This is a genomic window from Streptomyces sp. NPDC043908 (assembly GCF_056435525.1).
This window is the reverse complement of sequence record NZ_JBWKEI010000006.1, coordinates 283,317-338,409: the sequence shown is the minus strand read 5'-3', so window position 1 is coordinate 338,409 and position 55,093 is coordinate 283,317. Positions and strand designations below refer to the sequence as shown.

Here is a 55,093-nt window from a genome sequence, read left to right as displayed (position 1 = left end):
TGTCAAGAGGAGCCGTCTAGATGGTCAGTTCGACAGGCAAGGGCCAGAACGAGGACCGCAAGGCCACGAACAGGCAGGCATACGGAGAGCAACTGAAGCGACTCCGAGAGGCCAAGGGGTTAACCCAGGCTGAGCTAGGGCGCATGATCATGATGTCTGCCTCGATGGTGGCTCACATTGAGGCTGGCCGAAGGATTCCGCAGCTCAAAGACGCGGAACTTCTTGATCAAGTGCTCGACTCGGACGGCTTTTTCGTCCGCTTCCTCGACACCTTGGGCGTGGTGCCGGTTGCTGATCACTTCGCCGCAGCGCTTGAAGCGGAGCAACACGCAATCGCCATCAGTGAGTACGCGGTCTCTCTGGTGCCTGGACTGCTCCAGACCCCCGATTACGCCCGTGCCGTCTTCCAGGCACAGCAGCCGAACTATGTGCCGGCGGATGTTGACAGGCGCGTTGTCAACAGGATGAAGCGGGCCGAGATCATGAAGGACCCGCTCTCTCCCGCCCTGTGGTTTGTCCTCAACGAGAACGTCATAAGGGCCCAGGTCGGGGGTGCAGCCGCGATGGCTGAGCAGCTTCGGCACATCGCCCGCCTGGGGCGGTCTGGGCGGGTGCGGGTGCAGGTCGTTCCGCACAGCTCTGGCGCTCACGCAACCATGGGATCGATGCTCAGTTTGATGCGTTTCGCGGATGCGCCTGAGCTGGCGTACGTAGAGGCGCTGTACACCGGCAACCTGATCGATGATCCGTTGATGGTGCAGAGGTGCAAGGATGCATACGATCTGGCTCGGGCTGCTGCCATGCCACCGGACGCATCCCTAAACCTGCTCGAAGAGGTGGCGGAGGACTACACATGAACGTGAAGCACATCCCCAACGCATCCGCGGTGAGTGGCTGGCGCAAGTCCAGCTACAGCGGTGGGGACAACGGCAGTTGCCTGGAGGTCGCTGACGGCTACGAGGGCGGCGTACCTGTCCGTGACAGCAAGAACCCTGAGGGACCTGCCCTCGTCGTACCTGGCGAGGCTTGGACGGCATTTCTGGGGCTGGCCAAGCAATCGGCCATCTGATCCGGTCTTCCCGTACACTGAGACGTGAGAGCCCCCACCTGTGTCCTTGGTGGGGGCTCTCGTTGTTGTTGCTGAGCTACACCCCCGCAAGTCCCTGCTGGATGTACCGGGCAGCGGTACTCTCACCAACGCCCAGGATCTTGGCCAAGTTGGGGCCGGTGATCCTCTTACCCTTCGCCTTCAGCTCTCGGGCAGCGGCCTCGATCTGATCCTCAGGAACGGCCTTCCTGGGACCACCCCGCTTGGTCAGGGCAGCAGCGATCCTCTCAGCATCGCTCTCAGCTCCCTCAGTGAGAGCCCTCACGTCTGCCGTGAGCTTGTCGTAGGTCTCGGTGAGCGTACGGCTGTAGGTGAGAGCTTCGTCCGTGTGGGCTGAGAGAACCTGGGTCAGCTCCACTGAGAGGTAGTCGATCATCCCAGTGAGTTCGGCCATCTGCTGAGAGGTCGTCTTCACCTGGGCAGGAGTCTCGGCCATGTGCACGAGGTGCGCGATGGTGAGAGGCGGAACGCAAGAGACAGCCACCACCAGGAGAGCGGAGCTGTTCATGTAGTTCTGTTCGATCAGGTGGGAGATCGACTGAGCCGACATGGCCAGCAGCAGGGCCATGAGGGAGCCCACGAGAGCAGTCACCTGCCCAGGCAGCTCCATCTTGCGGCGGTACGTGGCGATGGCCCCAGCCGAGAGGGCGTAGACCGAGAGGCACACTGGCATGGCGGGGGCGTAGTGCTCGGACCATCCGGCAGTCCTCGCCAAGGCCACCTCTCCGGGAATCGAAAGGTACAGGGCGGCGATGCACGCCGCCGGCAAGGCCACGTAGAGGATGCCCTTGATGTACCAGGGGGTTGCGGAAGTAGACATGGGTGTCCCTTCGAATGTGCTGCGGTTGTGAGAGATCAGCGGCAGTCGCGGCAGGTGCCGCCGGGGTGGCCCACGGGGAAGGGCCTGTGGCACTCAGGGCACTGCTCGCGGCGCACGGGAGCGGGAGAAGGCACCAGCAAGAGAGGCGTGGCTTTCTCGGGCTGGTGGTTCTTGAGGCGGTAGGACACCAGGGCTGCCGCCGAGTCCACAGAGCTGGGCAGCGCCCGAGTCAGAGCCTTGATCACGTCCACCTCAGCAAGGCCCTCAGAGAGCCACTGAGCGGCCAGCGGAGCCAGGCGCATGCTTTCCCGCATCGAGAGCTTCAGGGAGGGCTCTACACGCCCCAGACGGCCCAGGCAGGCCACAGCTCGACCGGTCACCGCGTCAGCGGTGCCGAAAGTCTTGGGGTCATTCTTCTGGGGAGACTCCTCCCCCTCCTGCTGGCCCTCGCCCTCACTGGCCTTGGCCTGCTGAACGGACGTGGGAAGGAGGTCATTTCCCTTCGGGTTCTTTTCTCCCTTGGGAGAGCTGCCGACAGCCCGAGGGGTCGACTCACCGACCGTCGGCATGCGGTCAGTCGGGGTGTCAGAGACAGAGGTGAGGGTGACCCACTGCTTCGTCTCAGGGTCCTGGACCCGAGCACGGTGGTAGTACCGGAGGTCAGTCAGCTCGTTGGCTGCGTTGGAGATCGTGCGGCGGCCATTGGGCACGCGGGCAGCGATCTTCTCAAGGGTCATGCTGTTGCGGTCGGGGTACGACAGCATCTTGACCAGGAGGCCAAGGGCCTCAAGGGACATGTCGGATCGCTGTGCGATCTCGTTCGGGATCTGCACGTAGGCACGGGTGTGCCGAGTACGCTGGACGAGCACTTAGAGCCCTATCTCTAGGTGTGTCCCGACCGGTTAGCCACCGGACGGGGGACCCCCAGAGGCACCGGGTAGCCGCCCGGTGGGTCCCTCTGGGGGTTTGTTGCTTCCTGGGGAAGGTACTGGAGCGACACCCAGGAGGCAACTAACTTGGTCGACACGAGATCGACACGGCACCCCGTAGGGTCCGGTTTTAACCGGTATGAACTGGGATTGAGGGAGAGGCATGAAACACGCTCTGACCTGCGGAAACGCTGATCCGGAGGGCGAGCCTCCTCCCCGACCGGTGAACTTCCAGTTCACCGGGCAGCGGTTCTTCCGCATCGAGAACGGCAGGCTGGCGGGCCAGCTGCGGGATGTCGCCTACCAGGCGACGACCACGGACTTCTGGGGCTCGATGGAGAAGGTGGGCGGCCCGCAGACGTACGTCCTGGGCGGCGCCTTCAACTGCGGCAAGGCCCAGCCGGGCCAGGTGGCGGCGGTCTCCCACGGCTGCCCGTCGGCCCTGTTCCGCGGCGTCAACATCTTGAACACCACGCAGGAGGCCGGGCGATGAACTCCCGTACGACCGTCAAGCCGCACGAGATCGTCGAGCGGGCACTCGCGCTCTCGAACGCCGACGGGTGCGTCGTCATCGCCGACGAGCACTCCTCCGCCAATCTGCGCTGGGCCGGCAACGCGCTCACCACCAACGGCGTCACCCGCGGGCGCACCCTCACCGTCATCGCGACCGTCGACGGGGCCGAGGGCACGGCCTCGGGCGTGGTGTCGCGGTCCGCGGTGACCGCCGACGACCTGGAGCCGCTGGTGCGGGCGGCGGAGGCGGCGGCGCGCGGCGCCGGGCCCGCCGAGGACGCCCAGCCGCTGGTCGAGGGCGTGCCGGTGGCCGCCGACTTCACCGACGCGCCCGCCGAGACCTCCTCGGCCGTCTTCACGGACTTCGCCCCCGCCCTCGGCGAGGCCTTCGCGCGGGCCCGCTCGGGCGGGCGCGAGCTGTACGGCTTCGCCCACCACGAGATGACCTCCTCGTACCTGGGCACCTCCGCGGGCCTGCGGCTGCGCCACGACCAGCCCACCGGCACCCTGGAGCTCAACGCCAAGTCGCCGGACCGGGCGCGCTCCGCCTGGGCCGGGCGCTCCACGCGGGACTTCAAGGACGTCGACCCGGGCGCCCTCGACGAGGAGCTCGCGGTCCGGCTCGGCTGGGCCGAGCGCCGGATCGACCTGCCGGCGGGCCGGTACGAGACGCTGCTGCCCCCCACCGCCGTGGCCGACCTGCTGATCTACCAGCTGTGGTCGTCCAACGCGCGGGACGCCACCGAGGGCCGGACCGTGTTCTCCAAGCCCGGCGGTGGCACCCGGCTCGGCGAGAAGCTGGCCCGGCTGCCGCTGACGCTGCGCAGCGACCCGAACGAGCCGGGCCTGGAGTCCGCCCCGTTCCAGCTGGCGCACTCCTCGGGCGACGACGCCTCCGTCTTCGACAACGGCCTGCCCCTCTCCCCCACGGACTGGATGCGGGACGGGAAGCTGGAGCGGCTGATCACCACCCGGCACAGCGCGGCCCTCACCGGGCTGCCGGTCACGCCCACGGTCGGGAACCTGGTCCTGGACGGCGGCGGCGAGCGCTCGCTGGAGGAGATGGTCGCGGCCACGGAGCGGGGGCTGCTGCTGACCTGCCTCTGGTACATCCGCGAGGTGGACCCGGCGACGCTGCTGCTCACCGGGCTGACCCGGGACGGGGTGTACCTCGTCGAGAACGGCGAGGTGGTCGGGGAGGTCAACAACTTCCGGTTCAACGAGTCGCCGGTGGACCTGCTGTCGCGGGCGACCGAGGCCGGGCGCACCGAGAAGACCCTGCCCAGGGAGTGGAGCGACTGGTTCACCCGGGCCGCGATGCCCGCCCTGCGGGTGCCGGACTTCAACATGAGCTCGGTCAGCCGGGGCGTCTGACCCCCATACACTGGCTGCTGCACATCCGTACACAGACCTAGGAGACGGACGACCGTGACGGACATCGTCGATGAGCTGCAGTGGCGTGGGCTGATCGCCCTCTCCACTGACGAGGACGCACTGCGCAAGGCGTTCGCGGACGGTCCCGTCACGTTCTATTGCGGCTTCGACCCGACCGCCCCCAGCCTGCACCTGGGCAACCTGGTGCAGATCCTGACCATGCGCCGGATCCAGCAGGCGGGCAACCGCCCGCTGGGTCTGGTCGGCGGGGCGACCGGTCTGATCGGTGACCCCAAGCCGAACTCGGAGCGCACGCTGAACGCGCCCGAGGTCGTCGCGGGCTGGGTGGAGCGGCTGCGCGGGCAGATCGAGCGGTTCCTCGACTTCGAGGGCCCGCACGCCGCGACCATGGTCAACAACCTGGACTGGACGTCGGGTCTGTCGGCCATCGACTTCCTGCGGGACGTCGGCAAGTACTTCCGGGTCAACAAGATGATCGCCAAGGAGGCGGTCTCCCGCCGGCTGAACTCCGACGCGGGCATCAGCTACACCGAGTTCAGCTACCAGATCCTCCAGGGCATGGACTTCCTGGAGCTGTACCGGCGCCACGGCTGTGTCCTCCAGACCGGCGGCAGCGACCAGTGGGGCAACCTCACCGCGGGCACCGACCTGATCCACCGGGTCGCCCCGGAGGCCGAGGTGCACGCGCTGGCCACCCCGCTGATCACCAAGGCGGACGGCACCAAGTTCGGCAAGACGGAGTCCGGCACGGTGTGGCTGGACCCGGAGCGCACCACGCCGTACGCGTTCTACCAGTTCTGGCTGAACGCGGACGACCGCGACGTCTCCAAGTTCCTGCGCATCTTCAGCTTCCGGTCCCGCGAGGAGATCGAGGAGCTGGAGCGGCTCACCGAGGAGCGCCCGCAGGCGCGGGCCGCGCAGCGCGCGCTCGCCGAGGAGCTGACGACGCTGGTGCACGGCGCCGACCAGTGCGCGGCGGTCGTCGCCGCGTCGAAGGCGCTGTTCGGCCAGGGCGATCTGGCGGAGCTGGACGCCTCGACGCTGGCCGCCGCCCTGTCCGAGCTGCCGCACGCCGAGGTGGCCGAGCTCGGTCCGGTGGTGGACCTGTTCGCCGAGGTGGAGCTGGTGGCGAGCAAGTCGGCGGCCCGGCGCACCGTGAAGGAGGGCGGCGCCTACGTGAACAACGCGAAGGTGACGTCCGAGGACGCGGTGGTCACCGCCGACGATCTGCTGCACGGCCGCTGGCTGGTGCTGCGCCGGGGCAAGAAGAACCTGGCCGCGATCGAGGTCAAGAGAGTCTGACCTGCGCGTTTGCCCTGCGCAAAGGATCGTGTGCAAAGGGATCGTGCGCAAAGGCTCCGGGGAAGTGCGCGGGGGGCGGTTCCGTCATGGGACCGCCCCCCGCGCCGTATCTGCCGTGGGGGCCGCCGCGCCCGTCAGGCCCGCTGCCTGTTGCCCCGCATCGCCATGTAGAGCATGTCGCCCAGGGCGACGATGACGACCGCCGCGGCGATCTGGAGGCCGTGCCGGCCCCAGTCGATGCCCTTGGTCTCCGCGATGCCGATCGCCCGCGCGATCGAGTTGCCGACCACACCGCCGATGATGCCGAAGATGGTGGTCAGCCAGAGGGGACTGTGCTGCTTGCCGGGGAGGATCGCCTTCGCGATCAGACCCAATACGAATCCGACGATGATCGCCCACAACCAGCCCATCGCTGCCTCCTCTTTCCGCTCGGCGCGAGCACTCAGCCGAGCACTCCGCCCTACATGAGCAGTCGCAGCCAGTGTTGACCCATCCGCCATACGGCGCATGTCGGACTCGTCCGTACGCAGTACGGATCGGCCGCATCGCTCAAGCCGGACCGCCCCCGGTCTCGAACCCGGCGGATCCCGGGCGTACCGTGTGAACTGTCCGGGCCGGGGAGAGCCCGGCGTGGAGTCGGGTGGTGGAGCAGATGCGGAAGCGGAACGGAGCCGAGGTCTTCCGGATCACCGGGGCCCGGCAGGGTCTGGCGGAGGACGTGCGCGGGCGGCAGCGCCGCTATGTGATCTCGATGTCCGTCCGTACGGTGTCGGTGGTGCTGACGGCGGTGCTGTGGAACATCGAACGCCCTGTCGCGATCGTGACCCTGGTACTGGGAGCCCTGCTCCCTTATGTGGCTGTGGTGATCGCCAACGCGGGGCGGGAGAACGCGCCTTCACTGCCCTCGACGTTCGTGCCCGCGCCCGCGCGGCCGATGCTCGGAGCGGCCCCGGTGGGCGGTCCGGCGGAACCCGCGGCGGGTCCCGGCAGCCCTGACCACGAACCGTGGTCACGCGAGCAGACCTGATCCGTCACCGTCCGCAAAGCTCAAGAAAAGCTCAGATCAATCATGAAGTTACGGTGCACCACAGCGGGTCCCCCGTGACATACTGCGTAGGCGCTCCGCATCCCCCGTCGGAGCGACGGACCGACGCCGGGCAGCTCCCCCCGTGGCTGCTCGGCGTCGCCATGTCACCCCCGGTTCATGGCGCAGAATGTATCCGTGAGTGACGAGATCGCCGACGAGGCGCCCGTGTGTTCCGCCAAGGGCTGCCGCACCGCGGCACTGTGGGTCCTGGCGTGGAACAACCCGAAGATCCACACGCCGGAGCGGCGCAAGACCTGGCTCGCGTGCGACGAACACCGCGAGCACCTCTCCCAGTTCCTGGGCGTACGGGGGTTCCTCAAAGACGTGGTGGCCCTGAGCGAGTGGGAGTCAGCCGCCGATCGCTGACATCGGGCGGTCGGGCTGGAGGAACGCCGGGTCGTCCAGACCGGATCCGGCCTTCTTCCCCCACATCGCCAGCCGCCACAGCCGGGCGATCTCCTCGTCGGGCGCCCCCGAGCGCAGCGCGCCCCGCAGATCCGACTCCTCGCGCGCGAAGAGGCAGGTGCGGACCTGGCCGTCGGCGGTGAGCCGGGTCCGGTCGCAGGCCGCGCAGAACGGGCGGGTGACGGAGGCGATGACGCCGACCCGGTGCGGTCCGCCGTCCACCACCCAGCGCTCGGCGGGCGCGGAGCCGCGCGCGTCGTCGCCCTCGGGGGTGAGCGTGAACCTCGTACGCAGCGAGGCGAGGATGTCACCCGCGGTGATCATCCCGTCGCGCTTCCAGCCGTGCTGGGCGTCGAGCGGCATCTGCTCGATGAACCGCAGCTCGTAGTCGTGCGCCACGGCCCAGGCCAGCAGGTCGGGGGCCTCGTCGTCGTTGAGCCCGGGCATCAGGACCGCGTTGACCTTGACGGGGGTGAGCCCGGCGGCGCGGGCGGCCTCCATGCCGTCGATGACGTCCTTGTGCCGGTCGCGGCGGGTGAGGGTCTTGAAGACCTCGGGGCGCAGGGTGTCGAGGGAGACGTTGACCCGGTCCAGGCCCGCCGCCTTCAGGGCGGCGGCGGTGCGCTTCAGGCCGATGCCGTTGGTGGTGATCGACATCTTGGGGCGGGGCTCCAGGGCCGCGCAGCGCTCCACGATGCCGACCAGGCCCGGCCGCAGCAGCGGCTCGCCGCCGGTGAAGCGGACCTCGGTGACACCGAGGCCGGTCACGGCGATGCGGATGAGGCGGACGATCTCGTCGTCGGTGAGCAGGTCCGGCTTGGCCAGCCACTGCAGGCCCTCTTCGGGCATGCAGTACGTACACCGCAGGTTGCAGCGGTCGGTGAGCGAGACACGCAGGTCAGTGGCCACACGGCCGTATGTGTCGATGAGCACTGTGGGCCCCCTCCCCCGGTTACCGGTTGATGTATACAGCCGAGCCTACGTGAGAGGGCCGACAACGGCGGGGGCCGTTTGACACGAGGTGCGGCGCGGCCGCGTCGTAGGACCCTACGACGCGGCCGCGGCCCGTACCCGTCCGTCCGCCCTAGTGGGCGCCGACTCCGCTGAGGGACTTGACCTCCAGCTCGGCGTACTTGCCGGCGTCCGGCTCCTCCTTGGACAGGAGCGATCCGATCAGGCCGAGCAGGAAGCCGACGGGGATCGAGATCAGGCCCGGGTTCTCCAGCGGGAACCAGTGGAAGTCCACGCCCTTGAACATGGACGTCTTCGGGTTGCCGGAGACGACGGGCGAGAACAGGACGAGCACGACCGCCGTGGTGAGGCCGCCGTAGATCGACCACAGCGCGCCCTGGGTGGTGAAGCGCTTCCAGAAGAGGCTGTAGAGGATGGTCGGCAGGTTGGCGGAGGCGGCGACCGCGAAGGCGAGCGCGACCAGGCCGGCGACGTTCAGGTCGCGGGCGAAGGCGCCCAGCACGATGGCGACGGCCCCGATGAAGACGGTGGCCCAGCGCGCGGCCCTGACCTCCTCCTTCTCGGTCGCCTTCCCCTTGCGGATGACGTTGGCGTAGATGTCGTGCGCGAAGGAGGACGAGGAGGCGAGGGTGAGGCCCGCGACGACCGCGAGGATCGTGGCGAAGGCGACCGCCGAGATCACCGCGAGCAGGATCGCGCCCCCGTTGGAGCCGCTGCCGCCGCCGATCTCCAGGGCCGCGAGCGGCGCGGCGGTGTTGCCCGCCGGATTGGAGGCGATGATGTCGCCCGGCTTGAGCAGGGCCGCCGCGCCGAAGCCGAGCACGATCGTCATCAGGTAGAAGGCGCCGATGATGCCGATCGCCCAGTTCACCGACTTACGGGCGGCCTTGGCGGTGGGGACGGTGTAGAAGCGGATCAGGATGTGCGGCAGTCCGGCCGTGCCGAGGACCAGGGCGAGGCCGAGCGAGATGAAGTCGAGCTTGGAGGTGCCGGTCTTGCCGTACTTCAGGCCGGGCTCCAGGAAGGCGCTGCCCTTGCCGCTGTTCTCGGCGGCCCTGCCGAGCAGGTCGGAGAGGTTGAAGTCGAACTTCAGCAGGATCAGGAAGGTGATGAGGATGGTGCCCGCGATGAGCAGGACCGCCTTGACCATCTGGACCCAGGTGGTGCCCTTCATCCCGCCGATCGTCACGTACACGATCATGAGGACGCCGACCAGGGCGACGATGAGGATCTTGCCCGCGTCGCTGGTGATGCCCAGCAGCAGCGAGACCAGCACACCCGCGCCGGCCATCTGCGCGAGCAGGTAGAAGATCGAGACGACGATGGTGGAGGTGCCGGCCGCCGTCCGTACGGGCCGCTGGCGCATCCGGTACGCGAGCACGTCGCCCATCGTGTAGCGCCCGGAGTTGCGCAGCGGCTCGGCGACCAGGAGCAGCGCCACCAGCCAGGCGACCAGGAAGCCGATGGAGTACAGGAAGCCGTCGTAGCCGAAGAGCGCGATGGCGCCGGCGATGCCGAGGAAGGACGCGGCGGACATGTAGTCGCCGGAGACCGCGAGGCCGTTCTGGAAGGCGGTGAACTGCCGGCCGCCCGCGTAGAAGTCGGCCGCGCTCTTGGTCTGGCGGCCCGCCCAGACGGTGATCACCAGGGTCGCGACGACGAACACCGCGAACAGGGTGATGATCAGTGGCCGGTGTTCGCTGGTGGCGGTCGCCGCGAGCGGGAGGTGGTCGTGCGGGGCGCTCATGCGTCGGCCTCCATGCGGGACTTGATCGCCTCGGCGCGGGGGTCGAGCTTGGCGGCGGCGTAGCGCGCGTAGAACCAGGCGATGAGGAAGGTGGTGAGGAACTGGGCGAGGCCGAAGACCAGGGCCACGTTGATGTTGCCGAACAGCCGGTGGCCCATGAAGCCGCCCGCGTAGTTGGAGAGCAGGACGTACAGCAGGTACCAGGCGATGAAGGCGACGGTGAGCGGGAACGCGAACCGGCGGTGGGTGCGGCGCAGTTCGGCGAACTCCTCGCTCGCCTGCACCTCGACGAACTTGTGGGTGGGGGGCTGGGCGGGACGCGTGTCGATTCCGCCGTCGGGCGGTGGCACGTCGGTGGCCACGGACTCTCCTCGTGATGCGGGTGCGGTGGGGATGGACGACAAGGGGGACCTCACGGTCGGGGACGGATGAGGGCGGTCCCCCTGACAACGGCACGGAGGGCGTCGCGTCTCGGTTCAGACCGGCCGTTTTTCCGCGCGGCCGCCGCACGGACGGGTGCTCTGGCCGTGCGCGGCGGCCCCGGGTGCGATGTTCTCGGAGCAACCCGCCCGAATTCATTGATGGGCCCGTGTGATCAGCGATAGCTTCGCTGGTCATGTACCCGTCCACTCGTGACCCGCGGGTGGACGGCTCTCACGGATGATGTGGAGAACCCATGGCTCATCTGGGATCCGGACGGCGGCGGGCCCTCGCGCTCCCCGCCGGTCTGGCGCTCACGGCCTCGCTCGGCTTCCTTCCGGCGGCCACGGCCTCGGCCGCGCCGGCCCCGGCCGCCGACGGCCCGAACCTGTCGTACGTCGTCAACACCACGGGTGGGCACGGCACTTCGGCCCGGGTGCGCGACGCGATAGCCAAGGCGGGCGGCACCGTCGTCGTCAGTTACGACCGGATAGGCGTGGTCGTCGCGCACTCCACGAACCCCGCGTTCGCGCGGGAGATACGCCGGGCCAGGGGCGTCTCCTCGGCCGGCGCCACCCGCACCACGCCGCTGACGGCGCAGGCCACCACGGAGGAGGGCACCACCCAGGCCCTCACCCCGGCCGAGGCCGCGAAGGCGAGGGCGGCCGCCGCGCCCGGCCAGGAGCCGCTGGAGGCCAACCAGTGGGACCTGCGGGCCATCGGCGCCGACAAGGCCGCCAAGATCTACCCCGGCAGCCGCCGGGTCACCGTCGGCGTGATCGACACGGGCGTGGACGACACCCACCCCGATCTCGCCCCGAACTTCTCCGCCGCCCAGTCGGCCAACTGCGTGGGCGGCGTCGCCGACACCTCGCCGGGCGCCTGGCGGCCGTACGCGGGCGGCAGCGACCACGGCACGCATGTCGCGGGCGAGATAGCCGCGGCCCGCAACGGCATCGGGGTCGCGGGCGTGGCGCCCGGGGTGAAGGTCGCCGGGATCAAGGTCGCCGAGCAGGGCAGCGGGCTGTTCTTCACCGAGGCGGTGGTCTGCGGGTTCGTCTTCGCCGCCGAACACCACATCGACATCACCAACAACAGCTATTACGTGGACCCCTGGTACTTCAACTGCAAGAGCGACCCGGACCAGAAGGCCCTGCTCGACGCGGTGACCCGGGCCAGCAGGTACGCCGAGCACAAGGGCGTCCTGAACGTGGCGGCGGCCGGCAACGAGAACTACGACCTCTCCAAGCACGCCCTCACCGACACCAGCAGCCCGGACGACCAGCCCGCGCCGCACCCGACGGTGACCGTGGACCCGGCCAAGTGCCCGGACATCCCGGCCCAGCTGCCGGGCGTGGTCACGGTCTCGGCGACCGGCGTGCAGAACGTCAAGTCGTACTACTCCAGCTACGGCCTCGGCCAGGTCGACGTGGCCGCGCCCGGCGGGGACAAGTACCAGATCCCGGACACCCCGGACAAGAACGGGCGCATCCTGGCGACGCTGCCGGGCGGCGCGTACGGCTACAAGCAGGGCACGTCGATGGCCACCCCGCACGTCGTGGGCGTCGCCGCGCTGCTGAAGTCCAAGCACCGCTGGGCGTCCCCGGCGGACCTGCGGGACATGCTCAGGGAGCAGGCCGACAACCCCGGCTGCCCGACCGGTCTGTACGACCCGGACGGCAACGGCGTCCAGGACTCCACCTGTGAGGGCGGCAAGCGCGTCAACGGCTTCTACGGCCACGGCGTCGTCAACGCGCTGAGCGCGGTCACCGAGTAGCACGACGACCGGCGGGCGCGGCCCCCAGCGGTCGCGCCCGCCGCGGAGCTCCTTCCCGTACGTACCGAGACATCCGTCAGTCACATGGAGAACCCATGACGTCGCACTTCTCCCGTACGCACCGCGCCCTCGCCGTCTCCGCCGTGATGGCGACCGCCGCCGCGCTGGCGGTCCTGCCGGGCACGGCGTCGGCCGTGTCCGGCGGCGGCGCCGCGCAGGCGGCCCCCGCCACCGACGCCTCCTCGCTCAGCTACGTCGTCAACCTCCGCAAGGGATACGGGCACGCCGACAAGGTCAGACGGGCCATCACGGCCGCCGGCGGCACGGTCGTCCAGTCCTACGACCGGATCGGCGTGATCGTCGCCCACTCGGCCGCCCCCGGCTTCGCGCAGGCGATGCGGGCGGTACGGGGCGTGGAGTCAGCCGGGGCGACCCGGACGGCGCCGCTGCCGGCGCAGACGACCACCGACGTCGGCACGCCCAGGACGCTCACCGCCGAGGAGGTCCGGGCCGCGGGCGCCGGGGCCGCGGCGGGCGAGGACCCGCTGGAGCCGCTCCAGTGGGACCTGAAGGCCATCAAGGCCGACAAGGCCCACGAGAAGACCCTGGGCAGCTCGCGGGTGACCGTGGGCGTCATCGACACGGGCGTGGACGACACCCACCCGGACATCGCGCCCAACTTCGACCGCTCCAAGTCGGTGAGCTGCATCGGCGGCAAGCCGGACACCACCGACGGCGCCTGGCGGCCGTTCGCCACCGGCGGTTCCCCGCACGGCACCCATGTGGCGGGTGAGATAGCCGCGGCCAAGAACGGCGTCGGCGTCACCGGGGTGGCGCCCGGGGTGAAGGTCGCCGCGATCAAGGTGTCCACCCAGGGCGGCAGCTTCTTCTACACGGAGGCCGTCGTCTGCGGCTTCATGTGGGCCGCCGACCACGGCGTCGACGTCACCAACAACAGCTATTACACCGACCCCTGGTACTTCAACTGCAAGAGCGACCCGGACCAGAAGGCGCTGGTCGAGGCGATCACCCGGGCGAGCCGGTACGCCGAGTCCCGGGGCACGGTGAACGTGGCGGCGGCCGGCAACGAGAGCTACGACCTCGCCGCCGACTCGATCACCGACCCGGCCAGCCCCAACGACTCCACCCCGGGCGACCGGACGGTCGACCCGAGCGCCTGCCTCGACATCCCCACCCAGCTGCCGGGGGTCGTCACGGTCGCCGCGACCGGGGCCAAGGGCCTGAAGTCGTCGTTCTCCAACTACGGCCGTGGCGTGATCGACGTGGCGGCGCCGGGCGGCGACTCGACGGCCTACCAGCCGCCGCAGGCCCCGGCCACCAGCGGGCTGATCCTCGGCCCGGTGCCCGGCGGCAAGTGGGCGTACATGGCGGGCACCTCGATGGCCGCCCCGCACGTGGTGGGCGTGGCCGCGCTGCTGAAGTCCGCGCACCCGCACGCGCCCGCCTGGAAGATCAAGGAGCTCCTGAAGGAGGGCGCGGACCCGACGGCGTGCCCCGTCCCGTACGACATCGACGGGGACGGCAAGGCGGACGCGGTCTGCGAGGGCGGCAGGCACCGCAGCGGGTTCTACGGGGCGGGGATCGTCAACGCCCTGCATGCGGTGCGGTAAAGCGTGTCGCTCCGGGGCCGGGCCGGGCGGTTCTCCCGCCCGGCCCCGGCGCCGCGCGCTACGGCTTGATCAGCACCTTCAGGGCGGTGCGCTCGTCCATCGCCTTGTAGCCGCCGGGAACGCCGTCGATGCCGACCGTCAGGTCGAAGACCGGGGAGGGGTCGACGGCGCCGGACAGGACGTCCGGGAGCAGCTCGGGGATGTAGGCGCGGACCGGGGCGACGCCGCCGCGCAGCGCGATGTTGCGGTCGAACATGACGCTCAGGTCGAGGCCGGTGCCGCTGCCGTGCGGGACGCCCACGTAGCCGATGGCGCCGCCGTCGCGGGTGATCTCCACGGCCGTGCGCATCGACTGCTCGGTGCCGACCGCCTCGATCACCGCGTGCGCGCCCTGGCCCCGGGTCAGCTCGCGCACGGCGTCGACGGCGGCCTCGCCGCGCTCGGCGACGACGTCCGTGGCGCCGAAGGCCCGCGCGATGTCGGTACGTACCCGGTGGCGCCCGAGAGCGATGATCCGCTCGGCGCCGAGCCGCCTGGCGGCGAGGACTCCGCAGAGGCCGACGGCCCCGTCCCCGACGACGGCGACCGTGGAGCCGCGCCCCACCCCGGCGCCGACGGCCGCGTGGTGGCCGGTGCCGAGTACGTCGGAGAGCGCCAGCAGGGCGGTGAGCAGGCGCTCGTCGGAGGCCGCGGCGGCGGGCAGCTTCACCAGCGTGCCGTCGGCGAACGGCACCCTGACCGCCTCGCCCTGGCCGCCGTCGGAGCCCACCGAGCCCCAGAAGCCGCCCTGCGGGCAGGACGTCTGGAGCCCCTCGGCGCAGTAGTCGCACGAGCCGTCGGACCACACGAAGGGCGCGACCACCAGGTCCCCGGCCCGGAAGCCGGTCACCTCGGAGCCCGCCTCCTCGACCACACCGAGGAACTCGTGCCCGATCCGCTGCCCCGGCTGCCGCGCGGACTCGCCCCGGTAGGCCCACAGGTCGCTGCCGCAGATACAGGCCCGCAGCACCCGGACGACCGCGTCGGTGGGCAACTGGACCACGGAGTCGGGCACGTCCTCCACCCGGATGTCGTGGGGGGCGTGGATGACGGTGGCGCGCATGGGGCAGATCCTTGCTGGTCAGTCGAGTGGCGTACGGAAAAAACCGTACGGGGAGTCCGTCTCTCACCGTACGCCTGTGCCGCCGTCGGCCGCCCGCCGAGACGGCCGCGCACCGCCCCGGCGGCCGGACCCGCCACCGGCGTAGGATTCCCTCCTCCGGGCCCTGGGGAGGTCAACTGCCGTGTCAGGCATGGAAGTCGCGTTCTTACGGCTGGCCGGGACGGTGGCCTCCACCGTCGCCAAGTCGCTCCTGAGCCCGAGACCCGGCGCGGGCCTGGTGGCCGGGCCCGTCCGTCCGGCCGTGCGTCCACTGCCGAAGCCCGCGTCGCCGGAGCGGCTGGCGAAGGTCCTCGGGCGGCGCCTCGCCGACGCGTACGGCTCACTGCCGGAGCACGAGCGGACGGCGGCGGCCGAGGCCGTGGCGGACGCCTTCGCGGCGGCGGGCGAGATCACTCCCGCGTACCTGTTCTCCCTGGACCTGGACCCCGAGCGGCTGCGGGCAGGGCTCCGCCGCCCGCACCCGGGTCCCGGCGAGGCGCTGTACGAAGAGCTGCTGGGGCTCTGCTGCGCCCATGTGGTCGAGCAGCTGACCGCGCACCCCGCGTTCGCCGCCCGGGCGGCGGTGGAGCAGGCGCGCGCGGCGGGGCGGACACACGCGCTGATGACGGACGTACGCGACCGGCTCGGCCCGCGACCACAGGCGGCGGCCCTGAGCTTCGAGGAGCGGTACGCGGCCTATGTGACCGAGACGCACGGGCGGCTGGAGCTGTTCGGGCTGACCCTGGGGCGCTCGCGCGGCGAGTGGGCGCTGGACACGGCCTACATCAGCCTCGCGGTGAGCGGGGAGCGCGCGGACTTCGGCCCGGCCCGGGGCGAGCAGGTCGCGGTCAAGGCCGAGCAGGCGCTCGCCGGCGCCGACCGGCTGGTGCTGCGCGGCCCCGCGGGCTCCGGGAAGAGCACGCTGGTGCAGTGGCTGGCCCTCAACGCGGCCCGGCGCAGCTTCACCGGCGAGCTGGCGGACTGGAACCGGTGCGTCCCCTTCGTGCTGCGGCTGCGCGCCTTCACCCAGGCGGACGCGCTGCCGCTCCCCGACGAGTTCCTGCGGGCGGCCGGGGTGCCGCTGCACGGGGCGGCGCCCGCCGGATGGGTGGAGCAGGTGCTGGCGGGGGGCCGCGGGCTGGTGCTGGTGGACGGGGTGGACGAGGTCCCCGTCCGGCTGCGCCACCGCACCGAGGCCTGGCTGAAGTCGCTGATCGCGGCCTTCCCCAACGCCCGGTACGTCGTCACCACGCGTCCCTCCGCGGTGCCCGTGGACTGGCTCTCCCGGCAGGGCTTCGCGGCCCACTCACTGCTGCCGATGGACCGCGACGACATCCGCGCCTTCATCGGCCACTGGCACGACGCCGCGCGCGGCGAGTGCCTGGGCGAGGTGGAGCGCGCGCGGCTGGCGACGTACGAGACCTCCCTGCGGCAGGCCGTGGGCAGCCGCCGCGACCTGGGCCGGCTCGCCACCAACCCGCTGATGTGCGCCCTGCTGTGCGCGCTCAACCGGGACCGCCGGATGCAGCTGCCGCGCGCCAGGAAGGAGCTGTACGACGCGGCCCTGGACATGCTGCTCGTACGGCGGGACACCGAACGCGAGATCGCGGGCGTGGAGGGCGTCGAACTCACCCGGGAGGAGCAGACCGCGCTCCTCCAGCGCCTGGCGTACTGGCTGATCCGCAACGCCCAGGTCGAGGCCGAGCAGGGCGAGGTCAGGGAGATGATCGCCGACTGGCTCACCGCGATGCCGCAAGTACGGGGCACCGCGGAGCAGGTCTTCGCGCATCTGCTGATCCGCAGCGGCCTGCTGCGCGAACCGGCGCCGGGGACGGTCGGCTTCGTGCACCGCACCTTCCAGGACTACCTGGGCGCGAAGGCGGCGGTGGAGTCCCGCGACTTCGGCGTGCTCGCGGCCAACGCGCACGACGACACCTGGGACGACGTGGTGCAGATGGCGGTGGGCCACGCGCGCGCGGACGAGCGGGCGCGGCTGCTGAAGCAGTTGCTCCGCCGGGCCGACCGCGCCCCGAAGCTGCGCCACCGGCTGGTCCTGCTGGCGGCGGCGTGCCTGGAGCACGCACCCGAACTGGACCCGGCGATCCGGGAGTCGGTCGAGGCGCGGACGCGGGAGCTGCTGCCGCCTCGGAGCCTGGACGACGCGGAGAAGCTGGCGAAGGTGGGAGAGCTGGTGCTGGGGCTGCTCCCCGGTCCGGAGGGGCTTGATGAGTACGAGGCGGGGGCGGTGGTGCGGACGGCCGCGGCGATCAGGGGGGATGCGGCGTTCGAGGTGATTTCGCGGTTCCGGGGGGATGGGAGGTGGCGGGTCGCCGAGCAGGTATCCAGTGCCTGGGGGGCGTTCGACACCGAGGAGTACGCGCGGGAGGTGCTGGCGGCGGGGGCCTGGGACCGAGCCGTGCTGACCGCCACGACTCCGGAGCAGCTGCTCGCCCTCCGGCTGGTCCCCGACGCCCAGCGCATCCATGTGACGGGCAGCCATGCCGATCTCAGCCCCCTGACGGAGGTGCGAGGGGTGGAAGAGGTTTTCGTCTACGGCAGCATGGACCTCACGGATCTCGCTCCGCTGGCCTCGCTCCCCCGGCTCAGGGAGCTGGGCCTGAGCCGATGTTCGGCACTGCGGGACCTGTCCCCGATCGCCCGGCCCGGCCTTGAGCACATCTCCCTCTACCTGCTCGATCCGGAACTCCCGCTGGAACCTCTGCGGGAGGCGACGGGCCTCAAGAGCGCCTTCATCGGGCATCCCGCACTCATCGAGAGCGTCGCCGAACTGCCCCTGGGACCCCAGCTGACCACGCTGGTACTTGAGCGCCAGATCCGGTACGCGAGTCTCGCCGGGATCGAACGCTGGCCTCTCCTCACCGGTCTGACGCTCGCCGGACAGGCGCAACTAAGGGAACTGTGCGCGATGCCCACCCTGCTCGGACGGCTTACCCAACTGGGGATGCATGAGGTCGGATCCGTGGATCTGCGCCTGCTCAGGGGCGCCACCGGACTCAGCAGTCTGTCCTTGATCGACTGCGGACTCCCGGCCGGACTGGGCGCTCTGCGTGAGCTTCCCCGATTGACCACGCTGTGGCTCTCCCGGTCGACGACAGCCGAACACCCCATCGATCTCGCTCCGTTGGCGGACCTGCCCGACCTCACCATCAGGGCCCCCAGCGGCACACCCCTCCTCGGGGCCGACCAGATCCCCCCGGAACGGCTGGACCTCTACCGAACCCGCCCCTGACCCCTCACACCCCCGCCGCCCCCAACGCCACCCCCGCCGCATACGTCACCCCCATCGCCACCGCACCCCCACCCACGTTCCGCAGCACCGCCGCCCCCACCGGGGCCGCGCCGAGGCGGGCGCTCCACCAGCCCGTCAGGGTCAGGGCGGCCAGGACCGAGACGACCGTCACGTACAGGCGGACCGGGGACGGGGGCAGGACGATGGCGAGGAGGGGGAGCAGCGCGCCCGCCGTGAAGGCGAGGAAGCTGGCGCCCGCCGCGTGCCAGGGGTTGGCCAGTTCGTCGGGGTCGATGCCGAGCTCCACGCGCGCGTGGGCGCGCAGGGCGTCGCGTTCGGTGAGCTGCTCCGCCGCCTCCCGTGCCAGTTCGGCGCTGAGGCCGCGGTCCTCCAGCAGGCCGGTCAGCTCGTCGAGTTCGGCCTCCGGCTCCTCCCGCAGTTCGCGCCGCTCCATCGCCAGCGCGGCCTTCTCGGAGTCGCGTTGGGTGGAGACGGAGACGTACTCGCCCGCCGCCATGGACATCGAGCCCGCCAGCAGGCCCGCGAGACCCGCCGTCAGCAGGGCGGAGCGGTCGTCCGTCGCGCCGGCCACGCCGACGACGAGGCCCGCCGTGGACACGATGCCGTCGTTGGCGCCCAGGACCGCCGCCCGCAGCCAGTTCAGGCGCGTTCCGAGGCCGCTCCGGTGGGCCTCGTCGTGGCCCTCGGCCGTCTCCGCTTCCGTCATGCGGCGAAGGGTCTCACCCCCCGCCTCACCACACCCGTACCGACCCGCCCCGCGCGAACACCGGGCTCGTGGCGTCCGGCGGGACCTCCTTCAGGGGCTCGGCGATCTCCGCGACGGTCGGGCCCGCCTTCGCCGCGATCGGGTCGAGGAGCGTCAGGTCGAAGCCGTAGACGCGGGCCGCGTTGCCGCCCACCATCGCGGCCACCTCCTCCGGTGGCAGGCCCGCGTACGCGATCCGCAGGCCCTCGCGGGAGTACGGGGTGGTGCCCTCGTCGTGCGGATAGTCGCTGCCCCACATGATCTTGTCGAGGCCGATCCGGTCGCGCAGGGGCACCTCGTGGGGGCGCATGAAGCTGGCGCCGACGTAGCAGTTCTCGCGCCAGACCCGGCTGGGGCCCCTGCCCATGGACTCGGCCAGGCCCGCGCCGAACTTGGACTCCGCGGTGGCCGCCCGGGTCGCCGCCGCCACCAGGCGCTGGTGGTAGTAGTCGAGCATGTCCATCACCCCGGGGATCCAGCCGGAGCCCTGTTCGGTGAGGATCAGTTTCAGTGCCGGGTGGCGGTGGAAGGCGCCGCCGAAGATCAGGTGCCAGAGCGCGCGGTGCGAGAACCAGGTCGTCTCGACCATGAAGACGGCCCGGGCGGCGGGCTCCTCCCCCAGCGGCGGCGAAGCGGAGCCGCCGTGGTGGTTGACCGGTACGCCGAGGTCGGCGCAGGCCGCCCAGATCGGGTCGTACACGTCCGAGTACAGCTCGGGCACGCCCGAGCCGGGCGGGGCGCCCGGGAGCAGGATGCCGCCGGTCAGGCCCGCCTCCTTCGTCCGGTGGATCTCGGCCACCGCCGCGTCGACGTCGCCCAGCAGGATCTGTGCGACGCCCGCCCTGCGGCCCGGCTCCCGGGCGCAGAAGTCGGCCAGCCAGCGGTTGTGCGCCCGCAGCCCGGCCCAGCGCCGCTCCAGCTCCTCGCCGGTCGGCGTGGGCGCCATGAGCGCGGCCGAGGGGAAGAACGGCGGGATGGTGTTGGGGAAGACCACCTCGGCGACGATCCCGTCCGCCTCCAGCTCGGCCACCCGCCGCGCGGAGTTCCAGTTGCGGTCGGCGGTGTCGGCCAGCAGGTCCTCGTGGGGGTTGACGTAGGTGGCGGCCCAGGCGTCGAAGTCGTCGTGGTACCGCTTCTCCAGGTACGGCTTGTAGTCGAGGAGGTCGGCGCCCGCGTGGCAGTCGGCCGAGATCACCGTGTAGCGGTCGGCGTTCACGACACCCCCAGGACGGGGAAGTCGTGGTCGGTGAGCCAGTGGCGTCCCACCTCCCGCGAGCGCGCCCAGGACGCCTCGACGGCCGACTGGTCCTCGCTCTGCCCGAGTTCGGCCGGGGTCGGGCCGATGCGGCGGGCCAGCGGGGCCAGCTTCGCGGTGTCGAAGCCGAAGACCTCCGCCGCCGCCAGGCCCAGCATCCGGCGCGTCTCGGCGACGGGGATGTCGTGGAAGGTCCTGCGCAGCCACTCCCGGGTGTGCGGCCAGGTGCCCTCGGGGTGCGGGAAGTCGGAGCCCCAGAGGATGTTGTCGACGCCGATCTCGTAGCGCTGGGCGAGTTCGCGCCGCTTGGTGTTGGTGGCGCAGACGAAGACCTGGCGGTCCAGGTACTCGCTGGGCGGCCGCTTGAGCTCGGCGAACGGCGAGAGCTTCTTGCCTCCGTGCGCGCCCAGATAGAGCCGGTCCATGAACCACAGCAGGTTCGGCAGCCACCAGCAGCCCGACTCCGCGACGCCGAAGCGCAGCCCGGGGTGGCGTTCGAAGACGCCGGACCAGAGCAGGAACCACAGCGGCCGGGCGGGCCACCAGGTGACCTCGCTGACGTAGATGCCGAGGTGGTCGCCGTACTCGTGGCGGGGTGCGGCGCCCGAATGGGTGAGGACCGGCATCGCGGTCTCGGCGGCCGCCGCCCAGACGGGGTCGTAACGGCGGTCGTGGTAGGGGGCCTTGTCGACCCACATCGAGGGGATCATCAGCGCGCCGAGCCCGGACTCCCTGGCCCGGTGGATCTCCGCGACCACCCGGCCGACGTCGCCGGTGACCGGCAGCAGGGCGACCCCGCAGTGCCGTGCCGCGTCCTCGGGAGTGCCGCCGACGAACTCGGCGAGCCAGCGGTTGTGCGCCTGCGCGCCCGCCATGCCGAGGTCGGGGTCCTGGTCGCCGGAGAGGCCGAGGCCGACGCCGAAGGGGGCGGCGGTGCGGCTGTCGACGGCGTCCGCGTCGGGGAAGACGACCTCGGCGGCCACCCCGTCCCCGTCGAGCTCCTTGAGCCTGCGGGTGGGGTCCCAGCCGCCCTTGAGGCCTTCCTCGTTGTCGGCGAACCACCGGTCCGCGAAGGCCTCGTTGCGGACCCCGAGCCGGGTCATCTCCTCGCGGCGGCGCTCGCGCCCGTCGAGGAAGTCGTCGAAGTCCCGGTGGAAGCGGGCGTCGAGGTAGGGCCGGTACCGCTCGGTGGGGAGCCCGGCGTGGCAGTCGGAGGAGATGATCAGGTACGGGTCGTGGTGCCCGCCCTCGGGTGTGCTGTGCTGCTGCGGCATGACGGACTCCTCGCGGGTCAGTCGAGAATGAAGCTCTCCAGGTACGACGGGTTGGCCCGGTCCAGCATCGAGCGCGACCTCGCCCTGATCTGGCGGTCGCTGTGCTCGCTCTCCGGGAGCATCCAGAAGCGGTCGGCGCGGATGCCGTCGACGACCGTTGCGGCGACCTCCTCGACGGGGGTGAACGCGATCTCGTGCCCGGCCTCCCGCATCGCCGCCTCCCACTGGCCGAGGCTGCGGTAGGGCGCCTTGCGCGGGCGCTCCTTGGCGTACCGGGCGGGCCGGTTGCGGTGCGACTCCCACAGGCCGGTGCGCAGCATGTGGGGTCCGGGGAAGAGCACGGACGCGCCCACGCGCGCGTGCTCGGCCCGCAGATGCGCGTACAGCGACTCGGTCATGGTGACGACGGCGGCCTTGGTGACCGCGTACACGGACGCGGTGGGCAGCGGCGCGATCCCCCCGTCGGCGGAGGAGGTGTTGACGACGTGGCCGGGCTCGCCGGACGCGATCATGCGGGGGACGAACGCCTGGATGCCGTGGAAGACGCCCCACACATTGACCGCGAAGGCCCACTTCCAGTCGTTGACCTCGTGCTCCCACATCCGGCCCTCGGCGCCCGAGCCCACGCCCGCGTTGTTGCACAGGACGTGGACGGCGCCGAACGTGTCGTACGCCGCGTCCGCGAGCTCCCGCACGGACGCGCGCTCGGAGACGTCGACCACGCGCGCGTGGACCCGCGCCCCCTCCTCGCGCAGCTCCGCGGCCGCCTTCTCCAGGGCCGCCTCCTCGACGTCCGCGAGGACCACGCGCAGCCCCTCGGCCGCGAACCGGCGGGCCAGGGCGAGCCCGATCCCGCTCGCCGCGCCGGTGACGACGGCGACCTGCCCCTCGGCGAGCCGCATCACGCGCTCCCCGCGGGCGGCCCGTCGAGGATCTGCGCCGGGTCGTCGTAGCGCTGGTGGATGTACGGCAACAGGTCCCGCGCGCTGACCCGTGTCACCACCCGGCCCCGCTGGTCGGTGGTCTTCTCCCCGATCGTGATCTCCACGACGCGGTGCACGGGCAGGTCCGCCACGGGGTCGTACATGGACTCGCGCAGCACCACGTCGCCGGTGATCCGCTCCAGCCTGCGGACCTTCTCGTGGCGTACGCAGTGCACCAGCACCGGGTCCGCGTCGAAGCCCTCGCCGTCCACGGCCGGCAGGAACTTGAAGTAGAAGTCGACCTTCTCGGCGGGCTCCGGCAGCGGCAGGGCCCGGTCGACGGCGCCGCGCACCTCCACGAAGGCGATGCCGTGCCGGGCGAGCGCGGCCCGCACGACGAGTCCGTCCCGTTCGACGGTGACCTCGCCGAGCTTCTTGGGTTCGCCGAAGACCTCGCGTCCGCCGATCAGCGCCCGCTCGTGGGTCATCGGCATCACCAGCGGATACCAGCCGGGCTGCCCGTCGTGCACGGCGGAGACCGCCACCGAGCCCGCGCCCAGCGGGTAGCCGGGCAGGTCGACCCGGCTGATGTTGGCCCGTACGAGTGAATCCCCGGCGGGCTTGAGCGGCGGTGGCAGCACGGCCGCCACCGCGTCGGGATCGCTCTCCCAGACGGCCACCACCCCGGTGGACCAGATGTCGGGGAGACGTGAGCTCGCGGTGCGCGCGGCCCGGATCTCGTCCTCGGTCCGCGCGCCGTACCGTACACGTGCCATGGCGTACCACCCTTCCTGGGTCGTGCCTCGCCGTGCGGTCCCCCGGGTCTGTAACACAGTTACACCGAGCCCGATGAAGGGTAAAGGGCCGTGCGGGCACCGGAGTTGGGAGGCGCGGGCCATGACGCGTACGTCTCTGAGCCGTGAGGAGATCCTGGCGGCCGCCGGGTCCCTGGTCAGACAGCACGGCCCGGCCGCCCTGACCATGCGCAAGCTGGCGGCGGAGCTGGGCACGGCGGTCACCTCGATCTACTGGCACGTCGGCAACCGCGAGTCGCTGCTCGACGCGCTCGTGGAGCGGACCGTGCGGGAGCTGGGCGAGATCCGGCCGCGCGGGCGCACCCCGGCCGCCCGGATCGTCTCGGTCGCCACGGCGCTGCGCCGGGAGCTGCGCGCGCGCCCGCACCTGATCGCGATGGTCCACGAACGCGGCCTGACCGACCGGATGTTCCTGCCCGCCCAGCAGGCCCTGGTCCACGAGGTGCACACGGCGGGGCTGCGCGGGAGCGCGGCCGCGCGGCTGGTGCGGGCCGTGCAGTTCCAGGTCGTCGGCCACGTCCTGGTCGAGCGCTACCGCGAACGCGCCCCCGCCCAGCACCCCGGCGAGGACGAGCTGTGGCACACCGCGCCCGCCGGGCACGACCCCGAGCTCGCCCGCGCGCTGGCCCGGCCGCCGGACGCGGAGCGGCTGTTCGCGGTGTCGGTGCGGGCCCTCGTGGACGGCCTGCTCGCACAGCCGCGTTGACGGGCGCCGGTCGGACTGTCAGTGCGGCCCCGTATTCTCTGTGACCATGCTCGACGACCGTACGACAGCAGCAGCGACGTGGCCGGCCGCCTACCCGCAGGGGTACGCGGTCGTCGACGTGGAGACCACCGGCCTCGCCCGCGACGACCGGATAGTCTCTGCTGCCGTCTACCGCCTGGACGCCCAGGGCAACGTCGAGGACCACTGGTACACGCTGGTGAACCCCGAGCGCGATCCCGGCCCGGTCTGGATCCACGGTCTGACCACCGACGTCCTGGCGGGCGCGCCGCTCTTCCCGGACATCGCCGGGGAGTTCGCCGAGCGCCTGGACGGGCGGGTCCTGGTCGCGCACAACGCGATCTTCGACTGGCAGATGATCGCGCGGGAGTACGCACGGGCGAAGAGCGCGGCGCCGGTGCGCCAGCGGCTGTGCACCATCGCGCTCTCCAAGGAGCTCGCCCTGCCGCTGCCCAACCACAAACTGGAGTCGCTGGCCGCGCACTACGGAGTGGTGCAGCAGCGCGCGCACCACGCCCTGGACGACGCGCGCGTGCTGGCCGAGGCGTTCCGCCCGAGCCTGCACCAGGCGGCGCGGGTCGGGGCGCGGCTGCCGCTGCTCGAATGCCGCCCGCTCACCGAGTGGTCGGACGGGCCCGCCACCCCCCGCATCGGCTACCAGGCGACGGGGCCGTACGGACGGAGTTCGAGCTGGCGCCCCGCGCGCAAGCGCCCGGCGTGCCCGTACCCCAACCCCGGGCGTTACGAAGCGGACAAACCACTCAAGCAGGGCATGCGGGTGGCGTTCTCCGGTGACACCTCCATCGACCGCGACCTCCTGGAGGACCGCGCGGTCGAGGCCGGGCTGCACGTGGCGAGCAGCGTCTCGCGGCTCACCAGCCTGCTGGTCACCAACGACCCGGACTCGGCGACCTCCAAGACCGTGAAGGCGAAGGCGTTCGGCACCCCGGTCATCGACGAGGCGGCCTTCACCCAGCTGCTGCGGGACGTGGCTCCGGCAGACGGGTGACCGCGTGGCGTGCCGTCCGGTGTTCCGGCGCGGCACGCTCCACCCTGTGGCGCATGGCACGTTGCGAGGTCTGCGGGAACGACTACGGGATGTCCTTCGAGGTGCACGCGCAGGGCGCGGTGCACGTCTTCGACTGCTTCTCGTGCGCCATCCACCGCATGGCGCCCATCTGCGAACACTGCCGGGTCCAGATCATCGGCCAGGGCGTCGAGGTCGAGGGGCACTGGTACTGCGGCGGGCACTGCGCCCGAGCGGAGGGCCAGGTGGGCATCGTCGACAAGGTCTGACCCGCGTACCCCGACCCCCGTGAGAACACCCCGCGCCGGAGTTGTACCGTCGTGGGGTGTACCGCTTCCTGTTGTCCCGGCAGTGGGTGCTCGTCACCCTCCTCGCCCTCGTTCTCATCCCCACGATGATCGAGCTGGGCTTCTGGCAGCTGCACCGCCACCAGCACCGCGTGGCCCAGAACGGCGTCATCGCGGCCAACCTGAAGGCCGAGCCGGTCCCGGTGACCGCGCTCACCTCCCCCGGTCACACCGTCCCGCACGCCCAGTACTGGCGCCGGGTCACCGCCACCGGCACCTACGACACCGCCCACGAGGTCGTGGTGCGCCGCCGCACCGCCGCCGACGGACGGGTCGGCTACCACGTCCTCACCCCGTTCGTCCTCGACGCCGGACCCACCGTGCTGATCAACCGCGGCTGGGTGGCGGACAACGGCAGCCAGACGGAGTTCCCCCGCATCCCGGCCCCGCCCCGGGGCGAGGTCACCGTCACCGGACGGCTGATGGCCGACCAGACGACCGCGGCCAGCGGCATCAAGGACGTCAAGGGCCTGCCGCCCCGCCAGGTGATGCTGATCAGCAGCGCCCAGCAGCAGAAGGCGCTCGGCCGCCCGGTCCTGGGCGGCTACATCGAGCAGACCGCGCCCGAGCCCCCCGGCAACTCCCCCGAACTGATCCCGGCCCCGGACCACTCCTCCATCGGGCCCCACATGGCGTACGCCGTCCAGTGGTGGCTGTTCACCGCCGGGGTCCCGGTCGGCTGGGTGATCCTGGTGCGCCGCGAGAAGCGCGACCGGGCCGAGGCCGCGGCGAAGGGCGACACGGCCGCGCCGGCGCCCGCGGCCGCCTGACCGGCGCGCCCTCGCGCCCCCGTCCGCGCCGGTCGGGAGCGTCCGGCCGTACGGAGTGACGCACCTGGCTGATTGACAATTCCACCGGGCGGGAACACGCCAGAGCGTGACGCGACGCATCCAACGCATCGAGGACTACGCCCTCATCGGCGACCTCCAGACCGCCGCCCTCGTCGGCCGGGACGGCTCCATCGACTGGCTGTGCCTGCCGCGCTTCGACTCCGCGGCCTGTTTCGCGGCGCTGCTGGGCGACGACGACAACGGCCACTGGCGGATCGCCCCGGCGGGTGCCGGGGACTGCACGCGCCGCGCCTACCTCGACGACTCGCTCGTCCTGGAGTCCGTCTGGGAGACCCGCGGCGGGACCGTACGCGTCCTCGACTTCATGCCGCAGCGCGACACCGCGCCCGACGTCGTCCGGATCGTCGAGGGCATCAGCGGCAGCGTGGAGATGAACTCCGTGCTGCGGCTGCGCTTCGACTACGGCCGGGTGGTGCCCTGGGTGCGCCGCGCCGACGGCCACCGGGTCGCGGTCGCCGGCCCCGACTCGGTCTGGCTGCGCACCGACCCCGAGGTCAAGACGTGGGGGCAGCAGCTCAGCACCCGCTCGTCGTTCACCGTCGACGCCGGCGAGAAGGTCGCGATGGTGCTCACCTGGCACCCCTCGCACGAACCGCGCCCGTCGATAATCGATCCGTACGAGGCGCTGGAGCAGAGCCTGGAGGACTGGCGCGCGTGGGCCGGCAAGTGCCGCGACTGCGGCCCCTACCGGGACGCCGTCGTCCGCTCCCTGATCACCCTGAAGGCCCTCACCTACGCACCGACCGGCGGCATCGTCGCCGCCCCGACCACCTCGCTCCCCGAGGAGATCGGGGGCGTGCGCAACTGGGACTACCGCTACTGCTGGCTGCGCGACTCGACGCTGACGCTGGACGCGCTGGTCTCGGCGGGCTACCTCGACGAGGCGGCGGCCTGGCGCGACTGGCTGCTGCGGGCGGTCGCGGGCGACCCGGCCGACCTCCAGATCATGTACGGCCTCGGCGGCGAGCGGCGGCTGCCGGAGCTCGAACTGCCCTGGCTCAAGGGCCATCTGGACTCCGCCCCGGTCCGGATCGGCAACGCCGCCGTCAAACAGCTCCAGCTCGACGTGTACGGCGAGGTCATCGACTCCCTCCATCTGGCCCGCACCTCCGGCATGGCTGCCAAGCGGCACACCTGGAACGTGGAGCTCAGCCTGCTCGGGTTCCTGGAGGCGCGCTGGCGCGAGCCGGACGAGGGGCTGTGGGAGGTGCGCGGGGAGCGCCGCCACTTCGTCCATTCCAAGGTGATGGCGTGGGTCGCGGCGGACCGCGCGGTCAAGGCCCTGGAGTCCGACCCGTCCCGGCGGGGGGACGCGGAGCGCTGGCGGCGCATGCGGGACGAGGTGCACCGGGAGGTGTGCGAGAAGGGCTTCGACGCCGAGCGGAACACCTTCACCCAGTCGTACGGGTCCACCGAGCTGGACGCGGCGACCCTGCTCATCCCCCGGGTCGGCTTCCTGCCGGGCGACGACCCGCGGGTGATCGGCACGGTCGACGCGGTCCGCGCCGAGCTGGGCCACGACGGCTTCGTACGCCGCTACTCCACCGAGGGCGCCACGGTCGACGGGCTGCCCGGTGACGAGGGCACCTTCCTGGTCTGCTCGTTCTGGCTCGCCGACGCGCTGCGGCTGACCGGCCGCGAGAAGGAGGCGCGGGAGCTGTTCGACCGGCTCCTCGGGCTCCGCAACGACGTCGGGCTCCTCGCCGAGGAGTACGACCCGGTGGCCGGCCGGCAGCTGGGCAACTTCCCGCAGGCCTTCAGCCACATCGGACTGGTGGCGACCGCGATGGGGCTGGAGGCAGGATAGGCGCATGGATCTTGGACTGAAGGACCGCGTCTACGTCGTCACCGGCGCCTCCCGGGGCCTCGGCCTCGCCGCCGCGCGGGCGCTCACGGCCGACGGCGCGAAGACGGTGGTCAGCGGACGCGACGAGAAGGCGGTCACCGCGGCGGCCGGGGAGCTGGGCCCGAACGCGCTGGGCGTGGCCGTCGACAACGCCGACCCCGCCGCAGCCTCCCGGCTGATCGCCACCGCCCGCGAACGGTTCGGCCGCTTCGACGGCGTACTGATCAGCGTCGGCGGGCCGCCGCCCGGCTTCGTCGCCGACAACACCGACGAGCAGTGGCGGTCGGCCTTCGAGTCGGTGTTCCTGGGCGCGGTACGGATGGCGCGCACCGCGGCGGAGGAGCTGGACGAGGGCGGGGTGATCGGCTTCGTCCTGTCGGCCTCGGTCCACGAGCCCATCCCCGGCCTGACCGTCTCCAACGGCCTGCGCCCGGGCCTCGCGGGCTTCGCCAAGTCCCTCGCGGACGAACTGGGCCCGCGCGGCATCCGCGTGGTCGGCCTGCTCCCGTCCCGCATCGACACCGACCGGGTGCGCCAGCTGGACGCCCTCTCCGGCGACGCGGAGGCCGCCCGCACGGCCAACGAGTCCCGCATCCCCCTGCGCCGCTACGGCACCCCCGAGGAGTTCGGCCGCACGGCCGCGTTCCTGCTCTCACCGGCCGCCTCGTACCTGACGGGAGTGATGCTGCCGGTGGACGGCGGCGCCCGACACGGTTTCTGAGCCCGCCGGAACGGCAGGCGCCCGGCCCGGCGAGGGGGTAGGAACGCCCCATGGAGGAACCGGAGTTCACGTCCCGGTACGACGAGGCGCTGGCCGACTCGGCGGACATCCTCGCCATGGCCGAGGCGCTGGCCGCCGTACGGCCCGGCACCTACCTGCCGGACCTCGCCGAGGCGCTCGCCGGACACGCCGCACTGCTGGCCCACGCCGGCCGGTACGCGGAGGCGCTCGGGCCCGTCGAGCGGTCGGTGGCCGTCCGGCGCGAGCTGGCGGCCACGGGCCCCGGCGCCCACCGCGAACCGCTGGCCGGGGCGCTCGGCGCGCTCGCCGCGGTGCTGGGCGCGCTGGAGCGGTACGCGCCCGCCCGGGAGGCCGCCGAGGAGAGCGTCGAGCTGTACACCCGGCTGGCCCGGGAGGACCCCGTTGCCCATCGGCCCGCTCTGGCGGCCGGGTTGGGCGCTCTCGCCGCGCTCCTCGACGCGCTGGGCGAGCGGCGCGCCGCCCGGCGGGTGTCGAGGCGGGCCGGGCGGGTCCGCGGCAGGCTGGACCGGGACCGAGGCGGTCCGGGCCGGGCCGGGGTCAGGTCACGCGGTGGGCGCGGTGTTTGACGGCGCGCATACGGACCTCGGCCGGGAGGGCCGCGAGGCCGGCCGAGTCGCGGGCGTGGGCCAGGGACTCCGTGGTGAGGCGGGAGAGGGCGTCGGCGGGGGCCGCGTGGGGTTCCAGGAGCAGGGCCACACGGGCGGCGGGCGTGGTGCGGCGGCCGTGCAGGGTCGCCCGGGCGCGGGCCACGCCCGGCAGCGCCTCCGCCTCGTCCGCCAGCACCGTCTCCAGGGCGCGGCCGCGCAGCAGCGCGCCCTCACCGTCGCCCGAGTCCACCAGGACCTCGGCCAGCCGCGCCCGGCGCAGCTGGGCGAGCAGCCACCACAGGGTGAGCAGGACGAGCACGGCGAGCGCGGCGATCACCGTCGGCCACCACCAGCCGTGGTCGTGCCAGCGTTCGCGGCGGGCCCGGCTGAGCAGGACGTCGCCGGTGTCCGTCCACGGCCACCACGACGGCACCGACAGGCCGGCCCCGGCCGCGAGGACCGCGCCTCCCACCGCCGTCAGGGCCAGCCCGGCGAGGCCGGTCAGTACCCGGTTCACGGTCCTGAGCATGGGTCACCTCTTCCTGGCGGCACGGCCCACCCGTACGGAGAGCCCGGGCTGTCCGGCGAGCCCGAGCTCCTTGATGGCCGCGCCGAGCGCGGCGTCCAGATCGGCCCGTACGTCGTCGAGCTCGCGGAAGTGCGAGACGGCCCGTACGGCGACCTTGGCGCGGCCCGTCCTGACCCGCACCGACTGCACCCCCGGGACCTCCATGGCCCGGTCCCGCAGCACCAGCGCGGCGGCGGAGCGGTCGAGCCCGGCGCGTACCGAGGCCGAGGGGCGGCGCATCGGCAGCACGTCCCGCAGCCCGGGCGTCACCGCCAGCACGACCAGCCAGAGCCCGAGGGCGACGCCGACGCCGGCGCCGACGAGCACCACCACGTCGTCCACGGTGTGGCGGGCCAGCCAGTGCGCGAGTCCGCGGCGCCAGCGCATCGCGGGGCGGTCCGCGCGTACGGCCGCGACGTCGTACAGCAGCAGCCCGGACGCGGCCAGGACGACCAGGGCCACCAGGGCCGCGGGGATCCGCCGCGCGGACCAGAAGCGCCCGGCCCGGCGGCCCCCGCCCCCGTCCTCACCCTCGGCGAGGACGGGCACGGGGTCGTAGGCGGCGGACGAGTGCGACTGGTCGAACCCGTTGTCGCCGACGCCTGCCCCGGGGGTCTTCTCCATGACGACGGGCAGCGGCCGGGTGGCGCCGTCCTCGCCGCCGTACGCGTCGTCGCGCTCCGGCCGGCCGGTCCCGCTCATGTGATCCTCCCCCGGTCCGCCGCACCGGTGTGCGCCGCGTGCAGCCGCTCGATCTGCACCGCCACCTCGGGCACCTCCATGCCCGCCAACGCCCTTACCCGCTCGGCCACGCGCCGACGCACCGCGCCGCACTGGGCGCCGAGGTCGGAGGGGTAGCCGAGTTCCAGGCTGACCCGGACCCGGGCCACCTCCTGGTGGACCGTCACCGCCGCGTGGGGCGCGTTGCCGCCCTCAGGGGGCGCGCCCAGTGCCTCGCGCGCCGCCTGTGCGGCGATCTTCGCGACCACCCGGTCGGCGATCCGCGTCGCCCCGCGCCCGGCGGGCGCGACACGACCCGGAGTGGTGGCACGCGCGGGCGCGCCGGAGCCGGAGGAGCCCGGCGACGCCGTCGACGACACCGTCATCGGAGCGCGTCACCTCAGCCGGTCGCCGCGGTCCCGGGGACGGAAGAAGTCCCCGGGTTCGAGATCGCCCTCCAAGAACCTGCCCACCACGAACCCGATCGCGCCCAACGCCGCGACCAGCAGGAACGCCCCGAATCCGCCGAAGTATCCGGCGAAGCCGAGCGCCATGCCGGCCACCAGTCCGATCACCGCCATGCTCATTCTGAGCTCCTCAGTCGCTCCTCGTCGGGGGCCGGGCCGCACCGGGGCCTCACTGGAGCCGCGGCTCCGGCTCGTCCTCTTCCTCGTCCGGCAGTTTCACGTCGCTCACCGCGATGTTGACCTCGACGACCTCAAGCCCGGTCATCCGCTCGACGGCCGTGATCACGTTCTCCCGTACGGCACGGGCCACATCCGAGATCGACACGCCGTAATCGACGACGATCTCGATGTCGAGCGCCGTCTGGACCTCGCCGACCTCGGCCTTCACCCCGCGCGCCACCGCGGCCTTGCCACCGCCCGGCACCCGGTCGCGCACCGCGCCGAACGTACGGGACAGTCCGCTGCCCATCGCGTGCACACCCACGACCTCGCGGGCCGCCATCCCGGCGATCTTCTCGACCACACCGTCGGCGATGGTGGTGCGTCCGCGCGTGCCGGGGTCGCCACCGCCGCGCCGGGCCGGGGAGTTCTTTCTGGTCCCGCCGATCCCGCCCTCGGAGTCCCTGTCGCCCGGGCCGGACGGTTCGGGGCGGCTGCTTCCCATGGTGTCGCTCATGGCGTTCATCCCTTTCGGCTTTCCCCCTCCCCTCAGGTGCCCACACTAAGCGCGGTTGCCCCGTCTCGCGCCCGGGATGCGGCAGGGTGGAGCAATGACGCCAGACGCATGGAGCACGGAGGTACGCCGCCGACTCGCCCTGGGCAGGCTGCTGCCTCTCGGGGACGCGGCCGACGGCGCGTGGATCACGGAACGGGCGGCCGGGGCGGTGCTGCGGGCGGCCTGCGCGCCGGTGCCGGGCCTGGCCGTGACGTCCCTGCGCCTGTCCCTGGCCGACCCGGCGGCGGCCGGGACCCCGGTGGTCGCGCCACCCCCCAGCGGGCTGCCGCCCGGTGAGCTGCGGGCGGTGCTGGAGGTGGCGGTCTGGGGCGCGGACCGTCCCCGGACGGAGGAGGTACGGGAGGCGGTCCTGGACGCGTCGCACGCCCGCCTGGGCCTGCGCGTCTCCCGGGTCGACATCCGGGTGACGGCCCTGCTGGACACCCCCGCGGATCCCGCGCCCCCGATTCCCCCACCCGAGGTACACCCGTCCCCCGACCCGGCGCTGCGGGCGGTGCCCGGGGTGGCGGGGGTGACGTCGGAGCTGCCGGGCTCGCTGGGGGGCGGGGACGGTCCGGGGTGGGTCGAGGTGGTGGTCGCGGCGGGGTATCGGGCGGTGGATGTGGTGCGGGGGGTTCGCGGGGTGGTGGGGGGTGGGGTGCTGGTGACGTGGGTGGGGTGAGGTGCGGCGTTACCAGTCCCCCACCCCCCGCCCCTTCCCGAAAGCCCACGGCCGGGCGGCTGCTTCGTCGCCGTCCGCACCCGAGTGGGGGCTGACCGCGCAGTTCCCCGCGCCCCTGGGGGTGCGGTGTGGTGCGCATCGTCGGAGTGCCGGGGGGGGGCCGGAGGTCCCTTCAGGGGCGCGGGGAACTGCGCGACCAGCCCCCACCGGCCCGCAGGCCGAAGGGATTCGGGGCGCAGCCCCCAGCGGGGTCCGGGGGCGGAGCCCACGGCAGCGCGCCGCCAATCCCGGCCCACCCCGGAGGGTCCCCCCCAAAGAATTACTCCCCCACCCCCGCCAGATCCCGCAGGCGCCTCCCCTGAGCCCCCCGCTCAGCCACCCGCTGCTCCTCGTACGACCGCCCGGCCACCCCCCGCAGCAACGTCTTCGTCTCGATCACCGCATCCCGCGGCGCCGCGACGAGCGCGGCCGTCAAGTCCCGTACCGCCGCGTCCAGTTCGGCGACCGGCACCGCGAGGTTCGCCAGCCCGATCCGCTCCGACTCCTCCGCTCCGACGAAGCGGCCGGTCACACAGATCTCCAGGGCGCGGGCGTAGCCGACCAGGCTCACCAGGGGGTGGGTGCCGGTCAGGTCCGGCACCAGGCCCAGGCTGGTCTCGCGCATGGCGAACTGCACGTCGTCCGCGACGACGCGCAGGTCGCAGGCGAGCGCGAGCTGGAAGCCCGCGCCGATCGCATGCCCCTGGACCGCCGCGACCGACACGATGTCGTTGCGGCGCCACCAGGTGAACGCCTCCTGGTATTCGGCGATGACCCCGTCCAGCTCCTCGTCGGAGCCGCGCGCGAGGTCGAGGAAGGAGGGCTCGCCGTCGAAGCCCTCGGGAGTGAAGGCCTGACGGTCGAGTCCGGCGGAGAAGGACTTGCCCTCTCCCCGCAGGACGACGACCCGGACGGTGCCGGGCAGTTCCTGACCGGCCGCCGCCAACGCCCGCCACAGAGCGGGAGACTGGGCGTTGCGCTTGTCCGGATTGGTCAGGGTCACCGTGGCGACAGCGTCGTCGACGGTGAGCCGGACGCCGTCCTTGTCGAGTACGGGGTCGGGCGAAGCCATGGGGCGCCTCCGGGTCGGGTGCGGTCAAAATAAGTGACTGCACAGTAACCACCCGGTCGACCGCGCGGCCGACCGGGTGGCAACCCGACCCGACGGGCCCCGGAGCCGTGTCCCGAGGGACCGCTCCCGGACCCGCCCGGGCCCCGGTCAGGCCGAGGCGGTCTTCTTGCCGCGTGTCGCTCCGCCGCGTCCGCGCAGTACCACCCCGGACTCGCTGAGCATCCGGTGGACGAATCCGTAGGAGCGGCCGGTCTCTTCGGCCAACGCCCGGATGCTCGCACCGGAGTCGTACTTCTTCTTCAGGTCTGCCGCGAGCTTGTCGCGCGCGGCGCCGGTCACCCGGCTGCCCTTCTTCAGAGTCTCGGCCACCCGTGCCTCCTCATGGGAAGTGCGCTCTGGACTTCTCATGATCACCCCTCCCGGGCTTCCTGGCCACCCATTCGGCAAGGTCGGTGCAAGCGGGTTTCGGCGCAGGGCGGCGCTGGACAGGGCCGGAATAGGAAATTCCGCTCGGCCGCGGAACCACCCCGCGTCCCAGCGGGCCGAGAACCCGCTGGTCAGAGGTGTGCTCGGGGTCACTCTCCGGAATCAGTCCGTCCCGTACGCACCGGATCTTGATCCCGTGCATGACACGCCGGGGTACGAGACGCACTCACTCAGATTGAGGATCACGCGTGAGCCGAATGATCCATACGGAGTGGATCAGTCGCCCAGCGTCACGCCAGGGCGACCAGATCCGCGTAGTCCGGACCCCACAGGTCCTCGACCCCGTCGGGCAGCAGAATGATGCGCTCGGGCTGTAGAGCCTCGACCGCGCCCTCGTCGTGCGTCACTAGAACGACCGCGCCCTTGTACGTACGCAGCGCGCCCAGGATCTCCTCGCGGCTGGCCGGGTCCAGGTTGTTGGTCGGCTCGTCGAGGAGCAGGACGTTGGCGGACGAGACCACCAGCGTGGCGAGGGCCAGCCGGGTCTTCTCGCCGCCGGAGAGCACGCCCGCGGGCTTGTCCACGTCGTCGCCGGAGAACAGGAACGAGCCCAGCGTCTTGCGGACCTCGACCAGGTCGAGGTCGGGGGCGGAGGAGCGCATGTTCTCCAGGACCGTACGGTCCGGGTCGAGCGTCTCGTGCTCCTGGGCGTAGTAGCCCAGCTTGAGGCCGTGACCCGGCGTGACCTGGCCGGTGTCGGCCTTCTCGGCGCCCGCGAGCAGCCGCAGCAGGGTCGTCTTGCCGGCGCCGTTGAGGCCGAGGATGACGACCCTGGACCCCTTGTCGATGGCCAGGTCGACGTCGGTGAAGATCTCCAGCGAGCCGTACGACTTGGACAGGCCCTCGGCGGTCAGCGGGGTCTTGCCGCAGGGCGCCGGGTCGGGGAAGCGCAGCTTGGCGACCTTGTCGGAGACGCGGACCGCGTCCAGGCCCGAGAGCAGCCGCTCGGCGCGCTTGGCCATGTTCTGCGCGGCCACCGTCTTGGTCGCCTTGGCGCGCATCTTGTCGGCCTGGGAGTTGAGGGCGGCGGCCTTCTTCTCGGCGTTCTGGCGCTCGCGCTTGCGGCGCTTCTCGTCGGCCTCGCGCTGCTGCTGGTAGAGCTTCCAGCCCATGTTGTAGACGTCGATCTGGGAGCGGTTGGCGTCCAGGTAGAACACCTTGTTGACAACCGTCTCGACCAGGTCCACATCGTGGGAGATCACGATGAAGCCGCCCCGGTAGGACTTGAGGTAGTCCCGCAGCCAGACGATGGAGTCGGCGTCGAGGTGGTTGGTCGGCTCGTCGAGGAGCAGGGTGTCGGCGTCCGAGAACAGGATGCGGGCGAGCTCGACGCGGCGGCGCTGACCGCCGGAGAGGGTGTGCAGCGGCTGGCCGAGCACCCTGTCGGGCAGGCCGAGCGCGGCGGCGATGGTGGCGGCCTCGGCCTCGGCGGCGTACCCGCCCCGGGTGAGGAACTCCGTCTCCAGGCGCTCGTACTTCTTCATCGCCTTCTCGCGCGTGGCGCCCTTGCCGTTCGCCATGCGCTCCTCGTTCTCGCGCATCTTGCGCAGCACCTCGTCGAGGCCGCGCGCGGAGAGCACGCGGTCGCGCGCGAGGACGTCGAGGTCGCCGGTACGGGGGTCCTGCGGCAGATAGCCGACCTCACCGGAGCGGGTGATGGTGCCGGCGGCCGGGATGCCCTCACCGGCGAGGCACTTGGTGAGGGTGGTCTTGCCGGCTCCGTTGCGGCCGACGAGGCCGATGCGGTCGCCCTTGGCGACGCGGAAGGAAGCGTTCTCGATGAGGATGCGGGCGCCGGCGCGCAGCTCGATGCCGGTGGCGGTGATCACGGAAATACTCCAGGGCGGTATGGACGGCGGGGTGGACGGGGGTCGAAGGAGTGTCGACGCCGTCTAATGCACAAGGAGAATTGCCATGGGCCAATTCTAGCGGGGGCGTGCAACTGCTTTTACGTGCGGTGATCCCTTGGGCAAGGTCGTCCGCGGGGCCCGGTGGCGGCCCTCCCCGAACGCCGTCACACGCCCCGTGCGGCGCCCACGCGCGCGGGGAGCTCGTTGCCCAGCGGGGTGCGGCCGGGCGCGACGGGTCCGAGGGGGTCGACCGCCACCAGCTCCTGGGTCCACACGTCCCGGTCGGCGCAGGGCTGGGCGAGGATCAGCACGCCCGCCACGCGCGCGACGCGGCCCGGGTCGAAGGCGCACCCCGGCCGGGCGGGCAGCGTCCAGCGCAGGTCCCCGTCGGCGGTGCGGTACGCGGCGACGCGCTCGGGGGTGACGACGGCCAGCATCCCGTCGCCCCGGGGGGCCGGGGCGAACTGCTGGAGGACGCCCGCGGCCCGGCCGGGGCGCCCGGCGAGCCAGCCCGCGAGGCCGGGGACGGCCCGGTGCCAGCGGACGGCGCCGGCGGAGAGCACGCGCGCGGTGTCGGTGACCATGCCGTCGCTCCACAGGGCGAAGGCGTGCCCGGGCGCGCCGCGCACCGCGAGCGGACGGCGTCCCTCGCGGCGGTAGGTCCAGCTGCGCGCCCCGCTCCTGGGGTCGTATGCCTCGACGGCCGCGCCCCGCACCCGTACCGCGGGGCGGGCCGGCGCGGCGGCGGGCAGCACGGTGAGGCGGTCGCCGTAGGGGGCGGGCCGGGCCTGCTGGGCGGCGGTGACGAGGGGGAGGGCCAGTACGGCGGCGACGGCGGCCAGCGCGAGACGGTTCCGGTCCATGAGGCGCCGAGCGTACCGGCCGCCGTGCCGAAACGGGCGCAACACCATGACGTGTTCCATACTCGTGCGTGGTACCGCGTGACGGAGGGTGGTGGCCCGTGCAGTTCGACGACGACGCCGATCTGGACACGTCCGAGGTCAAGGACGTCCGGGGCAGCCGGGTCCCCGGCGGCAGAGCCACCATCGGCGGCGGCCTCGTCGGGATCGTCGCGCTCGTCCTCGGCCTGCTCTTCGGGGTCGGACCCGACCAGCTGGGGCTCTCCTCCGGCGACTCCGACCCGGCCACCTCGGCGTCGGCCCAGGGGCAGGTGCAGGCGAGCTGCCGCAAGGGGCGCGACGCCAACACCAAGGAGGACTGCCGCGTCCTGGCGGTCGTCAACAGCGTGCAGGACTTCTGGTCGCAGGAGCTCCCGCGCCGGGGCGGGCGCTACACGTCCGCGCAGACGGTCTTCTTCACCGGCCGCGTCCCCACCGCGTGCGGGACGGCGACCTCGGCGGTGGGGCCGTTCTACTGCCCGGGCGACCGGCAGGTCTATCTGGACCTGGGGTTCTTCGACGACCTGCGGACCAAGTTCGGCTCCACGGGCGGCCCGTTCGCCCAGGCGTACGTGGTGGCGCACGAGTACGGGCACCACATCCAGAACCTGATGGGCACCCTCGCCCGGTCCCAGGACGGGCGGCAGGGCGCGGGCAGCGCCTCCGTCAGGGTCGAGCTCCAGGCCGACTGCTACGCCGGGGTGTGGGCGCACCACGCGACGACCACACCGGATCCCAGAACCGGCAGGCCGCTGCTGACCCGGCTGAGCGACCAGGACGTCAGGGACGGCCTGGACGCGGCGGCGGCCGTGGGCGACGACCGGATCCAGGAGAGGTTCCAGGGCCGGGTCACCCCCGAGACCTGGACGCACGGCTCGGCCCAGCAGCGTCAGCAGTGGTTCCGTACCGGGTTCCAGTCGGGCGACACGGCCCGCTGCGACACGTTCGCCCGCTGAGCCGCCGGGTCTTCCGGGCCGCCCGCGCACGGCCCCCGGGGCGTTGTCAGTGCCGGGTGCGAGACTGAGATCCAGGTCACAGCGGGCCGCTACGACGACGGCGGCGACAGGGACGGGAGTACGTCATGAGTGTGTATCCGACGATTCTGTACAGGGACGCGAAAGCCGCGATCGGGCTGCTGAGGGACGCCTTCGGGTTCACGGAGACGGCGGTGTTCGAGGACGCGGAGGGCCAGGTGCTCCACGCCGAACTGGCCAGCGGCACCGGCGTGGTGATGCTCGGCTCCAAGGGCCGGGGCGGCGTCTTCGCCAACGCCCTGCGCGACGCGGGCCCGGTGGGCGTCTATGTGGTGGTGGACGACGTGGACGCGCACCACAAGCGGGCGGTGGAGCACGGCGTGGAGATCCTGATGGAGCCCACCGACCAGGACTACGGCTCGCGCGACTACATGGCGCGCGACGCCGAGGGCAACGTGTGGAGCTTCGGTACGTACGCCCCCGGCGCGGCCGGCTGACCCCGGCTACACCCCGCTCGTGTGGACCTGGAAGGCCGCGCGGCGCACGGCCTTGGCGAGGGCCGGGTCCGGATGGGCGGCCGCCAGGGCCACCAGGACCTGCACGGTCCGGGGGTGGCCGACGGCCCTGACCTCGTCGAGCAGGGCCGGGACGGTGCCCTGCACGGCGGAGTCGAGGTGGCGCACCATCAGGTCGACCTCGCCGTGGTCGGCGACGGCCGCGGCGGTGTCGACCCACAGCCAGGTGGACTCCTCGCGGGTGAGGACGGCGGTGGCGTCCTCGGGGTCGGTGCCCTCGTGCTCGGCGAGCCACAGCAGGGCGTAGGGGCGCAGGAAGATCTCGTCGGTGGCGGCGCGCACCTCGGGTTCGGCGGGCGCGCCGACGACCCGGAGCGCCTCGAAGGCGAGCCCGCGCACCAGGGCGTCCTCGCCCCGGGCCGCGTCGAGCAGCTCCGTCACCGCGCTGCCGACGGGCCGGGCGGCGAGCCAGGCGCGGTACTCGGCGCGGGCGGGGCCGGGGGTGAGCCGGGCGCAGCCGCGCAGCATGTCCTCGGCGGACTGCTCGATGTTGCCGGCCGGGCTCTGCGCGGCGACGCAGATCTGCTCCAGCTTGACCCACACCGCCCAGTTGCCGAGCGGGGTGAGGGTGGCCGAGCCCTCGCCGAGGGTGAGCGCGCCGACGGCGGCGAGCCCGGCGAGGGCCCAGTCGAGGAGGAGGGAGAGGAAGGCGAGGGAGGCGGGGCGATCCCCGCCGGCGGCGTCCGCGCCGGTGCCGTCGGGCACCTCGCAGCGCTCGTCGCGCAGTTCGGCGACGCGCTGGCCGAGCAGGTCGAGCAGGGCCGGTACGAGGACGGGACCGGCCGAGAGCTGGAGGAGGGAGAGCACCTGGGGGACGGCTTCGACGACCTCGGCCACGGCGGCGGGCGCGATGGCGGCCGGAGCGGGGTGGACGATCGACCAGGCGTCGAAGAGGGCGACCCAGCCGCGCAGCACGGCGGCGTCGTCGCGGTCCCACGCGCGCAGCCGCCAGCCGGGGCGGGCGGTGCCGCCGTGCAGCTCGACGAGTCCGGCGAGCCGGGCGCGGTCCCAGCCGGCCCGCACCTGGGCGGGTGTCAGGCCCAGGGTGACGGAGGCCTGTTCGGCGGCGGCGCCGGAGAGGGTGCCGGCCGGGGCGGGGCGCGGCGCGGTGCCCCGGGCGCGCTCGGCGTCGGCCCAGCGGGCGACGCGTACGGCGTCCGCGAGCACCGCTCTGGCCTGGCGGGCCAGTTCGGCGGGGGCCGGGGTGCCCTCGGGCGGCCGGGACGCCCGGGAGCGGCGGTCGCTCACGGCGCGGCGGGCGCTGGCGAGGGGCCGGGCGTCCTTCGCGTGCGGTGTGCGGACAAGCCGCAGTCTGGAGTCTCGCGGCAACTTCTCATCAGGCTTCCGGGACGTCACGGATGCAGTCTTCCCGTTGACGGCCGGAAAGCCCAAACGGAATGGCGGGCACCTGCCTTTCGCACCGGCCCGGCGCGACGGGGCACGCGGCGGCGGGCCCCGGGGAGGGCGCCTCGCGGGGGCGGCCCGAAAGCCGAAGCGGAACGGGCGCCCCGATCGCCGGGGCGCCGCCGGCGGGCACGCGCGCGCCACGGGTGGGCGCCGGCACCGCGGGTCACATGAGCGGGGTCAGGAAGCGCCGCAGGGCCTCCTCGTACCGGTCAGGGTCGGCGTTCCACATCGCGGCGTGCGGGGCGTCCGGGACCGTGTGAAGGGTCACCAGATCGGGTCGGCGGGCGGCGAGTTCGCGGGTGAGGGGCCAGGAGGCCAGGGTGTCGCCGGGGCCGTGGAAGACCAGGGCCGGCACGCTCAGGGCGGCCGGGTCGGACACCCCGCGCAGCCGGCCGCCGTGCGGGCCGGTGCGGCCCTGCGCGGCCCGGACGGCGAGCGGCAGCAGCGCGCCCGGGGCGCCGTGCGCGACGGCGAGGGCGCGTACGGTGCCCTCCCAGTCGAGCACCGGCGAATCCAGGACGAGGCCCCGGATCCGCTCGCGCATCCCGGAGTTCGCGGCGGCGAGCAGGGCCATGGTGGCGCCGGTGGACCAGCCGTGCAGGATCACGTGCCGGGCGCCGGAGCGTACGGCGTAGCGGATCGCGGCGTCGAGGTCGCGCCACTCCGCGTCGCCGAGGTGTCCGAGACCGTCCGGGGAGCGGGGGGCGCCCGCGTCGCCCCGGTAGGCGAGGTCGAGCACCGGCAGCCGGTGGCGGTGCAGGAATCCCATGACGTTGAGCGGGTGCTCCCGGGTGGTGCCCAGGCCGTGCACGGTGATCACCCAGGTGTCGCGGGCGCCCGGCACCACCCAGGCGGGCAGCACACCGAGCTCCGCGGGGATCTCGACGTCCTCGTGGCGCAGCCCCAGCGCCCCGGCCGGGGTGCCGTGGTGGACCTGCGGGGTGAGCCGGACCCGGTCCCCGGGCTGGGGGCTCCCCCGGGTGACCCGCTCCAGGCGGCGCACCACGGTGTCCGCGGCGTGCGGCACGTCGACGACCTCGCCGACCACCGCGTGGACGCCGGAGCCCTCGATGCCGTACACACCGGGGCGCAGCGAGGCCAGGCAGCGGGTCAGGGCGATCCGCCCGGGCGCCGTGGCGTGCACGGTGAGCTCGGGGTCGGCGGGCAGCGGGCGGCCCGGCGGCACCTTGAGGGCCGCGTCGCTCGCGTACCGTCCGGCGGCCACCGCTGCCGCGCCGACGCCGATGAGTGTGGTGACGGCCGCTGCCGTCGCTGTAGCCGGGCGCACCGTTCCAGTGTCGGCAGTAAGCGGCGCCACGGCCAGTGGGCGGGGCCCACCGGGACACGTGTGGCGTACGGGACGTCAGCGCTGTCCGTACCCCCGGAACTGCTCGGCGGCCCGGTCGAGGTCGTCGGCGGAGAGCAGGGAGGGGGTGCGGCCGGGCACGGAGGAGGCGGCGAGCCAGAGCCGGCACATCCATTCCAGCTGGGCGGTGCGGTCGTACGCCTGGGAAAGGGTGGCTCCGCAGGTGACCGTTCCATGGTTCTGGAGGAGGCAGCCGGTGCGGCCGTCGAGGGCGCCGAGCATGTTCGCGGCGAGTTCCTCGGACCCGTAGAGCGCGTAGGGCGCGACCCGGACCGGTCCGCCGAGCTCGGCGGTCATGTAGTGGACCGGCGGGAGCTCGGTGACCAGGGTGGAGACGGCCGTGGCGTGGACGGCGTGGGTGTGGACGACGGCCCGGGCGTCGGTGTGCCGGTAGGCGGCCAGGTGCAGGGGGAGCTCGCTGGTGGGCCGCAGGGTCCCGGCGACCTGCCGGCCGGTGAGGTCGACGGCGACGGTGTCGCCGGGCCCGAGCCGCTCGTACGACACCCCGCTGGGGGTGACGAGCACCAGGTCCCCGACGCGTACGGAGACGTTGCCGGAGGTCCCCACGACCAGGCCCGCCTCGGCGGTGCGGCGCGCGGTCGCGGTCAGCTCGGCCCAGGCCTCGGCGGTCTCGGCGGCGTCGTTCGGCTCTCCCATGGGGTGATCCTCGCAGGGTCCGCGCCGGGGGCGGGAGAGTGAACGGAATCCTGCCTCCCTGGGACCTACGGCCGATATGCCCGTTCTGCGGGGAAGCGCGTATCCCAAATCCCGGCCAAGAAGCGCCGGGATACACCGTGCGGTCCGGCCCAGTTCACCTTCCGTTCATTCAGGTTGCTTACGTTCGTCCAGCCACTGACGTCGAACGATTGCCTGGGTAAATGGAACACATCACGCTGCTGCTCGCCATTGTGGTCGTGACAGCTCTAGTGTTCGATTTCACGAACGGTTTCCATGACACCGCCAACGCGATGGCCACGACCATCTCGACCGGCGCCCTGAAGCCCAAAGCCGCGGTCGCCATGTCGGCCGCGCTCAACCTGGTCGGCGCGTTCCTGTCGGTGGAGGTCGCCAAGACGATCTCCGGCGGGATCATCAACGAGAAGGGCCTCCGAACAGAGGTCATCTTCGCGGCGCTCGTCGGCGCCATCCTGTGGAATCTGGTGACCTGGCTGCTCGGACTGCCGTCCAGCTCCTCCCACGCGCTGTTCGGCGGTCTGATCGGCGCGGCCGTGATGTCGGCCGGCTGGTCCTCGGTGAACGGCTCGACCGTCGTCACCAAGGTGCTCCTGCCCGCCGTCGCCGCCCCGATCGTCGCGGGCGTCGCCTCGATGCTGGCCACCCGGCTGACGTACCGGATCAACCGGAACGCCGACCCGGCGGCCGAGAAGGCCACCGCCAAGGGCTACCGGGCCGGGCAGATCGCCTCCGCCGGCCTCGTCTCGCTCGCCCACGGCACCAACGACGCGCAGAAGACCATGGGCATCATCACCCTCGCCCTGGTCACCGGCGGCGTGCTGCACCCGGGCGCCAACCCCCCGCTGTGGGTCATCGTCTCGGCCGGCATGGCCATCGCCATGGGCACCTACCTCGGCGGCTGGCGCATCATCCGCACCATGGGCAAGGGCCTGACCGAGCTGGCTCCGCCGCAGGGCTTCGCCGCCCAGTCCGGTGCCGCGACCGTCATCCTGGCCTCCTCGCACCTCGGCTTCTCGCTCTCCACCACCCAGGTCTGCTCCGGCTCCGTCATGGGCGCCGGCCTCGGCCGCAAGGGCGGAGTGGTCCGCTGGTCCACCGCGACCCGGATGTTCATCGCCTGGGGCCTGACCCTGCCCGCCGCGGGCCTGGTCGGCGCCGGCGCCGAGTTCCTCGCCGGACGGGGCACCTGGGGCATCGTCCTCGTGGCGGTCCTGCTGGTCGGGGGCTCCGGCTTCATCTGGAAGCTGTCGCGCCGCCAGCCGGTCGACCACAACGACGTCACCCACGTCCCGGCCGCCGTTCCGGCCGAGCCCGCCGGTGTCGTCACGACCGCGATGGCCGCGGTCACCCCGCCGCCCACCGCCGCCGCCGCGGCCGTCGACCTGACGGCCACCATCCCGGCGCCCGCCCCCGCCGACCCGGCCCGCCCGGCCGTCGTCTGACCCGGCCGCGCTCCCCGAAGGAATCGTCATGCACATCGACTGGGCAGCTCTCGGCACCGTCTTCGGTGTCAGCCTCATCGTCACCGTCGGCCTGGTGGGCCTGTTCACCGTCGGCATCGTCGGCCTCAGCAAGCAGCAGTCGGCGGCGGCCGGCAAGGGCAACGTCGCCGTGGCCCGCACCACCGCCTACCTCTGCTTCGCGCTCTGCGCGGCGGCCGTCGCGTACGGCATCAACCTGATCGTCGCCAAGTAGGCCGACGACCGGCGCCGCACCCTCCACAACCGCCCTCCGGCCCTGCCGGGGGGCGGTTTCCTGTGTGCCTGCGCACACTCTCCCGTCGCAGGTCAGCAGCGAGTTGACGGGCGTTCCCGGGCATGGTGGACTGCCCGAGCCATTTACGGCGGCAGAAGAGGAAGCCGGTGCGAATCCGGCGCGGTCCCGCCACTGTCATCGGGGAATCATCCCCGTGAGCCAGGAACTCTCACCGCCGGTCGACGTCGTACCAGGGCGCGGACACCCTGAGTGAGGACATACCGCCATGCGCGCCTGCCTGTTGCCGGCACCCCCCGGACGTACCGGAGTTCCCCGCGGCGTTGCGGCGGGCTGATCCCATGCGTGCCGATCGCACTTTCGCGTACGGCGCCACCGCCGGTCTCCTCGGCGACCTCCTCCTCGGCGACCCCCGCCGCGGACACCCGGTCGCCGCGTTCGGCCGTGCCGCGGCCGCCGTGGAGCGCGCGCTGTGGCGCGACCACCGTGGCTGGGGCGCGCTGCACACCGCCGTGTGCGCCGGAGGCGCCGCGGGCGCCGCGCTGCTCGCCACCCGTGCCGTACGCCGCAGTCCCGCCGCCTCCGTCGCCCTGACCGCCGCCGCCACCTGGACGGTCGTGGGCGGCACTTCGCTGGGCCGGGAGGCCCGCGCGATCGGCGCCGCACTCCAGGCGGGAGACGTCGAGGCGGCCCGCGCGCGGCTGCCGCATCTGTGCGGGCGCGACCCGCAGTCGCTGGACGGGCCCGGCATCGCGCGCGCGGTCGTCGAGTCCGTCGCCGAGAACACCTCCGACGCCGTGGTCGGCGCGCTGGTGTGGGGGGCGCTCGCGGGCGTGCCCGGTCTGGTGGCGTTCCGCGCGGTCAACACCCTGGACGCGATGGTCGGCCACCGCTCGCCGCGCCATCTGCGGTACGGGTGGGCCTCGGCGCGCCTGGACGACGTGGCGGGCTGGCCGGGCGCCCGGCTCACGGCCGCGCTCGCGGTCGTGGCGGGAGGCGCGCCGCGCGCCGCCACGCGCGCGTGGCGGTCGGACGCGGCCAAGCACCCGAGCCCCAACGCGGGGCCGGTGGAGGCGTCGTTCGCGGGGGCGCTCGGCGTACGGCTCGGCGGCACCCTCGCGTACGGCGGCCGTGTCGAGAACCGGCCGGTGCTGAACGGGGACGGCCGGGCGGTGGAAGTGGCGGACATCGAGCGGGCGGTGCGGCTGTCGCGCCGGGTGGGCTGGCTGGCGCTGGGTGTGGCGATCGCGGTGAGGAAGGTACGGACATGAGCGGCGGACTGCTGGTCGCGGGCACCACGTCGGACGCGGGGAAGAGCGTCGTCACCGCCGGGATCTGCCGGTGGCTGGTGCGCCGGGGTGTGAAGGTCGCGCCCTTCAAGGGACAGAACATGTCCCTCAACTCCTTCGTCACGCGCGAGGGCGCGGAGATCGGGCGCGCGCAGGCGATGCAGGCGCAGGCGGCGCGCGTGGAGCCGTCCGCGCTGATGAACCCGGTGCTGCTCAAGCCGGGGAGCGACCGTTCGAGCCAGGTCGTGCTGATGGGCAAGCCGGTGGGCGAGTTGAGCGCCCGCGGCTACCACGGCGGGCGCCAGGAGGCGCTTCTGGGCACGGTCGTGGACTGCCTGGAGCGGATGCGGGGCACATATGACGCCGTGATCTGCGAGGGGGCGGGCAGCCCGGCCGAGATCAACCTGCGGCGCACCGACATCGTCAACATGGGCATCGCGCGCGCCGCGAGGCTGCCGGTGGTGGTGGTCGGCGACATCGACCGGGGCGGGGTGTTCGCCTCGTTCTTCGGGACGACGGCGCTGCTGAGCCGCGAGGACCAGGCGCTGGTCGCCGGGTACATCGTCAACAAGTTCCGGGGCGACGTCTCGCTGCTCGAACCCGGTATCGAGATGCTGCGCGGCCTCACCGGGCGCCACACGTACGGGATCCTGCCGTTCGCGCACGGGCTCGGCATCGACGAGGAGGACGGCCTGCGGGTGTCCTTGCGCGGCGCCGTGCGCGAGTCCGTGGTGGCGCCGCCGGTCGGCGAGGACGTGCTGCGGGTCGCGGTGTGCGCGGTGCCGCTGATGTCCAACTTCACGGACGTGGACGCGCTCGCCGCCGAACCGGGCGTGATCGTACGGTTCGTGGACCGGCCCGAGGAGCTGGCCGACGCGGACCTGGTCGTGGTGCCGGGAACCCGGGGCACGGTCCGGGCGTTGGAGTGGCTGAGGGAGCGGGGGCTGGCGCGGGAGCTGGCGCGCAGGGCGGCCGAGGGGCGCCCGGTGCTGGGGATCTGCGGCGGCTACCAGCTGCTCGGCGAACACATCGAGGACGACGTCGAGTCACGGGCGGGTTCCGTGACGGGTCTCGGACTGCTGCCCGTGCGGGTGCGGTTCGCGGCCGAGAAGACCCTCGCCCGGCCGGCCGGCGAGGCGCTGGGCGAGCGCGTGGAGGGATACGAGATCCACCACGGTGTCGCCGAAGTGCTGGGCGGGGACCGGTTCATCTGCGATGACGACGGAAACGGCCTGGACGGATGCCGGGTCGGTGCGGTCTGGGGGACGCACTGGCACGGGGCACTGGAGAGCGACGGATTCAGACGACGGTTCCTGGAGCGGGTCGCGAGCACCGCCGGCCGGCGTTTCGTGCCCGCCCCCGACACGTCGTTCGGGGTGCTGCGCGAGGAGCAGTTGGACCGCCTCGGCGACCTCATCGAAGAACACGCGGACACGGACGCGCTCCTGCGGCTGATCGAGCAGGGCGCGCCCGCAGGACTTCCCTTCATCGCACCTGGAGCACCCGCATGAGCACTGTGCTGTTGTTGTCGACCGCCGACACGGATCTGCTGGCGGCCCGGGCCTCCGGGGCGCCCTTCCGGATCGGCAACCCCACCCGTATCGACGTGGCGGAGGAGCTGCCCGCGCTGATCGAGGGCGCGTCGGTGGCCGTCGTGCGCCTGCTGGGCGGCAAGCGCGCCTGGGAGGACGGTCTTGCCGTCCTGAAGGCGTCCGGCATCCCCACGGTGCTGCTGGGGGGCGAGTCCGTGCCGGACGCGGAGCTGATGGCCGAGTCCTCGGCCCCGGCCGGAGTGGTCGCCGAGGCCCTGCGCTATCTCGTCGAGGGCGGCCCCGGCAACCTCGTGGAGCTGTCGCGGTTCCTCTCCGACACCGTGCTGCTCACGGGCGTCGGCTTCGCGGAGCCGCAGAAGATGCCGGAGTGGGGCGTGCACGGCACGCGCGCGTACGTGGAGGGCCGCCCCACGGTCGGCGTGCTCTTCTACCGCGCCCACCAGCTCTCGGGCAACACCGCCTTCGTCGACGTCCTGTGCGACCGCATCGAGGCCCAGGGCGCCAACGCCCTCGCGGTGTACGTGGGGTCGCTGCGCGGCGCGGACCCGGCGCTCTACGAGACGCTGGGCCGGGCGGACGCGCTGATCGCCACCGTCCTGGCGGCTGGCGGCACCACCGCCTCGCAGGCGAGCGCGGGCGGCGACGAGGAGGCGTGGGACATCGGCGCCCTGGCCGACCTGAACGTGCCGGTGCTGCAAGGGCTCTGCCTGACGTCGTCCAAGGCCGTCTGGGAGGCGTCGGACGCGGCGCTCTCCCCCATGGACGCGGCGATGCAGGTCGCCATCCCCGAGTTCGACGGCCGGCTGATCACCGTCCCGTTCTCCTTCAAGGAGCAGGGCCCCGACGAGGTGCCGGTGTACGTCGCCGACCCCGAGCGGGCCTCCCGGGTCGCCGGGATCGCGGTGCGCCACGCCCGTCTGAAGCACAAGCCGAACGCGGAGAAGAAGCTGGCCCTGGTCTTCACCGCCTACCCCACCAAGCACTCGCGCGTGGGCAACGCGGTGGGTCTGGACACGCCCGCCTCGGCGGTCCGGGTCCTGGACGCGCTGCGGGACGCCGGTTACGGGGTGGAGGGCCACCCGGACAACGGCGACGAGCTGATCCACCGGCTGATCAACGCGGGCGGCCACGACGTGGAGTGGCTCACCGAGGAGCAGCTCGCGGCGGCCCCCGCGCGCGTGCCGCTCGCGGACTACCGCGCCTGGTTCGAGAAGCTGGAGCCGGAGCTGCGCGACAGCATGCTGGAGCACTGGGGCGAGCCCCCGGGCCAGTTGTACGTGGACGGCGACGAGATCGTGCTCGCCTCCCTGCAGTTCGGCAACGTCGTGGTCATGATCCAGCCGCCGCGCGGCTTCGGCGAGAACCCGATCGCGATCTACCACGACCCGGACATGCCGCCCTCGCACCACTACATGGCCGCCTACCGCTGGCTGGAGAACAGCTTCGGCGCCGACGCGATCGTCCACATGGGCAAGCACGGCACCATGGAGTGGCTGCCCGGCAAGGGCCTCGGGCTGTCCTCGGGCTGCGGTCCCGACGCGGTCCTGGGCGACCTGCCGCTGGTCTACCCGTTCATCGTCAACGACCCGGGCGAGGGCACCCAGGCCAAGCGGCGCGGCCACGCCACGGTCGTGGACCACCTCGTCCCGCCGATGGCCCGCGCCGACACCTACGGCGACCTGGCCAAACTGGAGCAGCTCCTCGACGAGTACGCGCTGGTGAGCGATCTCGACCCGACGAAGGCCCCGGCGGTGCGGGCCCAGATCTGGACGCTGGTCAAGGCCGCCGAGCTCCACCACGACCTGCACGTCGACGAGCAGCCGGACGACGGCGACTTCGACGAGTTCGTCATGCACATCGACGGCTACCTCTGCGAGATCAAGGACGTCCAGATCCGCGACGGCCTGCACATCCTGGGCGGCGGCCCCGAGGCCGAGCCCCGGGTCAACCTGGTGCTCGCGGTGCTGCGCGCCTCCCAGGTGTGGGGCGGGCAGGCCAACGCGCTGCCCGGTCTGCGCGCCTCGCTGGCCGAGCACTTCGGCCTGGTGGAGAAGGAGCTGCTGGCGGAGCCGGGCGCGCCGGTGAAGGTCCCGGTGGAGCTCACCGACCTGGTCGAGGGCCCGGCCCGTACGGCGGCCGACACGATCGACCTCCTGGAGCACCTGTGCCGCCGCCTGGCGGAGGGCATGGAGGAGCGCGGCTGGTCGGTCCCGGCCTGCGCCCCGCTGGTCGCCGAGGTCCTGGGCGCCGAACTGCCGGACGCGGTGGCGGTGCTGGAGTTCGCCTGCCGCGAGGTGGTGCCGCGCCTGGCGCGCACGACCGACGAGATCACCCACATCCTGCGGGCGCTCGACGGCGGCTACGTCCCGGCGGGCCCGTCCGGCTCCCCCACCCGTGGCCTGGTCAACGTCCTGCCGACCGGCCGCAACTTCTACTCGGTGGACCCCAAGGCCATCCCCTCGCGGCTGTCCTGGGAGGTCGGCCAGGCGCTCGCCGACTCGCTGGTGGCGCGCTATCTGGCGGACACCGGGGCGTACCCGAAGTCGGTCGGCCTGACCGTGTGGGGCACCTCCGCGATGCGCACCCAGGGCGACGACATCGCCGAGATCCTGGCGCTGCTGGGCTGCCGCCCGGTGTGGGACGAGGCGTCCCGCCGCGTCACCGGCTTCGAGGTGGTCCCGGTCGCGGAGCTGGGCCGTCCCCGCATCGATGTGACGGTCCGCATCTCCGGCTTCTTCCGGGACGCGTTCCCGCACGTGGTCGGGCTGCTCGACGACGCGGTGCGGACGGTGGCGGAGCTGGACGAGCCGGCCGAGTCCAACTACGTCCGGGCGCACGCCGACGAGGACACCGCCGAGCACGGCGACCGCCGCCGCGCCACGGCCCGTATCTTCGGCTCCAAGCCGGGGGCGTACGGGGCGGGTCTGCTCCCCCTGATCGACGCGCGCAACTGGCGCAGCGACGCCGACCTCGCCGAGGTGTACGCGGTGTGGGGCGGTTACGCGTACGGGCGCGGTCTCGACGGGCGCGCGGCGCGCGGCGACATGGAGACGGCGTTCCGCCGGATCGCGGTGGCCGCGAAGAACGTCGACACGCGCGAGCACGACCTGGTCGACGCCGACGACTACTTCCAGTACCACGGCGGCATGGTCGCCATGGTCCGCCATCTGACGGGCGAGTCCCCCGAGGCGTACGTGGGCGACTCGGCCACCCCCGACCAGATCAAGACCCGCACCCTGGGCGAGGAGACCCACCGCGTCTTCCGCGCGCGCGTGGTCAACCCGCGCTGGATGGCGGCGATGCGGCGCCACGGCTACAAGGGCGCCTTCGAGATGGCCGCGACCGTGGACTACCTGTTCGGGTACGACGCGACGGCGGGCGTGGTCGACGACTGGATGTACGAGAAGCTCAGCGCGGAGTACGTGTTCGACGAGACGAACCGGGACTTCATGAAGAAGTCCAACCCCTGGGCCCTGCGCGGCATCACGGAGCGCCTCCTTGAGGCCGCCGACCGCGGTCTGTGGGCCGAACCGGACGCGGAGACGCTGGAGCGGCTCCGCGCGACCTATCTGCAGCTCGAGGGCGACCTGGAGGGTGACGACGCATGAGCACGCCTTATCCGTTCACCGCGATCGTCGGTCAGGACGATCTGCGCCTCGCCCTCCTGCTGAACGCGGTGAGCCCCGCCGTCGGCGGTGTTCTCGTCCGGGGCGAGAAGGGCACCGCGAAGTCGACGGCCGTGCGGGCGCTCTCGGCGCTGCTGCCCGAGGTCGAGGTGGTCACGGGCTGCCGGTTCTCCTGCGACCCGGCCGCGCCCGACCCGGCGTGCCCCGACGGGCCGCACGAGGCGGGGACCGGGGCCGCCCGGCCCGCCCGGATGGTGGAGCTGCCGGTCGGCGCCTCCGAGGACCGCCTGGTGGGCGCGCTGGACATCGAGCGGGCGCTCGCCGAGGGTGTGAAGGCCTTCGAGCCCGGTCTGCTCGCCCACGCGCACCGGGGCATCCTCTACGTGGACGAGGTCAACCTCCTCCACGACCACCTGGTCGACCTGCTGCTCGACGCCGCCGCGATGGGCGCCTCGTACGTGGAGCGCGAGGGCGTCTCGGTACGGCACGCCGCGCGCTTCCTGCTGGTGGGCACCATGAACCCGGAGGAGGGCGAGCTCAGGCCGCAGCTCCTGGACCGGTTCGGGCTGACCGTGGAGGTCTCGGCGTCCCGGGAGCCGGACCAGCGGGTCGAGGTGGTCCGCAGGCGCCTGGCGTACGACGACGAGCCGGCCGCGTTCGCGGCGCGCTGGGCGGACGAGGAGAGCGCGGTCCGGGCGCGGATCATCGCCGCGCGCGCGTTGCTGCCCCGGGTCCGGCTCGGCGACGGCGCGCTGCGGCAGATCGCGGCCACCTGCGCGGCCTTCGAGGTCGACGGCATGCGGGCCGACATCGTGATGGCGCGCACCGCGACGGCGCTGGCCGCCTGGGCGGGGCGCGAGGAGGTGCTCGCCGAGGACGTGCGGCAGGCGGCGCTGCTGGCGCTGCCGCACCGCCGCCGGCGCAACCCCTTCGACGCCCCGGGCCTGGACGAGGACAAGCTCGACGACACGCTCCAGGAGTTCGGGGACACGGGCGAGGACGACGACCCGGACCCGGACGGTCCGGGCGGCGGGGGCGGGCAGCCCCCGCAGGACGGCGGCCCGGCGCCGGAGGCGGGCACGGGCGACACCCCCGCGCGTCCCGAGGCGGGCGAGGGCGGCGAGCCGCAGCCGTCCGGCGCGGGCGAGCAGCAGGCGGTCCGGGCCGGCGAGCCGTTCCGTACGAAGATGCTGAGCGTGCCGGGCCTCGGCGAGGGCGCGGCCGGGCGCCGCTCGCGGGCCCGCACGGCGCACGGGCGCACCACCGGCGCCCGCCGCCCCCAGGGCGCCCTCACCAAGCTGCATCTGGCGGCGACGGTCCAGGCGGCCGCGCCGCACCAGCGGGCGCGCGGGCGTTCGGGGCGCGGGCTCGTCGTGCGGCGCGACGATCTGCGCCAGGCGACCCGGGAGGGCCGCGAGGGCAATCTGGTGCTCTTCGTCGTCGACGCCTCGGGGTCGATGGCGGCCCGGCAGCGGATGGGCGCGGTCAAGGGCGCGGTGCTGTCGCTGCTCCTCGACGCGTACCAGCGGCGGGACAAGGTCGGCCTGATCACCTTCCGCGGCAAGGACGCGGAGGTGGCGCTGCCGCCGACGTCGTCGGTGGACGCGGCGGCGGTCCGTCTGGAGACGCTGCCGACCGGCGGGCGCACCCCGCTGGCGGCCGGGCTGCTGAAGGCGCACGACGTGCTGCGGGTGGAGCGGATGCGCGATCCGTCGCGGCGGCCGCTGCTCGTGGTGGTGACGGACGGGCGGGCCACCGGTGGCGTGGACCCGGTGGCGCTGGCGGGCCGTTCGGCCCGGCTGCTGGCGGCCGAGGGGGTCGCTTCGGTGGTCGTGGACTGCGAGGCGGGCGCGGTGCGCCTGGGGCTCGCGGCGGAGCTGGCGCGCGAGCTGGGCGGTCCCGCGGTGACGCTCGACGAGCTGCGGGCCGACTCGATCGCGGGCCTGGTCAAGGACGTACAGGGGACGAACAGGAGGGCCGCCTGATGCCGCAGGGACAGCCGAGTGTGGTGCCGGAGGACGGTCTGACGACCCGTCAGCGGCGTAACAGGCCGCTGGTCGTGGTCCACACGGGCATCGGCAAGGGCAAGTCGACGGCCGCGTTCGGGCTCGCGCTGCGGGCCTGGAACCAGGGCTGGCCGATCGGGGTGTTCCAGTTCGTCAAGTCGGCGAAGTGGAAGGTCGGCGAGGAGAACGCGCTGAAGGTGCTCGGCGCCTCCGGCGAGGGCGGCAGCGTCGCCTGGCACAAGATGGGCGAGGGCTGGTCGTGGATCCAGCGCGCCCCCTCGGAGGGCGAACTCTCCAACGAGGAGAAGGCCCGCGAGGGCTGGGAGCAGGTCAAGCGGGACCTGGCCGCCGAGACGTACCGGCTGTACGTGCTCGACGAGTTCGCCTACCCCATGCACTGGGGCTGGATCGACACCGACGAGGTCGTCGCGGTGCTGCGGGACCGCCCCGGCACCCAGCACGTGGTGATCACCGGGCGCAACGCCCCGGAGAAGCTGGTGGACTTCGCGGACCTGGTGACCGACATGTCCAAGGTCAAGCACCCGATGGACGCCGGCCAGAAGGGGCAGCGGGGCATCGAGTGGTAGCACGTCTCGTCATCGCGGCCCCCTCGTCGGGCAGCGGGAAGACCACGGTCGCGACGGGCCTGATGGCCGCGCTCGCCGCGACCGGTCTCACCGTGTCCCCGCACAAGGTCGGCCCCGACTACATCGACCCCGGCTACCACGCCCTGGCCACGGGGCGCCCGGGGCGCAACCTCGACGCGTACCTGTGCGGGGAGTCGCTGGTGGCCCCGCTGTTCGCGCACGGGGCGCGGGGGTGCGACGTCGCGGTGGTCGAGGGCGTGATGGGGCTGTACGACGGGGCGGCCGGGCTCGGTGAGCTGGCCTCCACCGCCCAGGTGGCGAAGCTGCTGCGGGCGCCGGTGGTGCTGGTCGTCGACGCGTCCTCGCAGTCGCGGTCGGTGGCGGCGCTGGTGCACGGCTTCGCGTCCTGGGATCCCGGGGTGCGGATCGGCGGGGTGATCCTCAACAAGGTGGCCTCGGACCGGCACGAGGCGCTGCTGCGGGAGGCGCTGGACGAGTCCGGCGTCCCGGTCCTCGGCGCCCTGCGGCGCGCGGCCCCGCTGTCGACGCCGTCGCGCCATCTGGGCCTGGTGCCGGTGGCCGAGCGGCGCGCCGACGCGGTGGCCGCGGTGGCGGCGATGGCGGAGCGGGTGCGGCAGGGGTGCGATCTGGCCGCGCTGGTGGCACTGGCGCGCTCGGCGCCGCGGCTCGGGTGCGAGCCGTGGGACGCCTTGGAGGTGTTGCTCCCCCACCCCGCCCCTTCCCGAAAGCCCTCTGGCGGGCGGCCGGACGGTTCGTCCGCGGACCGTGGCGGGCTGGTCGCGCAGTTCCCCGCGCCCCTGGGGGGTGCGGCCGCGCCGGGTTGCGAGGCGCGGGGCGGAACAGGGGCCGCAGGCCCCGTTCCCTCAGGGGCGCGGGGAACTGCGCGACCAGCCCCCACCGGGCCGCAGACGACCACCGGGCACCGCCGCCCCGTCGTCGCCCTCGCCGGCGGCCCCGCCTTCACGTTCTCGTACGCCGAGCACGCCGAACTGCTCGCCGCCGCCGGGGCGGAGGTCGTGGTGTTCGACCCGCTCAGGGACGAGGCGCTTCCTCACGGCACCGCCGGACTCGTCATCGGCGGCGGCTTCCCCGAGGTGTACGCGGCCGAGCTCAGCGCCAACGAGCCGCTGCGCGAGGCCGTCGGCGCGCTCGCGCGGTCGGGGGCGCCCGTCGCCGCCGAGTGCGCCGGGCTGCTCTATCTGGCGCGTTCGCTCGACGGACAGCCGATGTGCGGCGTCCTGGACGCCGACGCGCGGATGACGGAACGGCTGACACTCGGGTACCGCGAAGCCGTGGCCGTGGGCGACAGTTGCCTGGCCGAGGCCGGAACGCGGCTGCGCGGCCACGAGTTCCACCGGACCGTCCTGGATCCGGGGGCCGGACCCGCGCCCGCGTGGGGCCTGGTGCACCCGGAGCGCCGGGTCGAGGGGTTCGTCCAGCAGGGCGTGCACGCGAGCTATCTGCACACGCACTGGGCCGCACGGCCCGCCATCGCCCGTCGGTTCGTCGAGAGGTGCCCGCAATGAGCAAGCTGGTCGGAGTCGGAGTGGGGCCCGGCGACCCGGAGTTGGTGACCGTCAAGGGCGTCAAGGCGCTCCAGGCCGCCGACGTGGTCGTCGTACCCGTCATGGACACCGGGGAGCGCGGCCGCGCCGAGGCGACCGTGCTCCACTACGTGGACGGCGCCAGGATCGTCCGGGTCGTCTTCGCGCTCAACGAGCGCACCGACCGCGGCCGGCGCGAGGCGGCCTGGGACGCGGCGGGCGAGACGGTCGCCGCGCTGCTGCGCGCGCACGAGCGCGTCGCCTTCGCGACCATCGGCGACCCCAATGTGTACTCGACGTTCACCTACCTCGCCCAGACCATCACCGAGCTGGTGCCGGGCACGGAGATCGTCACCGTGCCCGGGATCACCGCCATGCAGGACCTCGCCGCGCGTTCGGGCGCCGTGCTCACCGAAGGCACCGAGCCGCTCACGCTGGTCCCCGTCACCGCCGGGGCGACCGTCCTGAAGGACGCGCTGGAGGGGCCGGGGACGGTCGTGGCGTACAAGTTCGGCCGCCAGGCCGGTGAGGTGGCGGCCGCGCTGCGCGCGACCGGGCGGATC

At 72.9% G+C, this 55,093-nt stretch carries 52 protein-coding genes, 1 pseudogene and 1 riboswitch (1 of these 54 running past the window's edge); of the genes and pseudogenes, 29 read left to right on the top strand and 24 right to left on the bottom strand.

Translation table 11 applies throughout. The features are described from left to right. Nucleotides 1-20 precede the first annotated feature (20 nt). Complete coding sequence (locus AC069K_RS16325) at nucleotides 21-857, top strand: helix-turn-helix domain-containing protein (RefSeq protein ID WP_478616471.1); 837 nt, start codon at nucleotides 21-23, stop codon at nucleotides 855-857. Then, nucleotides 854-1,069, top strand: coding sequence for a DUF397 domain-containing protein (locus AC069K_RS16320; RefSeq protein WP_478616468.1), 216 nt, complete (start codon nucleotides 854-856; stop codon nucleotides 1,067-1,069). The genes AC069K_RS16325 and AC069K_RS16320 overlap by 4 nt, the downstream gene beginning before the upstream one ends. A 76-nt stretch (nucleotides 1,070-1,145) precedes the next feature. On the opposite strand, the gene AC069K_RS16315 is transcribed toward AC069K_RS16320, so the two are convergent. Beyond that, complete coding sequence (locus AC069K_RS16315) at nucleotides 1,146-1,928, bottom strand: hypothetical protein (protein ID WP_478616465.1); 783 nt, start codon at nucleotides 1,926-1,928, stop codon at nucleotides 1,146-1,148. 35 nt (nucleotides 1,929-1,963) lie between these two features. Then, nucleotides 1,964-2,761, bottom strand: coding sequence for a hypothetical protein (locus AC069K_RS16310; protein WP_478616463.1), 798 nt, complete (start codon nucleotides 2,759-2,761; stop codon nucleotides 1,964-1,966). 322 nt (nucleotides 2,762-3,083) lie between these two features. Here AC069K_RS16310 and AC069K_RS16305 point away from each other — a divergent pair. The 3 genes and pseudogenes from AC069K_RS16305 to tyrS all read left to right on the top strand — a co-directional run. Beyond that, nucleotides 3,084-3,350 (top strand): annotated as a pseudogene (locus AC069K_RS16305) (TldD/PmbA family protein); the annotation flags it as partial. Further along, nucleotides 3,347-4,744, top strand: coding sequence for a metallopeptidase TldD-related protein (locus tag AC069K_RS16300; RefSeq protein WP_478616460.1), 1,398 nt, complete (start codon nucleotides 3,347-3,349; stop codon nucleotides 4,742-4,744). The pseudogene AC069K_RS16305 and the gene AC069K_RS16300, both read left to right, overlap by 4 nt. 54 nt (nucleotides 4,745-4,798) lie before the next feature. Next, a complete protein-coding gene (gene tyrS / locus AC069K_RS16295; RefSeq protein WP_478616457.1) occupies nucleotides 4,799-6,067 on the top strand; it encodes a tyrosine--tRNA ligase in 1,269 nt (422 codons plus the stop codon). 134 nt (nucleotides 6,068-6,201) lie between these two features. Here the strand turns inward: tyrS and AC069K_RS16290 are convergent, their stop codons facing one another. Further along, nucleotides 6,202-6,477: a GlsB/YeaQ/YmgE family stress response membrane protein gene (locus AC069K_RS16290; RefSeq protein WP_358831960.1), complete on the bottom strand. Its 276-nt coding sequence runs from the start codon at nucleotides 6,475-6,477 to the stop codon at nucleotides 6,202-6,204. 242 nt (nucleotides 6,478-6,719) lie between these two features. Between AC069K_RS16290 and AC069K_RS16285 the strand changes: the two genes are divergently transcribed. Both AC069K_RS16285 and AC069K_RS16280 read left to right on the top strand, forming a co-directional pair. After that, nucleotides 6,720-7,094 (top strand): DUF3099 domain-containing protein, encoded by a 375-nt coding sequence (locus AC069K_RS16285; RefSeq protein WP_358831961.1) that lies wholly within the window; start codon nucleotides 6,720-6,722, stop codon nucleotides 7,092-7,094. A gap of 207 nt (nucleotides 7,095-7,301) precedes the next feature. Continuing rightward, the gene (locus tag AC069K_RS16280) at nucleotides 7,302-7,520 is read left to right on the top strand and encodes a hypothetical protein (RefSeq protein WP_478616730.1); all 219 of its coding nucleotides are present in this window, start codon (nucleotides 7,302-7,304) and stop codon (nucleotides 7,518-7,520) included. Here AC069K_RS16280 and moaA read toward each other — a convergent pair. The 3 genes from moaA to AC069K_RS16265 form a co-directional block, all read right to left on the bottom strand. Then, complete coding sequence (gene moaA / locus AC069K_RS16275) at nucleotides 7,503-8,492, bottom strand: GTP 3',8-cyclase MoaA (RefSeq protein WP_365112827.1); 990 nt, start codon at nucleotides 8,490-8,492, stop codon at nucleotides 7,503-7,505. The two genes, AC069K_RS16280 and moaA, sit on opposite strands and share 18 nt — an antisense overlap. A 151-nt stretch (nucleotides 8,493-8,643) precedes the next feature. Continuing rightward, complete coding sequence (locus AC069K_RS16270; RefSeq protein ID WP_358831964.1) at nucleotides 8,644-10,278, bottom strand: solute symporter family protein; 1,635 nt, start codon at nucleotides 10,276-10,278, stop codon at nucleotides 8,644-8,646. Further along, the gene (locus AC069K_RS16265) at nucleotides 10,275-10,640 is read right to left on the bottom strand and encodes a DUF485 domain-containing protein (RefSeq protein ID WP_358831965.1); all 366 of its coding nucleotides are present in this window, start codon (nucleotides 10,638-10,640) and stop codon (nucleotides 10,275-10,277) included. The genes AC069K_RS16270 and AC069K_RS16265 overlap by 4 nt, the downstream gene beginning before the upstream one ends. Before the next feature lie 314 nt (nucleotides 10,641-10,954). On the opposite strand from AC069K_RS16265, the gene AC069K_RS16260 reads away from it, so the two are divergent. Next, nucleotides 10,955-12,475, top strand: a complete 1,521-nt coding sequence (locus AC069K_RS16260; protein ID WP_478616452.1) for a S8 family peptidase — start codon at nucleotides 10,955-10,957, stop codon at nucleotides 12,473-12,475. A gap of 95 nt (nucleotides 12,476-12,570) precedes the next feature. Further along, nucleotides 12,571-14,106, top strand: a complete 1,536-nt coding sequence (locus AC069K_RS16255) for a S8 family serine peptidase (RefSeq protein WP_478616450.1) — start codon at nucleotides 12,571-12,573, stop codon at nucleotides 14,104-14,106. Between the two features lie 58 nt (nucleotides 14,107-14,164). On the opposite strand, the gene AC069K_RS16250 is transcribed toward AC069K_RS16255, so the two are convergent. After that, nucleotides 14,165-15,208, bottom strand: coding sequence for a zinc-dependent alcohol dehydrogenase family protein (locus AC069K_RS16250; protein WP_478616447.1), 1,044 nt, complete (start codon nucleotides 15,206-15,208; stop codon nucleotides 14,165-14,167). Between the two features lie 190 nt (nucleotides 15,209-15,398). On the opposite strand from AC069K_RS16250, the gene AC069K_RS16245 reads away from it, so the two are divergent. Further along, entirely contained in the window at nucleotides 15,399-18,497 is a 3,099-nt protein-coding gene (locus AC069K_RS16245; RefSeq protein ID WP_478616444.1) for an NACHT domain-containing protein, read from the top strand. A 4-nt stretch (nucleotides 18,498-18,501) separates the two neighbouring features. Here AC069K_RS16245 and AC069K_RS16240 read toward each other — a convergent pair whose 3' ends face one another. From AC069K_RS16240 to AC069K_RS16220, 5 genes are read right to left on the bottom strand one after another with little or no spacing between them, the layout of a single operon-like run. After that, a complete protein-coding gene (locus tag AC069K_RS16240) occupies nucleotides 18,502-19,224 on the bottom strand; it encodes a VIT1/CCC1 transporter family protein (protein ID WP_478616441.1) in 723 nt (240 codons plus the stop codon). A 25-nt stretch (nucleotides 19,225-19,249) separates the two neighbouring features. Continuing rightward, nucleotides 19,250-20,479, bottom strand: coding sequence for an amidohydrolase family protein (locus AC069K_RS16235; RefSeq protein ID WP_365113470.1), 1,230 nt, complete (start codon nucleotides 20,477-20,479; stop codon nucleotides 19,250-19,252). After that, a complete protein-coding gene (locus AC069K_RS16230; RefSeq protein WP_478616437.1) occupies nucleotides 20,476-21,792 on the bottom strand; it encodes an amidohydrolase family protein in 1,317 nt (438 codons plus the stop codon). The genes AC069K_RS16235 and AC069K_RS16230 overlap by 4 nt, the downstream gene beginning before the upstream one ends. A 17-nt stretch (nucleotides 21,793-21,809) precedes the next feature. Continuing rightward, nucleotides 21,810-22,694: an SDR family NAD(P)-dependent oxidoreductase gene (locus AC069K_RS16225; protein ID WP_478616434.1), complete on the bottom strand. Its 885-nt coding sequence runs from the start codon at nucleotides 22,692-22,694 to the stop codon at nucleotides 21,810-21,812. Further along, complete coding sequence (locus tag AC069K_RS16220) at nucleotides 22,694-23,491, bottom strand: acetoacetate decarboxylase family protein (RefSeq protein ID WP_478616431.1); 798 nt, start codon at nucleotides 23,489-23,491, stop codon at nucleotides 22,694-22,696. The genes AC069K_RS16225 and AC069K_RS16220 overlap by 1 nt, the downstream gene beginning before the upstream one ends. 121 nt (nucleotides 23,492-23,612) lie before the next feature. On the opposite strand from AC069K_RS16220, the gene AC069K_RS16215 reads away from it, so the two are divergent. The 7 genes from AC069K_RS16215 (at nucleotide 23,613) to AC069K_RS16185 (ending at nucleotide 29,654) form a co-directional block, all read left to right on the top strand. Beyond that, nucleotides 23,613-24,236, top strand: a complete 624-nt coding sequence (locus tag AC069K_RS16215; protein ID WP_365113462.1) for a TetR/AcrR family transcriptional regulator — start codon at nucleotides 23,613-23,615, stop codon at nucleotides 24,234-24,236. A 40-nt stretch (nucleotides 24,237-24,276) separates the two neighbouring features. Further along, nucleotides 24,277-25,263, top strand: coding sequence for a DEDDh family exonuclease (locus AC069K_RS16210; RefSeq protein WP_365113460.1), 987 nt, complete (start codon nucleotides 24,277-24,279; stop codon nucleotides 25,261-25,263). Nucleotides 25,264-25,316: 53 nt separating this feature from the next. After that, nucleotides 25,317-25,550, top strand: a complete 234-nt coding sequence (locus AC069K_RS16205) for a hypothetical protein (RefSeq protein ID WP_266991763.1) — start codon at nucleotides 25,317-25,319, stop codon at nucleotides 25,548-25,550. A 56-nt stretch (nucleotides 25,551-25,606) separates the two neighbouring features. Next, nucleotides 25,607-26,398, top strand: coding sequence for an SURF1 family cytochrome oxidase biogenesis protein (locus AC069K_RS16200; protein WP_365113458.1), 792 nt, complete (start codon nucleotides 25,607-25,609; stop codon nucleotides 26,396-26,398). A gap of 106 nt (nucleotides 26,399-26,504) precedes the next feature. Beyond that, nucleotides 26,505-28,286: a glycoside hydrolase family 15 protein gene (locus AC069K_RS16195; protein ID WP_478616425.1), complete on the top strand. Its 1,782-nt coding sequence runs from the start codon at nucleotides 26,505-26,507 to the stop codon at nucleotides 28,284-28,286. A gap of 4 nt (nucleotides 28,287-28,290) precedes the next feature. After that, a complete protein-coding gene (locus tag AC069K_RS16190; RefSeq protein WP_478616422.1) occupies nucleotides 28,291-29,046 on the top strand; it encodes an SDR family oxidoreductase in 756 nt (251 codons plus the stop codon). 50 nt (nucleotides 29,047-29,096) lie between these two features. Next, nucleotides 29,097-29,654: a tetratricopeptide repeat protein gene (locus tag AC069K_RS16185; RefSeq protein ID WP_478616419.1), complete on the top strand. Its 558-nt coding sequence runs from the start codon at nucleotides 29,097-29,099 to the stop codon at nucleotides 29,652-29,654. Here the strand turns inward: AC069K_RS16185 and amaP are convergent. The 5 genes from amaP to AC069K_RS16160 are packed head-to-tail and all read right to left on the bottom strand — an operon-like array spanning nucleotide 29,626 to nucleotide 32,106. Then, nucleotides 29,626-30,204, bottom strand: coding sequence for an alkaline shock response membrane anchor protein AmaP (gene amaP / locus AC069K_RS16180; protein WP_478616416.1), 579 nt, complete (start codon nucleotides 30,202-30,204; stop codon nucleotides 29,626-29,628). The two genes, AC069K_RS16185 and amaP, sit on opposite strands and share 29 nt — an antisense overlap. Nucleotides 30,205-30,207: 3 nt before the next feature. Further along, on the bottom strand, nucleotides 30,208-30,945 hold the full coding sequence (locus AC069K_RS16175) for a DUF6286 domain-containing protein (RefSeq protein WP_478616413.1): 738 nt from the start codon (nucleotides 30,943-30,945) through the stop codon (nucleotides 30,208-30,210). Further along, complete coding sequence (locus AC069K_RS16170; RefSeq protein WP_365113448.1) at nucleotides 30,942-31,349, bottom strand: hypothetical protein; 408 nt, start codon at nucleotides 31,347-31,349, stop codon at nucleotides 30,942-30,944. The genes AC069K_RS16175 and AC069K_RS16170 overlap by 4 nt, the downstream gene beginning before the upstream one ends. Before the next feature lie 9 nt (nucleotides 31,350-31,358). Continuing rightward, on the bottom strand, nucleotides 31,359-31,550 hold the full coding sequence (locus AC069K_RS16165) for a hypothetical protein (protein WP_358831983.1): 192 nt from the start codon (nucleotides 31,548-31,550) through the stop codon (nucleotides 31,359-31,361). Between the two features lie 49 nt (nucleotides 31,551-31,599). Next, nucleotides 31,600-32,106 (bottom strand): Asp23/Gls24 family envelope stress response protein, encoded by a 507-nt coding sequence (locus AC069K_RS16160; protein ID WP_365113446.1) that lies wholly within the window; start codon nucleotides 32,104-32,106, stop codon nucleotides 31,600-31,602. A gap of 94 nt (nucleotides 32,107-32,200) precedes the next feature. Here AC069K_RS16160 and AC069K_RS16155 point away from each other — a divergent pair, with 94 nt between their 5' ends. Beyond that, complete coding sequence (locus tag AC069K_RS16155; RefSeq protein ID WP_478616408.1) at nucleotides 32,201-32,827, top strand: hypothetical protein; 627 nt, start codon at nucleotides 32,201-32,203, stop codon at nucleotides 32,825-32,827. Nucleotides 32,828-33,146: 319 nt separating this feature from the next. On the opposite strand, the gene AC069K_RS16150 is transcribed toward AC069K_RS16155, so the two are convergent. From AC069K_RS16150 to AC069K_RS16135, 4 genes are all read right to left on the bottom strand, one after another. Continuing rightward, nucleotides 33,147-33,938, bottom strand: a complete 792-nt coding sequence (locus AC069K_RS16150; protein ID WP_478616405.1) for an enoyl-CoA hydratase/isomerase family protein — start codon at nucleotides 33,936-33,938, stop codon at nucleotides 33,147-33,149. Between the two features lie 147 nt (nucleotides 33,939-34,085). Continuing rightward, a complete protein-coding gene (locus AC069K_RS16145; RefSeq protein ID WP_067157635.1) occupies nucleotides 34,086-34,307 on the bottom strand; it encodes a helix-turn-helix domain-containing protein in 222 nt (73 codons plus the stop codon). A 347-nt stretch (nucleotides 34,308-34,654) separates the two neighbouring features. Then, the gene (locus AC069K_RS16140; protein ID WP_358831987.1) at nucleotides 34,655-36,253 is read right to left on the bottom strand and encodes an ABC-F family ATP-binding cassette domain-containing protein; all 1,599 of its coding nucleotides are present in this window, start codon (nucleotides 36,251-36,253) and stop codon (nucleotides 34,655-34,657) included. 185 nt (nucleotides 36,254-36,438) lie between these two features. Next, nucleotides 36,439-37,137, bottom strand: a complete 699-nt coding sequence (locus AC069K_RS16135; protein ID WP_478616400.1) for a PQQ-binding-like beta-propeller repeat protein — start codon at nucleotides 37,135-37,137, stop codon at nucleotides 36,439-36,441. 98 nt (nucleotides 37,138-37,235) lie between these two features. On the opposite strand from AC069K_RS16135, the gene ypfJ reads away from it, so the two are divergent. Both ypfJ and AC069K_RS16125 read left to right on the top strand, forming a co-directional pair. Continuing rightward, nucleotides 37,236-38,129, top strand: a complete 894-nt coding sequence (gene ypfJ / locus AC069K_RS16130; RefSeq protein WP_365113885.1) for a KPN_02809 family neutral zinc metallopeptidase — start codon at nucleotides 37,236-37,238, stop codon at nucleotides 38,127-38,129. Between the two features lie 125 nt (nucleotides 38,130-38,254). Beyond that, complete coding sequence (locus AC069K_RS16125; protein WP_478616397.1) at nucleotides 38,255-38,644, top strand: VOC family protein; 390 nt, start codon at nucleotides 38,255-38,257, stop codon at nucleotides 38,642-38,644. Nucleotides 38,645-38,650: 6 nt separating this feature from the next. On the opposite strand, the gene AC069K_RS16120 is transcribed toward AC069K_RS16125, so the two are convergent. The 3 genes from AC069K_RS16120 to AC069K_RS16110 all read right to left on the bottom strand — a co-directional run bounded on the left by AC069K_RS16120 (nucleotide 38,651) and on the right by AC069K_RS16110 (nucleotide 42,152). Then, nucleotides 38,651-39,970, bottom strand: a complete 1,320-nt coding sequence (locus AC069K_RS16120) for a hypothetical protein (protein ID WP_478616727.1) — start codon at nucleotides 39,968-39,970, stop codon at nucleotides 38,651-38,653. A gap of 322 nt (nucleotides 39,971-40,292) precedes the next feature. Continuing rightward, entirely contained in the window at nucleotides 40,293-41,417 is a 1,125-nt protein-coding gene (locus AC069K_RS16115) for an alpha/beta hydrolase (protein ID WP_478616394.1), read from the bottom strand. A 75-nt stretch (nucleotides 41,418-41,492) separates the two neighbouring features. Beyond that, nucleotides 41,493-42,152 carry a class II aldolase/adducin family protein gene (locus AC069K_RS16110; protein WP_478616391.1) on the bottom strand — a complete coding sequence of 220 codons (660 nt, stop codon included), beginning with the start codon at nucleotides 42,150-42,152 and terminating at the stop codon, nucleotides 41,493-41,495. A 221-nt stretch (nucleotides 42,153-42,373) separates the two neighbouring features. On the opposite strand from AC069K_RS16110, the gene AC069K_RS16105 reads away from it, so the two are divergent. The 9 genes from AC069K_RS16105 to cobI form a co-directional block, all read left to right on the top strand. Beyond that, nucleotides 42,374-43,633 (top strand): inorganic phosphate transporter, encoded by a 1,260-nt coding sequence (locus AC069K_RS16105; protein WP_478616388.1) that lies wholly within the window; start codon nucleotides 42,374-42,376, stop codon nucleotides 43,631-43,633. Nucleotides 43,634-43,661: 28 nt separating this feature from the next. Next, nucleotides 43,662-43,886: a hypothetical protein gene (locus tag AC069K_RS16100; RefSeq protein ID WP_358831994.1), complete on the top strand. Its 225-nt coding sequence runs from the start codon at nucleotides 43,662-43,664 to the stop codon at nucleotides 43,884-43,886. Between the two features lie 106 nt (nucleotides 43,887-43,992). After that, nucleotides 43,993-44,189: riboswitch (cobalamin riboswitch) on the top strand. A gap of 56 nt (nucleotides 44,190-44,245) precedes the next feature. After that, nucleotides 44,246-45,175: a cobalamin biosynthesis protein gene (locus AC069K_RS16095; RefSeq protein ID WP_478616384.1), complete on the top strand. Its 930-nt coding sequence runs from the start codon at nucleotides 44,246-44,248 to the stop codon at nucleotides 45,173-45,175. Further along, nucleotides 45,172-46,704, top strand: coding sequence for a cobyric acid synthase (locus tag AC069K_RS16090; protein ID WP_478616382.1), 1,533 nt, complete (start codon nucleotides 45,172-45,174; stop codon nucleotides 46,702-46,704). The genes AC069K_RS16095 and AC069K_RS16090 overlap by 4 nt, the downstream gene beginning before the upstream one ends. Further along, nucleotides 46,701-50,354 (top strand): cobaltochelatase subunit CobN, encoded by a 3,654-nt coding sequence (gene cobN, locus AC069K_RS16085; RefSeq protein WP_478616379.1) that lies wholly within the window; start codon nucleotides 46,701-46,703, stop codon nucleotides 50,352-50,354. The genes AC069K_RS16090 and cobN overlap by 4 nt, the downstream gene beginning before the upstream one ends. After that, a complete protein-coding gene (locus AC069K_RS16080; RefSeq protein ID WP_365113868.1) occupies nucleotides 50,351-52,357 on the top strand; it encodes a putative cobaltochelatase in 2,007 nt (668 codons plus the stop codon). The genes cobN and AC069K_RS16080 overlap by 4 nt, the downstream gene beginning before the upstream one ends. After that, nucleotides 52,357-52,965 (top strand): cob(I)yrinic acid a,c-diamide adenosyltransferase, encoded by a 609-nt coding sequence (cobO, locus tag AC069K_RS16075; RefSeq protein WP_358837838.1) that lies wholly within the window; start codon nucleotides 52,357-52,359, stop codon nucleotides 52,963-52,965. The genes AC069K_RS16080 and cobO overlap by 1 nt, the downstream gene beginning before the upstream one ends. Further along, complete coding sequence (locus AC069K_RS16070) at nucleotides 52,959-54,512, top strand: cobyrinate a,c-diamide synthase (protein WP_478616374.1); 1,554 nt, start codon at nucleotides 52,959-52,961, stop codon at nucleotides 54,510-54,512. The genes cobO and AC069K_RS16070 overlap by 7 nt, the downstream gene beginning before the upstream one ends. Then, nucleotides 54,509-55,093 carry the 5' portion of a precorrin-2 C(20)-methyltransferase gene (cobI, locus tag AC069K_RS16065; RefSeq protein WP_358836616.1) on the top strand. Its footprint extends 144 nt past the window's final position, so only the first 585 of its 729 coding nucleotides appear in the window; its start codon is at nucleotides 54,509-54,511; the stop codon falls past the right edge of the window. Before AC069K_RS16070 ends, cobI begins: the two co-directional genes overlap by 4 nt.

What these genes read in the sequence shown, in the direction of transcription:
- AC069K_RS16290 (WP_358831960.1), bottom strand. Translation starts at nt 6,477, where the DNA reads ATGGGCTGGTTGTGGGCGATCATCGTCGGATTCGTATTGGGTCTGATC.
- AC069K_RS16185 (WP_478616419.1), top strand. Translation starts at nt 29,097, where the DNA reads ATGGAGGAACCGGAGTTCACGTCCCGGTACGACGAGGCGCTGGCCGAC.
- AC069K_RS16150 (WP_478616405.1), bottom strand. Translation starts at nt 33,938, where the DNA reads ATGGCTTCGCCCGACCCCGTACTCGACAAGGACGGCGTCCGGCTCACC.
- AC069K_RS16225 (WP_478616434.1), bottom strand. Translation starts at nt 22,694, where the DNA reads ATGCGGCTCGCCGAGGGGCAGGTCGCCGTCGTCACCGGCGCGGCGAGC.
- amaP (WP_478616416.1), bottom strand. Translation starts at nt 30,204, where the DNA reads ATGCTCAGGACCGTGAACCGGGTACTGACCGGCCTCGCCGGGCTGGCC.
- AC069K_RS16165 (WP_358831983.1), bottom strand. Translation starts at nt 31,550, where the DNA reads ATGAGCATGGCGGTGATCGGACTGGTGGCCGGCATGGCGCTCGGCTTC.
- AC069K_RS16110 (WP_478616391.1), bottom strand. Translation starts at nt 42,152, where the DNA reads ATGGGAGAGCCGAACGACGCCGCCGAGACCGCCGAGGCCTGGGCCGAG.
- AC069K_RS16175 (WP_478616413.1), bottom strand. Translation starts at nt 30,945, where the DNA reads ATGAGCGGGACCGGCCGGCCGGAGCGCGACGACGCGTACGGCGGCGAG.
- AC069K_RS16255 (WP_478616450.1), top strand. Translation starts at nt 12,571, where the DNA reads ATGACGTCGCACTTCTCCCGTACGCACCGCGCCCTCGCCGTCTCCGCC.
- AC069K_RS16155 (WP_478616408.1), top strand. Translation starts at nt 32,201, where the DNA reads ATGACGCCAGACGCATGGAGCACGGAGGTACGCCGCCGACTCGCCCTG.
- AC069K_RS16250 (WP_478616447.1), bottom strand. Translation starts at nt 15,208, where the DNA reads ATGCGCGCCACCGTCATCCACGCCCCCCACGACATCCGGGTGGAGGAC.
- AC069K_RS16315 (WP_478616465.1), bottom strand. Translation starts at nt 1,928, where the DNA reads ATGTCTACTTCCGCAACCCCCTGGTACATCAAGGGCATCCTCTACGTG.
- AC069K_RS16090 (WP_478616382.1), top strand. Translation starts at nt 45,172, where the DNA reads ATGAGCGGCGGACTGCTGGTCGCGGGCACCACGTCGGACGCGGGGAAG.
- AC069K_RS16325 (WP_478616471.1), top strand. Translation starts at nt 21, where the DNA reads ATGGTCAGTTCGACAGGCAAGGGCCAGAACGAGGACCGCAAGGCCACG.
- AC069K_RS16230 (WP_478616437.1), bottom strand. Translation starts at nt 21,792, where the DNA reads ATGCCGCAGCAGCACAGCACACCCGAGGGCGGGCACCACGACCCGTAC.
- AC069K_RS16220 (WP_478616431.1), bottom strand. Translation starts at nt 23,491, where the DNA reads ATGGCACGTGTACGGTACGGCGCGCGGACCGAGGACGAGATCCGGGCC.
- AC069K_RS16080 (WP_365113868.1), top strand. Translation starts at nt 50,351, where the DNA reads ATGAGCACGCCTTATCCGTTCACCGCGATCGTCGGTCAGGACGATCTG.
- AC069K_RS16300 (WP_478616460.1), top strand. Translation starts at nt 3,347, where the DNA reads ATGAACTCCCGTACGACCGTCAAGCCGCACGAGATCGTCGAGCGGGCA.
- AC069K_RS16135 (WP_478616400.1), bottom strand. Translation starts at nt 37,137, where the DNA reads ATGGACCGGAACCGTCTCGCGCTGGCCGCCGTCGCCGCCGTACTGGCC.
- AC069K_RS16100 (WP_358831994.1), top strand. Translation starts at nt 43,662, where the DNA reads ATGCACATCGACTGGGCAGCTCTCGGCACCGTCTTCGGTGTCAGCCTC.
- AC069K_RS16095 (WP_478616384.1), top strand. Translation starts at nt 44,246, where the DNA reads ATGCGTGCCGATCGCACTTTCGCGTACGGCGCCACCGCCGGTCTCCTC.
- AC069K_RS16105 (WP_478616388.1), top strand. Translation starts at nt 42,374, where the DNA reads ATGGAACACATCACGCTGCTGCTCGCCATTGTGGTCGTGACAGCTCTA.
- AC069K_RS16160 (WP_365113446.1), bottom strand. Translation starts at nt 32,106, where the DNA reads ATGAGCGACACCATGGGAAGCAGCCGCCCCGAACCGTCCGGCCCGGGC.
- AC069K_RS16285 (WP_358831961.1), top strand. Translation starts at nt 6,720, where the DNA reads ATGCGGAAGCGGAACGGAGCCGAGGTCTTCCGGATCACCGGGGCCCGG.
- AC069K_RS16170 (WP_365113448.1), bottom strand. Translation starts at nt 31,349, where the DNA reads ATGACGGTGTCGTCGACGGCGTCGCCGGGCTCCTCCGGCTCCGGCGCG.
- AC069K_RS16125 (WP_478616397.1), top strand. Translation starts at nt 38,255, where the DNA reads ATGAGTGTGTATCCGACGATTCTGTACAGGGACGCGAAAGCCGCGATC.
- AC069K_RS16245 (WP_478616444.1), top strand. Translation starts at nt 15,399, where the DNA reads ATGGAAGTCGCGTTCTTACGGCTGGCCGGGACGGTGGCCTCCACCGTC.
- cobO (WP_358837838.1), top strand. Translation starts at nt 52,357, where the DNA reads ATGCCGCAGGGACAGCCGAGTGTGGTGCCGGAGGACGGTCTGACGACC.
- AC069K_RS16240 (WP_478616441.1), bottom strand. Translation starts at nt 19,224, where the DNA reads ATGACGGAAGCGGAGACGGCCGAGGGCCACGACGAGGCCCACCGGAGC.
- AC069K_RS16190 (WP_478616422.1), top strand. Translation starts at nt 28,291, where the DNA reads ATGGATCTTGGACTGAAGGACCGCGTCTACGTCGTCACCGGCGCCTCC.
- AC069K_RS16320 (WP_478616468.1), top strand. Translation starts at nt 854, where the DNA reads ATGAACGTGAAGCACATCCCCAACGCATCCGCGGTGAGTGGCTGGCGC.
- AC069K_RS16215 (WP_365113462.1), top strand. Translation starts at nt 23,613, where the DNA reads ATGACGCGTACGTCTCTGAGCCGTGAGGAGATCCTGGCGGCCGCCGGG.
- cobN (WP_478616379.1), top strand. Translation starts at nt 46,701, where the DNA reads ATGAGCACTGTGCTGTTGTTGTCGACCGCCGACACGGATCTGCTGGCG.
- AC069K_RS16260 (WP_478616452.1), top strand. Translation starts at nt 10,955, where the DNA reads ATGGCTCATCTGGGATCCGGACGGCGGCGGGCCCTCGCGCTCCCCGCC.
- AC069K_RS16205 (WP_266991763.1), top strand. Translation starts at nt 25,317, where the DNA reads ATGGCACGTTGCGAGGTCTGCGGGAACGACTACGGGATGTCCTTCGAG.
- AC069K_RS16270 (WP_358831964.1), bottom strand. Translation starts at nt 10,278, where the DNA reads ATGAGCGCCCCGCACGACCACCTCCCGCTCGCGGCGACCGCCACCAGC.